The sequence below is a fragment of the Flavobacterium calami genome (assembly GCF_038290035.1).
In the GTDB taxonomy this organism is placed as follows: Bacteria; Bacteroidota; Bacteroidia; order Flavobacteriales; family Flavobacteriaceae; genus Flavobacterium; species Flavobacterium calami.
Genome location: NZ_JBBYHS010000010.1, coordinates 1 through 57671, shown reverse-complemented (window position 1 = coordinate 57671; position 57671 = coordinate 1). Strand labels below are relative to the sequence as shown.

The following is a 57671-nucleotide window of genomic DNA, read 5'->3' as shown; positions in this document are numbered from 1 at the left end:
AAACCACTCAGGCCGAAAAAATTGAGCATTTAATTCAGCCTGTAAAAGACTTATTTGGTGCGGTTTTCTTTGTATCGGTAGGAATGTTAATTAATCCGGTAACCTTAGTTGATTTCGCACTTCCTGTTGTCATTATTACATTAGTAACAATTTTCGGAAAGGCACTGAGTTCATCAATCGGAGCCTTATTATCGGGGCAGCCTTTGAAACAATCGGTACAAACCGGAATGAGTCTCGCACAAATTGGCGAGTTCTCTTTTATCATTGCAACTTTAGGCATGACACTCAAAGTAACAAGCGGTTTCCTGTATCCTATAATTGTAGCAGTCTCTGCGATTACCACATTTACAACACCTTTCTTAATTAAATATTCGGAATCATTTGCATTGGTTTTAGAACAAAAAATGCCCAAAAAATGGGTTAAAAACATTAATCGTTATAGTGTGAATGCTCAGGCTATCAAATCGGTAAGCATGTGGCAAATTGTGCTGCGTTCTTCGATAACGCAAATAATTCTTCATACTATCATCATAACTGCAATTGTTTTATTGTCCTCCAAATTTGTAGCGCCTTTGGTGGCAGATACCCGTTTCGGAAATACATTGGCAGCCCTTTTAACTCTGGTAGTAATTGCTCCGTTTTTATGGGCACTTTCTCTGCGTCGTGTCAAAGTGGAAGAGGTTGAAATATTATGGGAAGAACGTAAATATCGCGGCGCACTTTTAATGCTTATCCTGATTAGAATGAGTATTGGATTGTTTTTTGTTGGATTTTTATTAAATATATTCTTTTCGCCTACAGTGGCATTTGTTGCCTTGATTATTGCTATCGCTGCTTACCAGATATTCCCTAAAAAACTGAACGAACAATATCATAAAATCGAAAATCACTTTTTGAAAAATTTAAATGATCGTGAAAACAAAAAAATTGACAGAAGATATGCCAATTTAATGCCCTGGGACGGTCACATGTCTATTTTTGACATTGGAAAAGAATCTAACCTTGCGGGAAAAACATTAGAAGAATTACGCATTAGAGAATCAATGGGAATTAATATTGCGTACATCAGACGCGGAGAAGTCACAATTCCGATTCCGACTAAAACCGAACGTTTATTTCCGGGAGATGAAATTTCAGTAATTGGTACTGATGCTCAAATTACTGAGTTTACGAATTATTTGAACCAGAACGAAATTGATGCGCCTAAAAATGTAGAAGAATCTGAAGTTGTACTACGCCAACTGGAAGTTTCTAATGAAGACTTTACAGAAAAAAGCATTGGCCAGTTTAGAGGAAAAACCGGGGGAATGGTTGTTGGGATCGAGAGAAACGGAAACCGAATCCTAAATCCTGAATCCAGCCTGATTTTGAAGCAAAATGACATTATATGGGTAGTTGGAGAGAAGAAAAAAATGGCTGAGTTGCTAAAAAGCCGCTAAGAAGTTCAGAGACTAAGTTGCTACGTTTTTTTCCTAGTACCAATAAACTTATAAGGTGCTAATTTCACAAGATCATAACCTCAGAAACTTAGCACCTTAATATCTTAGAAGCTAAAAAAACTTATTTATTCGGTTGCGGTGTTAAACGCAAGTACGGCTTTATTGGCGTATGTCCTTTTGGGAATTTTTCCGGAATATCACTATCCGGAATTGCAGGTGCGATTACCACATCCTGACCATCCTTCCAGTTTGCCGGAGTAGCAACGCTATAATTTGCTGTTAGCTGAAGACTGTCAATAACACGAAGCAATTCGTCAAAATTTCTTCCAGTTGAAGCCGGGTATGTTAAAGTCAGTTTGATTTTTTTATCAGGACCTATTACAAAAACAGAACGCACTGTAAATTTATCGCTTGCATTTGGGTGCAGCATATCATATAAATTTGCTACTTTTTTATCTTCGTCTGCAATAATAGGGAAGTTAACTTCTGTATTTTGTGTTTCGTTAATATCTTTTATCCACTCTTTATGTGATTCTAAACCATCAACACTCAAAGCAATAACTTTAGTGTTTCTTTTGGTAAATTCAGGAACGTAATTGGCTACAGTACCTAATTCAGTTGTACAAACCGGAGTAAAATCTGCCGGATGCGAAAATAAAACGCCCCATGAATCTCCCAGCCATTCATGAAAATTAATTGTTCCCTGCGTGGTTTCAGCCTGAAAATCCGGAGCTATATCGCCTAATCGTAATGTTGACATAATTATATTTTTTTAGTTCCTCTAAAATTAACTAAAAAATGCATTCAGAAAACAATCAAAATTTAAAAATAAGTTAAAGTTCTATTTTTCCTATATAATTAATACAAAATTAAATAAAACTAACTATAAAGTACCAAATAGCGAGAGTTAAGAAAGAAACCGGAATCCCAAAACCAATCATCATGCTGCTTAATTTTGGCTTCAGACCATAAGTCGAAGCCAGAATCGCACCCGTTATCATGGGTGCCATAGCAGTTTCCATTATCGTGATTTTTATAGCCTCAGAATGCTGGTTGAAAATAAAGACATATAAAACTAAAAGGACAAACGGAACCAGAATAAGTTTGAAGAAAAGTCCCAGACGTAAAAATTTCCAATGTTGGCTTTTACGGTCAAAACTCAATTGTAATCCTACTGATAATAAAGCAAGCGGTGTTACAAAACTTCCCACTTTCAATAAAACAGATTGAATATTCAAATCTAAATCGTAGTCATACACATTCATTAAACAGGCCAGAACAAACATTAGAAACGGAGGAAATAAGAGTATCTTCCTAATAATACTAAAAGTATCCGGGCTTCCTTTAGAATAAAAAGCAGCTACAAAAACCCCTAATGTTGAAACTACTACAAATGTTCCGGGCTGATCTACCAATACAGCAGTTTCTAAACCTTTTTTTCCAAATAAGGCTTCGATTATAGGGTAACCTAAAAATGAGGAGTTACTTAACCCGGCTGTTAAAATCAGACAGCCAATCAGTTTATTGGACCATTTTAATTTCTTTCCTAAAAAATGAAAAAATACAAATGCCAGAATAAAAGTAATCCAGCCCGCTCCTATCGGAAACAATAATTCATTACTCCATTTAATTTTCGGAATATGATATAAGGTGATGGCAGGAAGACATAAATAAATGACAATTTTGTTTAAAATCTTGTATGTATTAGACGGAAAACCTTTTACTTTCTGCAAAAGCAATCCTAAAAATAAAAAGAAGAATATTAAAATAAAGTTGTTCATATCAAGACCTGAGTACAAAAGTAGGGATTTATTGTTTAGTGATTAGTGACTAGTTCTTAGTAATTAGCACTTAGTCATTAGTAATTGTGAAATTTTGAAAAAAAAGTTTCATTAAATTCTTTAAAAAACACCTAACAATTACTTATTCGCTAAAGACAAATATGCACCAAGACTAAGAACTAATTACTAAGGGCTAATTATTAAGGACTAAAAACAAAAAAACGTTAAAATTATTTTTTGCATTATAAAAATGGATTAAATTTGTAACATAATTTATTACAGTATGCTTTCAGGTAAATTTGCCATATCGATACATATCTTAACTTTGCTCACAAAATTCCCTAATGATTATTTGTCATCAGAGTTTATTGCAGGAAGTATGAACCTCAACCCTGTTCTGGTCAGAAAAGAAATAGCAAACCTAAAAGCACATCATATTGTAGAAAGCAAAGAAGGCAAAAACGGAGGCACAAAATTATCTAAAGCCGCTTCTAATATTACTTTAAAAGAAATATTTGAAATGACTTTTGAAAACATCGGTTTGGGTTATGCCAAAAACCAGCCTAACCCGGACTGTCCTGTTGGAAAAAAAATCAATCAGAATCTCGATGCATTGTATGTAGAAATGAATCAGAAAGTCTGTGAGCAATTAGAAAACATTTCTCTTGAAGATTTTTCGACACAATTTTAAAACTATTTTTTTACACAAAACTGCAACTTTTTTTATTACTAAATAAATTTATACATTATGAAAATTGCAATTATTGGAGCTACAGGATTTGTTGGCTCAGCTATTTTAAACGAATTGGCAGACAGAAAACACGAGATTACAGCAATAGCCAGAACTCCAAAAGACACCACAAATGCAACCTGGATCGTAGCAGATGTTTATGATGTTGACTCATTGGCAGAAACTTTAAAAGGTCATGATGTTGTAGTGAATGCCTTTAATCCGGGTTGGACAAATCCAAACATTTATGATGATTCCATTAGAGGATCAAAAGCGATTCAGGCAGCTGTAAAACAAGCTGGAGTAAAACGCTTTATTACAATTGGAGGAGCCGGAAGTTTATTTGTTGCACCAGGTTTACAGGCAATTGACACTCCTGATTTTCCTAAAGAAATTTTTGATGGTGCCAATGCCGCAAGACATTATTTAGACATCATCAAAGAAGAGAAAGAACTGGACTGGGCATTTTTTAGTCCTGCTTTTGAAATGCATCAGGGAACTAAAACAGGAAGAACCGGAAAATATCGTTTAGGCCTGGAAAATCCTGTTTTTAATGACGAGCAAAGAAGTATTTTATCTGTAGAAGATTTGGCAGTTGTGATTGCTGATGAAATCGAAACTCCAAAACACCATCAGGTTCGATTTACTGCAGGATATTAATCAAACACAGATTTTAAAAATTAGCACGAATTTAAAAGTGAGATAATTAATTCGTGTTTTAACAAAAAACAGTTTCCATGGCTATTTTCTGCTTTTGAAACTGTTTTTGTTTTCAGTACTTTTACCATTCTAAAAAATGTGTTTTGTCAAGTTCAAATAAGCAGGCCGGCAGTTTAAACGAAAAAGCTGGAATTTCATCTCCCGAAATCACCAATGCATCAGCTATCAGCCAAATTAAAAACAAACGCAGACAGCAACCCTCTGCTGAAGAACTAATCTCTGGAGTACTTGCCTCAAACCGAACAGCTTTAAGCCGAGCTATTACTCTAATCGAAAGTACAAATCCTGAACACACTGAAAAAGCTAATGAAGTCATTAAAGGATGCCTTCCTTATGCCAATCAATCAATCAGAATAGGAATTACAGGTGTTCCGGGTGTTGGAAAAAGCACTTTCATTGAGGCTTTTGGAACTTTCCTGACGCAATTAGGAAAAAAAGTTGCCGTATTAGCCGTTGATCCCAGCAGTTCACTTTCTCACGGCAGCATTTTAGGAGATAAAACCCGCATGGAAGAATTGGTAAAAGACGAAAACGCTTTTATCAGGCCGAGTGCTTCGGGCGAAACTTTAGGTGGTGTCGCCAGAAAAACCCGTGAGTCTATTATCCTTTGTGAAGCTGCAGGTTTTGACACCATCATTATTGAAACTGTCGGTGTTGGTCAAAGCGAAACTGCTGTTCACAGCATGGTTGACTTTTTTTTATTGCTCAAAATTTCAGGTGCCGGTGATGAACTTCAGGGAATCAAACGCGGTATTATGGAAATGGCTGATGCGATTGTCATCAACAAAGCTGACGGAGACAATATCAAAAAAGCAAACTTAGCCAAAATTGAATTTAACAGAGCCCTGCATTTATTTCCTTCTAAAAAATCAACCTGGCAGCCAAAAGTTACTACTTGCAGCGCCATAACTAAAGATGGTATTTCAGAAGTTTGGGAAACAATTTCGCAATATTTTGAAATAACTCATAAAAATGGCTTCTTTCAGGAGAAAAGAAAAGAACAAAATCAATTCTGGATGATGGAAACCATCGAAGAGAAATTGAAATCAAACTTTTACAATCAGCCTGAAATTATTTCGCAATTAGAGCAAATCAAAAAAGCGGTGCAAAATAATGAAATATCACCTTTTGCAGCCGCTCAGTTATTACTGGAAAAGTATAAAAAAATGTAGCCCTTTCTGTTTTGGTACAGAAATTTTTATTTTTTAACGGATATTCCCTACTGAATTTTTAGCAGTATCATGTTTGGTTTTCAGACGTCTTTTATCTAATGCAACAACGACCTGTGTCTGTGTTTCTAATGTAGTTTTCAACTCTGAAGCCGAATCCGGTTTAGCTGTTTTTTCTTTCACACTTTTAGTATCCTGAGCTTTTACACTTGTTAAGCAAAATACAAATGCCACTGTAAAAATTGCTGTTTTAAAATTTTTCATATTGATTACGTTTTAAATATTTTATAATAGATAAACAAACTTTATTTTTTGTTACCCCAGATTTAAAACAAAAAAGCCGCTAAGAAGAAATTCATCCTTAGCAGCTTTTCATTATCAAATTGAGTTGTCAATTATTTTTTTACCTCTCTCAGCTTATATTTATTCTCCTTATACAAATTGCCCGCAGTTATAACATGTGCCAAAGCATCTTTTGCTAATTCTTCGTTCAATTTTACAGGAATCAGAGTAGTGTCATTTTTGATTTCAAATTGCAGCGGTTTCAAATTTGGCTGCATAATTACAACCTGATTTTCGACTCTGAACGCATTGATATCATTAAATTGCATAATAGATCTTCCCTGCGTTTTTGCATCTAACTGATTTAAATTTCGCCCTACCATAGGCGTTTCAAACGAAAGTCCCAAATAACTCAATAAGGTCGGCGGAATATCGATCTGACTGGCCAATTTGCTATACGAAACTCCCTTTGGAACTCCAGGCCCCATAATCAAAGCCGGAATATGAAATTTATTGATTGGCACTAAGTTCTTTCCGTATGTTCTCGTATTGTGATCGGCAATAACAATGAAAATAGTGTTTTTGAAATAGGCTTCTTTTTTAGCCATTTCGAAGAATTTTCCAATCGAAAAATCAGCGTATTTCATTGCATTATTAACCGTAGCAGGCTTCTTGTCATAAGGTTTGATTCTTCCGGCAGGATACTCAAACGGCTCATGGTTGGAAGTTGAAAACATCAATGAAAAGAAAGGTTTATCTCCTTTTGATTTAAAATAATTATTCGCTTTAGTTACCAAATCTTCATCAGAATATCCCCAGGTTCCTTTGAAAGCATATTTATTTCCGTCTGACTCAAAATCGGTTTGGTCTACGATATCTGTAAAACCATTTCCGTTGAAAAAAGAAGCCATATTATCAAAATTCGCCATTCCTCCGTAAATGAAACTGGTATCGTAACCTTTATGCTTTAAGGCATCGGCAAGAGTAAAAAAACCTTGCTGGGAATTTCCTAACTTCACTACACTTTCAGACGGAGAAGGTAAAAATCCGGTTACAACCGCTTCAATTCCGCGAACGCTTCGGGTTCCTGTGCAATATAAATTGGTAAACAGCAGACCTTCTTTCGATAATTTATCAAATTCCGGTGTTAAAGGTTTACCGCCAAGGATTCCAACATATTCTGCTCCTAAACTTTCCTGAAGAAAAATCACCAGATTATAAGGTTTCTTTAAAACAGAGTCCGGCTGCTGCACATGCAAAAACGGAATTTCAGCATCAGTGAAATCATTAGGCCCGGCAATCATATATTTTTTTACACGGGCAATAGCTTCGGCTTCTTCCATTTTACCATACATCTTGGTGTTTCCTTCGTTTTTAATCGAATAAGCAGCAAAAGCAACGGTGTAAAAAGAATTCAAGCCAAGACAATTTGTCAATTGATCTGTAGAAAAAACCGCATTGCTCGCATTAATCGGACGTTTAGAAGTTAAACTTGAACGAGCACCGAAAAACAACACAAAAGCCACTAACGGAAAAACCATTAATTTGAATTTATATTCGGCATTGGTTGTATGAAAATATTTTTTTCCTTTTTTGAAAGCCAAATAAATAATGACTCCTAAAATAAGGAAAGTAACTATAATCGAAGTCAGGTAACTTTTCAAAAGCATTCCGACAACTTCTTTTGGGTAAATCAGATAATCCAGGAAAATCTTATTTGGGCGTGTATCATACTGCTTTACGAAATCCGGTGAAGCCAATTCTACAAACAGAATCAGAAACAGGAATATAAAACTGTAAATTACCAAAAATGAATTGGTAAACTTCAGCCATTTATTAGGCAAAAAAGTAATTAAAACGGCCGGCAGAAACGACAGATAACACAGTAAAATCAAATCCATTCGAAGGCCGATTGGAAAAATATACCAGAAATTTGGTGTTTCGACTACTCTGTCTTTAAAAATAAAAAACAAAAATATCCTGCTTAAAGTCGTGATTAGCAGTCCCGTTACTATAAAATTATAAACGGGTTTTAAAAAACGTAAATTTTTCATTAAAAATTTTGGAATGGTACATGGCAGAGACTCAGGGCTGTGCGTCTCTACTCTTCGTAACGGTTTATTTCTCTGTCGTAAAACTCATTTGCCTTTTCAATTAAACCTTCCATTTCTGCGTTTAATTCGGCTTCGTCAAGATCTTCTGCTTCTTCCAGAAATTCAACCTCATCATCTTTTAAGTTGATAATGAATCTAGGATAATCAAGATGTATGATAAAAATATCATCCGGGAAATCAGTGTTATCTCCGAGTAAAAATTTAGGTAATTCCATATTCAGTGTGTTTTTAAGGCTTCAAATGTAGGTATTTGAAACTTAATTTTTGATTAATTTTTTGGTTAAGTAATGAAAACGAAGATAGAGAAATAAAGCCGCAGCTGTCAAGCCCGCCAAAAGTCCGATCCATACCCCTTCTGCTTTCATTTGAGTATATTCGCCCAAATAATATGATATCGGAAAACCAATAATCCAATACGCTACAAACGTAATGTACATCGGGATTTTCACATCCTGTAAACCTCGTAAAGCGCCTAAAACCACAACCTGAATTCCATCAGAAATTTGAAAAACAGCTGCAATCAGCAAGAGTTTTGATGCAACTTCAATAACTTCTGTATTGTCTGTGATTTGCATTGTGTTTTCCATATTCAAAAAGATATGAGGCAGGAATTGATGAAACGCCACAAACAAAACTGCAAAAACAGTTTCTATAATAATGGCCAGTAAAAAAATGGAGCGTGCCACAACTATTAGTTTTTTATAATCCTGCAGTCCTCTCTGATTACTTACCCTAATCATAGAAGTTACACTTAAACCCATCGCGAACATAAAAGTCATCGAAGCCAGGCTCAACGCAATTTGATTGGCCGCCTGACTGGTTCTGCCAATATTTCCGCAGAGCCAGATCGAAGCGGTAAACAATACTACTTCAAAAAGCATTTGCATAGCCGATGGAAACCCAATGCTGATTATTTTTTTTATCGTTTCTTTTTTAATTTCCTCAAAACTGAAATCTTTAAAGAATCGCTTTAAATCATTTCTTCGTGAGAGCATAATGTGCATGAACATCACCAGAAAAATTCTTGAAATCACAGTTCCCAGAGCCGCACCAATGATTCCCATTTTCGGAAAAATCCAGATTCCGTAAATCAAAACATAGTTCATACCCACATGCAGTACGTTTGCCATTACCATCGCATACATTGAATATTTGGTCAATGATAATCCGTCGGCAAATTGTTTGTACCCCTGATACATGATAAGCGGAATTAACGAAAAAGCAACCCAGTCCAGATAGGGTTTTGCAAGTGCTATAACCTCCTTCGGCTGATGCAGCATTTCCATTATTGGTTTTGCCAAAACAATAGTTCCAAAAAGCACTAATCCTAAAATGGTACACAAAAACAGCCCGTGATGAAAAGCCGATCGAATTTTACCGTCATTCTTCTCTGCATCCCCTTCTGCAACAATAGGCGTAATAGCAGTAGAAAATCCAATTCCCAATGACATCGCAATAAAAATCATACTATTCCCCAACGAAACAGCCGCAAGTTCAGTACTTCCTAATTTACCTACCATTATATTATCAACCATACCTATTAAGTTATGCCCTACCATACCTAAAATTACAGGATATGCCAGTCTTAAATTGTATGAAAACTCTTTTGTGTACTGCTTTAAATTCACTTCTATTCTTTTTAGCTTGCAAAGATAATCAGTTGCATTCTATTCTTTAAAAATATTGAGTTAAATGAATTTCAATACAAAAAAGTAAAAAAACACCTACCTCAAATTCTTCTCTTAATCAAAAATTAAGCATTCAAATCACTAAAACACCCCCTGATTTGTTTCATCAGCAAAACACCAGTAAAATTAAGGCTTCACAACACTTTTTGCCTTGCAAAAAAGGCATCAGGCATCAATATTATGTAACGATTCCAAAAAATTATATAACGACATAGCAAAACCTCAAAACTACTTTTACGACATAGTAATTAAAAAAATACATGCACATGAAAAATTTACAAAACCTCCGAATTCTATTTGTTGCAGCAATTGCAATGATGTACACGACAACTTCTACTGCACAGCAGAATGATGAAATACAAAACTATGATCAGAAATTCAAATTAGGATTTGGTGTTACTGGTGGAATTCCAACAGATGGTGACGATTACGACTGGGCACTTGGCGGAGACGTTAGGCTTCAATATGATTTATCCAAAAGAACTTCTTTAACCTTAACAACAGGTTTTACCAATTTATTTGTTGGAGATGATGTTCCGGATTTAGGTTTTATTCCTGCAAAAGCCGGTTTCAAAGCATTCGTTTGGGAAGACCAGTTTTATGTTATGGGAGAAGTAGGTGCCGGTTTCGCGGTAACTAATGGCTATAATGAAACCTCACTTTTATGGGCACCAAGTATCGGTTACGCTACAAAACACTTCGATATTAGTTTACGCTATGAAGATTATGACAAATTCAATACCAATCAGATTGGGCTTCGTTTAGCTTACGGTTTTGAATTATAAAAATTAAAAATCAGGTTTATTTTTTATTTTTTTTTTGGTAAAACCCGACAGATTCTCACTCTGTCGGGTTTAGTTTTTTATATAATTTTCAATTACTTCATTTTCTAATTTTTTATCCTCCGAAATATACTAATTTTACGAAGCATATTCCTGCTATCCATTGCAATACTTATCAATAAACTGCTTTTTTCCAAAGCCATAACAAAGCTTCCGCCGGTCGCTTCGTTCTGTCAGGAAAAAATGCAATTTCTTTTCAAAGTATTTTCATTGCAAACGAAGTTCACTGAACTCCGATTAAATAGGATTAAGTGAAGTAATCAGGGCTAGGCTTTAGTTTTCAAAACAACATTTCATGGAAAAATTCACATTAGAAATACTATTTCAAATTATCGGAATCGGTTCTGCTTCCGGATTATTTTTTAACAACGATTCCCTTTACGTTATTGGAGACAACAGCGGATTCTTGTATGAATACAACATGCAGAATCAGCAATTAAACCAGCATGCTTTAATTGGAAATCCTACACAGAACATTCCAAAAAACTTAAAACCTGATTTTGAATCGTTAACAAACCATAACGATACGCTTTATATTTTTGGTTCCGGATCAACCGAAAACCGAAACAAAATGATTGAATTCGATCTGAAATCAAAAACCGTTTTACAAAAAAACAATCTGGTTGATTTGTACTCGCTGATGCAAAATTTCGGCGAAATAAAACCGGAAGACTTCAATCTCGAAGGTGCTATTTTTGATGGTGAAAACTGGTACTTATTCAACCGCGGGAACGGAATCTCAAACAAAAACACCATTTTTACCATCCACGCTAAAAAATTAGACGAAGAATTTGCCTTAATTTCAGTTAATTATAAACTACCAAAAATAAAAGGCGTTCGTTCCAGTTTTACTGACGCTGTTTTAGTTGAAGACAAAATTTATTTTCTCTCTACTGCCGAAGACACCAAATCTACCTACGATGACGGCGAAGTCTTAGGAAGTTTCATTGGCCGCATCGATCTTAAAACCATGAAAATCGATTTTACTCAAAAAATCACTTCAACAAATAAATTCGAAGGTTTGACTCTTTACAAAAAAGAAAACAATAAAATTGAATTTTTGCTTTGCGAGGATAATGATACAGAGCTTTTGGAAACTAAGATTTATAAATTGACATTGCCGGTTAAATAATATCATTACACAGAGATTCACAAAGTTTTCGCAGAGACACGCAAAAGTTTTAGATTACAGTATTGACGAAGAGGCACATCGCAGTGCGTCTACACAAAAAACATCAAAAACATTATGGATTCTTTCATGTTAGACACTCTGCAGTGTGTCTCTACATTAAAAACCTTTGTAACTTTGTTTCTTTGCAACTCTATACCTAAAAAAAAATTTCATCTCGTCCCAACCTTTTTATCTTTTTCGCTCTCTTTATAATTAAAGACCAAAATTGTGATAAACGAAACGCTAATTTCTAACTGCAAAAAAATGAACCGTGATGCCCAGCGTCAGGTTTATGAGTACATGGCTCCAAAACTGTATCGCGTTTGCAAACGATACCTCAAGAAGGAAGAAGAAATAGAAGAAGCCCTGGCCGATGCTTTCTATACCCTCTTTACAAAACTCGACCAGCTGAAAGAAGAAAAAGCCTTTGAAGCCTGGGCCAGAAAAATTACCGTTAATCACTGTTTGGCAACCATTAAAAAGAGCACCAATTTCAACATGTATCTGGATGATGTAAAAGTACTTTCGCAGCCTTTTACAGATGAAATCAATACATTAGAAGAAGAAGATTTACTCAATTTACTAAACCATATTCCCGAAGGCTGTAAAACAGTTTTCAATCTTTTTGTCATTGAAGGTTTCGGACACAAGGAAATCGCAGCAATGCTGAATATTTCTGAAGGCACTTCAAAATCACAGCTCAATGTGGCCAAAACAAAGCTAAAGGAATTAGTAAATAAATTGTATTATCAAAAAGCAAAATAGTCATGGACAATCACGATAAAATATTCGATAAATTTAAAGAAGCCGCACACAACTCGGAACTCAAAGATTTTCCGGGAATGGAAAAAATCTGGTCGCGCGTTGAAGATAAACTGGATAAAAAAGAAGACAAAAAAACCATTGCATTGTGGAAAAAAATTGCAGTCGCAGCTTCTTTTCTATTATTACTTTCTATCGGATTTCAATTTTTAAAGTCAGACAAAAATACAGTAAATGAGATTCAGAAAGTGGTTATTCAGGAAACTGGAAAATCTCAAAAACCTAATTCAGACGCAAATTACGAAGTAATTTCTTCTGACTCTGGAATTGTCTCTAAAAAAGAAGCTCTTGAAATTCTGGAAGATCAGACAAAAAATAAAGAAAATGTTGCCATTCAGGAATCAACAAAAAAATCACAATTTATCGAACCGTTAGCTCCTCCAACAATGGCTGCAGAAACTGTATCAGCTGCCCCTGTAAAAGAAGAACATTTTGAAGAAGACAATGCTATAGTCTCAAAAAAGAAAGCTAAGCTGGAAATGGAATACTTTTCAGAAGCCAAAGAAAGAGAATCTGCTAAAGTTGCCTTTGCCGAAAAACAAAGTCAAATGGCTAAAAAGTCGGCACCATTAATTGTCCTTAACGGAAACGCAATGGCACACAGCAATGATTACAAAAGAGACAAAATGATGCAGGACGAGCTTCCTAATCTAAGTCCGGAAAATATGGAATCACTTGTTGTTCTCGAAGAACCTTTGTACATCATTGACGGCATTTATTTCTCGGAAAATGATTTATTCGGAAAAAATCCGACGAGTCCGTATGCTCCTTTAAACAAACAGGAAATTAAAACCATCACCATACTTCAGGATCTGGAAGCCACAGAAAAATATGGTGAAAAAGGCCGAAAAGGAGTTGTCATCATCACTACAAAAACTGGAAAACCGGCTCTGAAGAAATAGCCAAAAAACCGAACATTAATTCTAAAACTTATTATCATGAAAAGTCTAAAACTTATTTCATTAGCCATTACTATGCTTATATGTTTCGTAACCATGGCACAAAAAAGAACGATTACAGGAATCGTTTCAGACGAAAACAGACAGCCGATTCCTGGCGCAAACATTATTAATCAGACTTCGAAAGCAGTCGCTGCTACAAATTTTAACGGAGAATACAGCATTCAGGCTCAAAAAGGAGATCTTTTAGTATTTAGTTTTATCGGATATAAAACTCAAAGACAAAAAGTTGAAAACTCCAATACGATTAATATCAAACTGTTTCCGGAATCTAATAGTTTACAAGAAGTTGTAGTTGTAGGCTACGGAACGAGCAGTGCTGATTACAGTGCCAGAAGTTACGAACGAGCTGAAAGAAAAAAAGAGAAAATGGCAGCCTCAGAAATGCTAAAAGGCAAGGTTGCCGGAGTTCAAATTGCAGTAAATACCCAACAAGTTGCGAGCCCAAATATCGTAATACGCGGAGCTGCAACTGCTATGCCAGCAAACGAACCTCTGTATATTGTTGACGGAGTTCCTGTTAAAGCCAGTCAAATGGCAAAAATCAATCCGAACGACATTAATGACCTGAAAATTTTAAAAGATGCATCAACTGCAGCTGTCTATGGAAATAGAGCATCTAATGGAGTTGTAATTATTTCAACTAAAAATGAAATTTATAAAAATCTCTCTGAAAAAGAATTAGACAAAAAATTAAACACAATTACACCAATCCATGCAGAACCTTCTCAGGAAGATTATGATACTTTCGTAGAAAATGCTTTCGAAAGTCCGAAAACAGCACCACTTTCTACATTTTCTATTGATGTTGATAATGCTTCTTACACGAATATCAGACGTTTCCTGAACAACGGACAGCAAGTTCCAAAAGATGCGGTGCGTGTGGAGGAAATGGTAAACTTTTTCAAATACACTTATCCACAGCCAAAAGATGAAAATCCGTTTTCTATCAATACCGAATTGAGTGATTCTCCGTGGAATTCCAAAAATAAAATTCTTAAAATAGGTTTACAGGGAAAAAATATTCCAACCGATGATTTACCGGCTTCAAACCTTGTTTTCTTAATTGATGTTTCGGGTTCGATGAGCGACATGAATAAATTGCCTTTATTAAAACAATCGATGAAAATTTTAGTGAATGAATTACGTCCAAAAGACAAAGTTGCTATTGTGGTTTACGCAGGCGCCGCCGGTTTGGTTTTGCCTCCAACTTCGGGAGACGAGAAAAAAACTATTATTGATGCTTTGGATCAATTAAACGCCGGAGGAAGTACTGCCGGAGGAGCCGGAATCAATCTGGCCTATAAAATTGCTTCTGAAAATTTCATTAAAAACGGAAACAATCGTGTAATTCTTGCAACTGACGGAGATTTTAATGTGGGAGATTCTTCGAATACGGATATGGAAAAACTAATTGAAGAAAAAAGAAAAACCGGTGTTTTTCTGACTTGTTTAGGTTACGGAATGGGAAATTACAAAGACAGTAAAATGGAAATCCTTGCCGATAAAGGAAACGGAAATTACGCTTACATTGATAATATTCAGGAAGCGAACCGTTTTTTAGGAAAAGAATTTAAAGGATCGATGTTTGCGATTGCGAAAGATGTAAAAATTCAGATTGAATTTAATCCAAAACAAGTACAGTCGTATCGATTGATTGGATATGAAAACAGAAAACTTCGTCCGGAAGATTTCAAAAATGATGCTATAGATGCGGGTGAATTGGGGAGCAACCACGTCGTTACAGCTTTGTATGAAATCATTCCGGCAGGAGTTTCCAGTACATACGTTACAAGCCTTCCGGATGATTTAAAATACACAAAGGTTGAGGAAACTACAACCAATTTCAGCAATGAACTGGCAACCGTAAAATTCCGTTACAAAAAACCTGATGGCGATAAAAGTATCGAAATGGTTCAGGTGATCGAAAACAAATCTGTTGTTTTAGAAAAAGCTTCTGATGATTTTAAATTTAGTTCTGCCGTAGCATGGTTTGGATTAAAATTGAGAGATTCAAAATTGATCTCAAACAAATCTTCTGAAGAAATTGTAAAATTAGCCAAACAGGGAAATTCAAACGACGGCGAAGGTTACAAAGCTGAATTTATTCGCTTGGTTGAAGGCGCAAAGCAGTATAATTAATCCATATTTTATTACATTTGGGTTTTATTCAAAACTTATTTTACACACGTATGAACCCCATTTTAAGCCAAAATCTATTTTTAGTAAAAGAACATGTCGGAATGTTTAAAGCGTCAAACAATTACGATATTTATAATCCCGAAAGCAATCAGATTATCATGAACTGCCGTGAGAACAATCTTGGCTTTTTCACAAAAATACTTCGCTTTACAGATTACAAAAGAGCAACGCCTTTTAATGTTGAAATCACGACAGCATCCGGCGAGAAATTAATTTCGGTAAAACGTGGTATTGCCATCTTTCGGTCTACTGTCGAAATATTTGATGAGAAAGACAGACTGATCGGAACCTTCAAACAAAAATTCTTTTCGATTGGAGGGAAGTTTGAAATTTTGGACAAAAACGAAAAACCTGTCGCAACACTTCAGGGAAAATGGACCGGTTGGGATTTTAAATTTTCACACGAAAACAAACAACTGGCTCAGGTAAGCAAAAAATGGGCAGGAATGGGCAAAGAGTTTTTTACCAGTGCCGATAATTATATCCTGCAAATTGAAGAAACTGTTCCAGCTGATTCTCCACTCAGACAATTAATCCTGGCAGCTGTCATGTGTATTGACATGGTTTTGAAGGAATAAAAGAATAGTTCTTATGAAAACGGAGGTCTAGCCCAGATAGAAGTGGAAATCCTTTTGTGCCGGGGTTCGGCACAAAAGATTGTAACGTATAGCTGGAAATAGCTCCTGAAAAAAAAGTTTAATCAGATCTTAAAAACAGAATCTGCAAAAGCTGTTAAACTTAGATTAAGAAAATATAAAAGCATCATTTTGGTAAGCAAAAACTGTATTTTTGTAGTACTGAACTGATGCTTTTTGCATTTCTAAAAAATAAACAAATGACTGATTTAAAAAATAAAAACGCCCTGATTACAGGAGCCGGAAAAGGAATTGGAAAAGCTATTGCTATTGCTTTGGCAAAAGAAGGCGTAAACGTGATTTTAGTTTCGAGAACGCAACTGGATGTAGAACAGCTCGCTGTCAAAATTGAAAATTTCGGAGTAAAATGCCTTGCGCTGACTGCAGATGTGTCTGATATAAACTCCATAAATGCTGCTGTTGAAAAAGCTTTGGATAAATTTAAAACCATTGATATCCTAATCAACAACGCCGGAATTGCTTCTTTTGGTAAATTCCTTGAATTAGAACCAGCCGAATGGGAGAAAATTATTCAGGTAAACTTAATGGGAACTTACTATACAACCCGTGCCGTTCTGCCAAATATGATTGCAAGACAAACCGGCGATATCATCAATATTTCTTCTACAGCCGGATTAAACGGAAATGCGTTAACCAGTGCCTACAGTGCCTCTAAATTTGCTGTTTTGGGTTTAACAGATTCTTTAATGCAGGAACTCAGAAAACACAATATTCGTGTTACGGCACTAACCCCAAGTACTGTAGCAACTGATATGGCAAAAGAATTAAATTTAACTGACGGTAATCCTGAAAAAGTAATGCAGTCTGAAGATATTGCTGAATTGATTATTGCTCAGCTAAAATTAAATCGCAGGGTGTTTATAAAAAACAGCAGTATTTGGTCTACTAATCCTTAAATTAAAATATAAATTCCAATCGCAAAAAATTCCAAATTCCAATTCTTTTGTTTAACTTAAATTGAAATTTGAAACTAATTTTAGAATTTAAAAACAAACAAAATGGAACAATATTTAAGACAATTGGTTTCAATTGCATTTACAGATAAAAAAGAAATCTTTACCGGATTTCTCATCGATTATTCAGACGACTGGATTTTACTTAAAAACAATCCAATCGATTTTATACTTGATGGTTTTGTGATTTTAAAAAACAAAAACATCGAAGCAATCGAAAGAGATGAAGAGCTGATTTTCAATGAAAAGGTGATTCGTCTGAAAGGTTTAAAAACAAATGCGGAAGACATTATTCCGATTAAGGATCTGAGTACTATTCTGAATTATATCAGTAATAAATATGGTATTTTTCAGATTGTAAAAAAATCGCCAAAATCAGTTTATTTAGGAAAACTTATCGAAGTAAATGAAGAAATCCTGACCATCGATTTTCTGGATATCAGAGGTTCTTTTGGAGGAGAATTGAGTTTTAACCCTGATAAAATAAGGGTAATCGAATTTGATTCGGATTACATTAATTCGCTGAAACTGGTTTCGGAAGAAAACCAGAAATAAACTTTACTCTATAAAATAATAAAGCCCTTTCTGTTTCCGAAAGGGCTTTATTATTTTTTGTCACATCGAGCGGAGTCGAGATGCTTTCTTTTCATAAGGTTCTCAACCAGGCCCGAACTGCTAATATTGTGAATTAAGCTTCAGTCAATTTGTTTAAAAATTCCAAACGAACACTTCCGTCTTCATCAATTTTGGTTAAATTAATTTCGTGCAAAGTGTTAACCAATTCGGGATTCCATGGTGTTTTTACTTTTACATAATTTTCGGTAAAACCATGAATATAGCCTTCCTTATTTTCACCTTCAAACAAAACAGTTCTGTTGGTTCCTAACTGGCTTTCGTAAAAAGCACGGCGTTTTTTCACAGACAAGCCTCTCAGCATCTTGCTGCGTTTCGCTCTTACATTTGCCGGAACAACGCCAGGCATATCTGCTGCTTCAGTATTATCTCTTTCGGAATAGGTAAAAACATGCAAATACGAAATGTCCATTTCGTTTAAAAAATGATAAGTTTCTAAGAAATGTTCATCTGTTTCTCCCGGAAAACCAACAATAACGTCAACCCCAATACAGGCATGTGGCATTACTTCGCGAATTTTGTTTACACGGTCTGTATATACTTCACGTAAATAACGGCGTTTCATTAATTTGAGAATATCATTACTTCCCGATTGCAGCGGAATATGAAAATGAGGGACAAAAGTGCGGCTTTTAGAAACGAATTCGATGGTTTCATTTTTCAATAAATTCGGCTCAATAGATGAAATTCGCAAACGCTCGATTCCTTCTACTTCATCCAAAGCCTGAACTAAATCCAGGAAAGTATGTTCGTGTTTTTTATTTCCGAACTCGCCTTTACCGTAATCTCCAATATTAACACCGGTCAGAACAATTTCTTTGATATCCTGAGCCGAAATTTCTTTGGCATTTTTTAATACATTTTCTAAAGCATCACTTCTTGAAATCCCTCTTGCCAACGGAATCGTACAATAAGTACATTTATAATCACAGCCATCCTGAACTTTGAGAAAAGCACGGGTTCTGTCTCCAATAGAATAACTGCCAACATAAAAATCGGCTTCGGCTATCTCGCACGAGTGAACTTCACCCATGTCATTTTTGCTCAGATCATGAATATAATCGGTAATTTTGAATTTTTCTGTAGCACCCAAAACCAAATCAACGCCGTCAACAGCAGCCAGTTCTTCCGGTTTTAATTGTGCATAACACCCAACAGCTGCAACAAAAGCCTTATCATTCAGTTTCATTGCTTTTCTTACCACCTGTTTAAACTGCTTATCTGCATTTTCTGTTACAGAACAGGTATTGATCACATATATGTCTGCTACTTCTTCAAAATCAACTCTATCAAAACCTTCATCATTAAAATTTCTGGCAATTGTAGAAGTCTCTGAAAAATTCAGTTTACAGCCAAGTGTATAAAAAGCAACTTTTTTTCTATTTTCCATAGGAATACACTACGTTTTCAGTAGTAAGATTATTATATTTACATCCTCATTTGAAGAGTTTGCAAATTTACACACAAATTTCTTCAAAATAAAATCAATAATACATTATAAATCAATTGTTTGACCTAAACAAACATTTATTTTGTCTTAAAAAGCAATGCTCTAAAATTGCAATAAGACAAAACTTATCTAATTTATCAGATTTAAATTAAGTTTAAAAGGAATTCAAAAATGAAAGAAAACATCGACAAAAAGTAAATAAATCCGATTAAATACACAAATTTAGCTTTAAATTTAAATTTTTCTTACATTTTTCTTTGTTGCCATTAATATTAAAACTAAATTCACACATCGAAATTTGATTAAAAAATAAATAAATCTGAACCACACTATTATCTGGTTTATAACGTTAAAATTTCAACTCACTAACACAATGGGAAAGCCGAAAACCAAATTAGAGTAGGCATTTTTTAAAAACTTAAAACTATATGAAAGCATTTTTGCCCACAATCTGCTTAATGTTCTTAACAATTTTTAATGTGCAGGCTCAGACAAATACCTCTGCTGCAACTCCAAATCCGTTTCCAACAATCAGCACACTTACAACGTGGGCGAGTTTTAATTCTCAACAAAAGTTTGACATTGCCATTCGTGCTGTCGGATTTAAATTTGAAGTAAAAGAACCTGGAGATGGATCTACTGCTTACACATACATTAGAAAAGTCGTTGTTAACGAAGTTAATTATACCGACAGAATTGTGTACAGAATTACAAATACCAATTCGGCAAGTATTATTTCACTGGTTACTGCTTCTACTGATTTGGTAAGTTTATATACTCCACAATTATCCACTTTTAAGAATAACAATTGCAAAACCGAAATGTCTAAAGACAAAAATACAACCTGCAGCTGTTATGAAAGTGAAAATTTTGCAATCGATCTTTGCGACGAGCGTGTAAAATTAACTATGGGCGACGGAAATAAATACTTTGTTTCTGTAGCTAAAAAATAATATTTTCGAAGAACATATAAATCAAAATCCCAGTTTAAAGCGATCTTTAAACTGGGATTTTTTTATTGCTATTATTTCTAAAAATTTAATTCAAAATATAACGCTGAACAACCTCAGCCACGCCATCATCATTATTTGAAGCTACAATTATATCTGCTTTGTCACGCAATTCTGGTGTTACGTTATCAACCCAAACTCCTAATCCGGCATATTCAATCATGGTTAAGTCATTTCCAGCGTTTCCAACTGCAATAATTTCGCTTTGATGAATATTTAGTTTCTCTGCCAATATTTTTATACTGGCTGCTTTATCAATTCCGTATTGTGCTGCTTCCAGAAAAAATGGTTTTGACATAGCGACACTCAGATGTGGCATCGCAGCCTTTAAGTCTTGCTCAACTTCTTTTAAATAAGAAGGCTCTTCCAGCAAGATACATTTTACAGCCGGCTTTGTAACTGCCGCTTTAAATTCAGAAACTTTGTTATGTGGCAGTCCGGTAATTTCTTTTTCAATTTCTATATACTCTGAGTCAGTTTCACTTATAATTTCGCCGTCCAGATAGGTAATAATGTGCGTTTTCATTTTTACACTATAATCGTATAAATCATGTATTTGCTCTCTGGTTAAGCATTGTTCAAATAAAACAAGATCATCCTTAACCTGACTTATAACAGCGCCGTTAAATGAAATTATATATGAATCATTCAAATCTAATTCTAATTCCTTAGCATAAGCCGTCATAGCAGATGTTGGTCGGCCTGAAGCCAAAACTACATAAACACCTTTAGCCTGAGCTTCAAGAAGCACTTTTTTATTTAAATCCGAAATTTTGTGATCGTCTGTCAACAAGGTATCATCCATGTCGAGCACTAACATTTTGTATTGCATATTTTTTAGTTTTCAGTCGCAGTCGCAGTTTACAGTTGAATACTGAAAACTGCGACTGCCAACTGTGACTTATTAAAGGCTCATTCTAAATTCCTCAATAACCGGATTTGCTTTGGCAAAATCAGTTTCCTGAATGAAAATTTCAACAGCCAGATCAGTTCCTCCAAAACCTCCTAAACGAGCTGACTGAATATTATCTTTTTTTACGGTTTCTACTCCTGCTTGTTCTAATCTTTCCTGCAAAGCAATTGCTAATACTTCACTTCCTGAAAACGCCTTCATTAATCCCATAGTATTTCTATCTTTTATTCTACAAATTTTTTAAATCAAAAAAATCCCGTTCTACAGTTTCTGATACAGAAATACGAGACTGATTTCACTTTTTATCTATTCTTCTTCTATATCGTCTTCCTCTTCATCAAGTTCCTCTTCACCTTCTTCATCCATATCAAACAAATAAGGTTCTAAAAGCATTTTATCTGCTAAAATTTCAATGCGCTCTGTCAAATTTTCAGTAAAGATTAAACGTTGTGTTTTTGCAATACTGTTCGAAATACGCATGATTTTGGTTTCATGACGCAATTTCAAAATAGGATCTGCATCATCCAGAATGAACATTCTTAAGCGGTTTACATTATATCCCGCAGTCGAAAACATATCGCTAAGTTTTGTTGGCGTTCCAATTAAAACATCGATTCCTGTAGAAACATAGTTTTTATCGTAATCCATATCGCCTTTGTCATGAACTCCATACACTTCAAGATTGGCATACTTTCCATATTTCTCGAAAAGCTCTTCCATTGCCAAAACTTTTTCTTTATCTTCAACAATGATGAGAGCACGTGGCGATTCTTCTGTTTTTCCTGCCAATTGCTGAATCACATTTAATACGATCGTAGTCGTTTTTCCGCTTCCCTTTGGAGAAACAATAATCGCGTCAGCACCGCTTTTTATGGTTGAAAAAGTTTCCAGCTGCAAAACATTTGCTTCTGTTAAACCATTTTCAATTAAACCGTCCTGTAACTTTTCGTTTATTTTTTTTAGTTTCATTACTAATGATTAAAAGATTCAAAAATTGAAAAATTGAAAAATTTCAGTTCTCACAAGCAAATCTTTAAATTCTTAAATTTTTAAATCATTAAATTAATTTACTTGCTTGCAAACATTTTTACGTCTGTTTCAGAGATTTCGTTTCCTCCTAAAATTATCAGTCTTTCAACTACATTTCGAAGTTCACGAATATTCCCTGTCCAATCATATTCCTGTAATAATTTAATGGCCTGCGCCGAAAATGACTTAACCGCGTTTCCTTGTTCTGAGGCTATTTTTTCTGTAAAATGCGAAATCAAAGCAGGAATATCATCACGCCTTTCATTCAATGGCGGCACTTTAATTAAAATTACAGCCAGACGATGGTACAAATCTTCACGGAAACGACCTTCTGCTATTTCTGTTTTTAAATCTTTATTCGTTGCCGCTACGACACGAACGTCAACCTTAATATCTTTGTCAGCACCAACTCTGGTAATCATACTTTCCTGAAGTGCACGCAAAACTTTGGCTTGTGCCGAAAGACTCATATCACCAATTTCATCCAGAAAAATGGTTCCTTTGTCAGCAGCTTCAAACTTTCCGGCGCGATCTTTAACTGCCGATGTAAAAGCTCCTTTTACGTGTCCGAACAATTCGCTTTCAATCAATTCGCTTGGAATCGCTGCACAGTTTACTTCGATTAACGGAAAACCAGAACGCTCGCTTTTTTCGTGCAATTGATGCGCTACTAATTCTTTTCCTGTTCCGTTTGGTCCAGTGATTAAAACTCTGGCTTCTGTTGGAGCCACTTTATCGATCATCACTTTAATGTGATTAATTGATTCGCTATCCCCGATCATTTCGTAGTTTTTGCTGACTTTTTTCTTCAGAATTTTATTTTCAACTACTAATTGTTTTTTGTCTAAAGCATTACGAACCGTATTCAGTAAACGATTCAAATCTGGCGGTTTCGAAATGTAGTCAAAAGCCCCCAAACGCATAGTCTGAATTGCCGTTTCCATATCACCGTGACCGGAAATCATGACCATCGGAATTTCTGGTTTTATTTTTTTTACTTCTTCTAAAACCTCAACACCATCCATTTTTGGCATTTTGATATCACACAAAACCAAATCATAGTCGTTGTTTTTTATTTTTTCAAGTCCAGCAACACCATCTTCAGCTTCATCCACCTGATAGGAATCATTTTCTTCTGATAAAATTTTTACCAGAACTCTTCTGATCGCTGCTTCGTCTTCTATAATTAGTATTTTACTCATTTCTTTTAAGGTTCAAAGTTGCAAAGGTTCAGAGGTACAAAGTTTAAAATCTTTGCCTACAATTATACCTTTTAACCTGTTATATAATATTTCTTCTGTGCTCTAGTGCAATTCTTAAAGTTGTTTTTCTAAGTTATAAAATTCAAATAAAAAAACTTTGAACCTTTGTCCCTCTGTAACTTTGCAACTAAAAAAACTAGTACTTCAGCCACTTATACAATTCCTTCCAGGTTGGTTTTTTGCCGTACATTAAAATACCTACGCGGTAAATTTTGGCAGCGAACCAAACAACAAGGAAAAATGTAGCAAACAATAATGATACCGAAATTGCGATTTGCCACCACGGTACGCCAAACGGAATACGCATTAACATTACAATTGGCGAAGTTAACGGAATCATCGAAAATGCAACAGCAACAGTACCATGCGGATCGTTTACAACTGTAAAAAATCCGATGTAAACACTCAATATCAAAGGCATTAGAATTGGCAGTAAAAATTGCTGCGAATCGGTTTGATTATCAACTGCTGCTCCAATTGCGGCATAAAATGAACTGTAGAGAAAATATCCTCCAATAAAATAAATTACAAATCCGATTATGATACTCGCAATAGGCAAATTCCATAATTCTGCAATATACATTTGTACTGATCCCGAAAGTTCATGCTGAGCTGACTGCATCAATTCGGGCGAAATTCTTGATGTTGGCCCAACATTCACTCCAAAAAAAGCAGATGCTGCAAACATCAATCCTAATCCAATTATAGCCCAAATTATAAATTGAAGAATTCCTGCCAGAGAAGTCCCCACAATTTTACCAATCATTAACTGAAATGGTTTTACCGACGAAATAATGATTTCGATAATTCGGTTTGTCTTTTCTTCGATTACGCTTCTCATTACCATATTTCCGTAAATAATAATAAACATCATAATCAGGTAACCAAACGCCCCGCCAATCGCAATTTTAATTTCGTTTAAACCTTTCAGACTTTCTTCTCCTGAAGCTTTAATCAGATGAATATTAACTTCTGATTGTGCTTTCTGAATCGCCAAAGTATCTAGTTTTGCTGATTCCAGATTTAGTTTTGTAATTTTATTTCCAATTACATCCTGAGTGTTTTCAATAAAAGAAATGCTCGGACTGTTATTCGAAATAAATTCAATTTTACTTTCTAAATCTTTATTGTCTTTTGTTTTCGGAATAACAATTAATCCGTTGAAATTTTCTTTTGTAATGCTGTCTTTTAAAGCTTTTACATCAATTTCTGATAAATTCAGATATTTGAATTCGGACCCTTTTTTATTTTCTTTTAAAAAGTCAGAAGCAAAAAGTCCGGTTTCGTCATGAATCGCAATTCTTTTCGTTTCAGCTTTCATTGAACTCAAATAGCCAATAAAAACGGCTATGGCAACAAACAAAAGCGGACTCAAAAAAGTCATGACAACAAAAGATTTATTGCGGACTTTGGCAATAAATTCTCTTTTTATAATCAAAGAAATAATACTCATTTATTTTAGATTGTTAGATTTTTAGACTGACTTAGATTTTCAGACATTCGATTCTTAGCTTTAGTCTAATAATCTAATATCTAAGATGTCTAAGTTAGTCTGAGGAACCAGTTACGGTTTGAATAAAAATATCATTTATACTTGGAATTTTTTCTACAAAATGCGTCACCTGTCCTCGCTGTGTCAGAACATGCAATAACTCGTTTGGCGAAGCATTTCCAATCTGAATGTTTAATTTCAAATCATCGTTTAAAGATTTAAAATTAGCAGGCGAAACAGTAAACTTTTGTGTGATGTCGTACATCAAACCTTCAACATTGCTTGTCAAGATTCCAACTTCAAAACTATTAGTTTTAAACTGACGTTTTACATCGCCGACTTTTCCTTCCAATAATTTATTCGATTTATGGATCAAAGAAATATGATCGCAGAGTTCTTCTACGCTTTCCATTCGGTGTGTAGAAAAAATTATAGTAGAGCCCTGTTCTTTCAAGGCCAAAATCTCATCTTTTATTATATTGGCATTTACGGGGTCAAAACCAGAAAACGGTTCGTCTAAAATAAGCAGTTTAGGTTTATGGAGCACGCAAACTACAAACTGAATTTTCTGTGCCATTCCTTTAGAGAGTTCCTGGATTTTTTTATTCCACCAGCCCTGAATTCCTAATCTATCAAACCAATAATCTAGTTGTTTTTTGGCTTCAGTTTTAGAAAGACCTTTCATCTGAGCCAAATATAAACACTGCTCTCCTACTTTCATTGAGCTGTACAGCCCTCTCTCTTCAGGAAGATATCCAATAGTCTGCACATGTTTTGGCTGCAATTTTTCTCCATCCAAAATCACTTCGCCACTGTCAGGCATTGTGATTTGGTTTATAATTCTGATAAGGGAAGTTTTTCCGGCTCCATTCGGGCCTAAAAGTCCATAAATACTGCCTTTGGGCACATTTAATGAAACTTCGTTAAGCGCTACATAATCGCCATACTGTTTTATGACTTTTTGTACTTCGAGTAAGTTGCTCATGCTTTTTTAAAATATTTCTGAGTTGGTTTCTGTTATTTTTGCCAACAGTCTGTAAAAGTAAATAATTCGAACTGAATCTGCGTGAATTTACGCAAAAAACCCATTCTTGTTTTAGAATGGGTTCTGAATTTATTTTTTAAAAGTCCCGATTATGAAAACATATCTTTCACTTTTTCAAAGAATGATTTCTCTGATTTCTCCGGACTTGGAATAAAATGTTCGTCGTTTAAGGCATTTTCAAAGAACTGTTTTTGTTCTTTATTCAATGTTTTTGGAGTCCATACGTTTACGTGAACCAATAAATCTCCACTTCCGTAACCGTTGATACTCGGAATTCCTTTTCCTTTTAATCTCAGGATTTTCCCGGACTGAATTCCTTCTTCTAATTTAATACGTACTTTTCCGTTGATAGCTTCAATGTCTTTAGAAGCACCCAAAACTGCCTCAGGAAAACTGATGTACAAATCAAAATGAATATTTTCACCTTCACGTTTCAGGAATTCATGCTCAATTTCTTCAATAACAACAATTAAATCCCCGGGAATACTGTTTCCAGGCGCATCGTTACCTTTGTTGGATACTTTAAGCTGCATTCCGTCAACAACTCCTGCAGGAATTTTGATGGATACAGTTTCGTCTTCCACCACCATTCCCTGTGCATCTGCTTCAGAAGGTTTTTTATCTAAGATCTGACCAGAACCACCACAAGAAGGACAAGTTGATGCAGACTGCATTCTTCCTAAAATCGTATTGGTTACACGCATTACCTGCCCCTGACCGTTACAAGTCGTACAGGTTTTATATGTAACACCTTTTGCCTGAACTTTACGTTTTACTTTTACTTTTTTCTCAACTCCATTTGCAATTTCTTCTAAATTAAGTTTAACTTTAATTCGAAGATTGCTTCCTTTCGCACGACGAGGACCTCCGCCTCCGCCTCCGAAACCTCCAAATCCGCCACCAAAGATATCACCAAACTGGCTGAAAATGTCATCCATGTTCATACCTCCGTGACCACCAAATCCGCCGGAACCATCAAATGCCTGATGACCGTATTGATCGTATTTAGCTTTTTTCTGCGGATCACTTAAAACTTCATAAGCTTCAGCTGCCAGTTTGAAGTTTTCTTCTGCCTCTTTGTCGCCTGGATTTTTATCAGGATGATATTTTAAAGCACTTTTTCTGTATGCTTTTTTAATTTCGGCAGCATCAGCATTTTTTGAAATGCCCAATATTTCGTAAAAATCTTTTTTCATAATTAGGTTTAAATTGCTACGCCAGTCGCTAGCGCTCTAGTCCAAATTTTAAAATTCCAAATTCCAAATGAACTGAAATTCCTATTTGCATTTTAGTTTCCGATAACCACTTTAGGAAAACGAATAATTTTGTCCCCTAATTTGTATCCTTTTTCAATTACATCCACAATTTTCCCTTTTAATTTATCGGACGGAGCCGGAATTTGGGTAATTGCCTCTGCAAAATCAGCATCAAAAGCATCACCTGCCTTTAAGTCAACCTGCTCTAATCCTTTAGTTACCAAAGTGCTTTTTAGTTTTTCATGGATTAATTCAACACCTTTAGTTAAATTTTCGTCTTCAGATTTACTGATTTCTACCATAGCCCTGTCAAAATCATCCAACACAGGAAGCATAGCAAGTAAAACTTCCTGATTTGCCGTTTTAAACAAATCGATACGCTCTTTTGAAGTTCTTTTTTTGTAATTTTCAAATTCGGCAAATAATCTCAAAAACTTATCTTTTTCTTTAGCCAAGTCCTGAGCTAACTGCTCCTCAACACTTAATTCTTCAACAATTAACTGCTCTCCATTAGCGTTATTCTCTATCGTTGCATCATCTAATTCCTGATCGAATTCTGTATTTTCCGTAGTCATATTACTTTTATTTTTAAAAATATTCTTAAACTTCATTTTTTATTTCTTTCTGTTGAATTGCAAAAGTACTGCCAAATATTGTAAAATGTCAAATTGTCATTCCTTTAAAACAAACACCTCTAAAAAACTAAAAATCAGCACTATAAAATTTAGTATAATTTTAAGAATATTACGATAGCGTTTGTATTATATTTGGAACTGAAATCTAAAAAACATAATTTACCACCAAAATTGAATTTAAGGGTTGACCTTCGGTCTCTAAATAATTATTAATTCAAGTTACCTTATATTAAAAAAAGCTTCGCCTTAAAGAAAGACGAAGCTTTTTTTTTATGTTTTAATTTTTCAAAAGCCTATTTGCTTTTATTGCACGGGCGGAGGGATTCGAACCCCCATCAACGGTTTTGGAGACCGCTATTCTACCCTTGAACTACGCCCGTAACTTAAGGTCGGCAAATTAAAAGTTTTTTTTCTTCCCCGGCAACTATTTCGTACAAAGATTTTAAAAGAAAACCCTTTAAATCTGTGCAATACTAAGCAAAAAACCTTTACTACAGACAGTTACCTAAAAAAAGTATTTTTCAATAATTTCAAATTAACCGAAACCTACTCGTATGTCATTTAAAATTTTAATTTCACGACAATTAAAAAAAGATTAAAGCAGATATTCGTAAAAAAGATCTTTTAAATCGGACTCTTAGATTAATGATTTCTTCAGTCCGTCAAAATCTACAGAAACCTGCTCGCCTGTCACTAAATTTTTAAGCGTATAAGAATCCGAATTAATTTCCTGATCCCCAACCAATACTGCAAACGGAATTAAACGTTTGTCTGCATATTGAAACTGTTTCCCAACTTTTACATTATCAGGATACAATTCTACTTTTATATTTTCTTTTCTTAATTTCTGAATTGCCTGCGAAGCATACAAAGCCTCTTTGTTTCCAAAATTCAAAAACAATGCTTTCGAAGTTGCTGCTACAGTTTCCGGAAACAATTGCAATTCTTCTAAAACCAGATAAATTCTATCCAATCCGAAAGAAATTCCAACACCGCTCATATTTTTCAAACCAAAAATTCCGGTCAAATCGTCGTATCTTCCGCCACCTCCAATAGAACCCATCGATACTGTTTTTGGCGCTGCTACCTCAAAAATAGCTCCGGTATAATAATTTAAACCGCGTGCCAAAGTCACATCCAGATCTAAAATTGCAGTTGAAAGACCTAAAACAGTAACATTGTCACATATAAACTTCAGTTCTTCAACACCTTTCATTCCTTCTTCAGAAGATGCCAATAATTCAGAAAGTTGTGCAATTTTGTCTGAAAAAGTTCCTGAGAAACTAAAAAGTGGCTGTACTTTTACCAAAGCTTTTTCAGAAATTCCCTTCTCGATCATTTCTTTCTTTACTCCGTCTTCTCCAATTTTATCCAATTTATCAAGCGCAACTGTAAAATCGATTAACTTATCTGAAGCACCAATAACTTCCGCAATTCCGGATAATATTTTTCTATTGTTGATTTTAATTGTAACACCTTCTAAACCTAAAGATGTAAAAACGGTATCGTACAACTGAACCAATTCTACTTCCTGCCACAATGATTTTGAGCCCACCACATCGGCATCACATTGAAAAAACTCTCTAAAACGTCCTTTTTGCGGATTATCTGCTCTCCAAACCGGCTGAATCTGGTATCTTTTGAAAGGAAACTCAATCTCGCTTTGGTGCTGCACAACGTACCTCGCAAACGGAACCGTTAGATCGTAACGCAATGCTTTTTCAGAAATTTTTCCTGTAAATTTATTCAGCTCAATTCTTTGCTCTAAAGTAATTTTTTCAGCAGAATTGATTTGCAATTCTTCAATTGATTCGGGCAATTCAATTTTACTTTTATTATAGAAAAAATTCCCTGAATTCAATATTTTAAAAATCAAACGATCACCTTCTTCTCCATATTTCCCCATCAAAGTATCTGAATTTTCAAACGATGGCGTTTCGATTGGCTGAAAACCAAATTTCTCGAAATTAGCTTTTATGGTCTGAATAATATATTGACGTTTTGACACCTCTGCAGGTGAAAAATCTCTGGTTCCTTTTGGAATACTTGGTTTTGAAGCCATTCTTTTTAGATTATTAGATTTTAGACTTTTAGATTTTTAGATTTCACTTTCGAAACCCTAATATTTAAAAATCTTATTTGAATTATAATTATTTAGAATTTTTAGATTTCTCTTAATTCTAATCGAATGCAAATATCTTACTTTTTAAAATAAATAATACGGCTTCGAAAACAAACTTGTAACAAAAACCGTATTTTCGTGACAAATTGGTCATGATGCTAAAATTATTTAAAGAAAATATCCGTATTGCATTTGGTTCCATTAAAACGCAAATTCTGCGAACCACTCTTACCGTATTAATTATTGCCATTGGTATTACGGCTTTGGTCGGAATTTTAACAGTGGTAACAGCTCTCGAAAATACGGTTTCTACCAATTTTGCATCAATGGGAGCCAACACTTTCAATATTAATCAATACGAAAATACCGTTCGAAATCGTGGCGGCAATGAGCGTGAAATCATAAACCCGATTATTTCGTATCCTGAGGCAGTTGCTTTTAAAAACAAATACAAATACCCTTTTACCGAAACTTCGCTTTCGTTCACCGCAACTTCAAAAGCCGAGGTCAAATATTTAGATCAAAAAACAGACCCGGAAATCACTATTGTTGGTGTTGACGAACATTTTATAGGTAATTCTGGTTTAGAAATCAATTTAGGCCGAAGTTTTAATCAGTTTGATATCGACAATAACACCTATTCCTGCATTGTAGGTTCTGATTTTGAAAAAGGATTATTGAAAGATGTCAATCCGATCGATAAAATTATTTCAATCAGAGGTGCCCGTTTTAAGGTAATCGGCGTTTTAAAAGAAAAAGGTTCAACTTTTGGAAACAGTCAGGATTTACGGGTTTTAATTCCGATTCAGGTAGCACGTTCGTTGTTTACAGCTCCAAATATCAATTATACGATGAGTGTGATGGTTTCAAAAAAAGAACTATTAGATGAAGCCGTTGACAATGCAATAAGCACCATGCGAAGAGTCCGAAAACTTAGCCCTGTTCGCGACAATAATTTTGGTATTGGCCGAAGCGATGATTTGATCAACAGAATTCTTGGAATCACCAAATATTTAGGCTGGGCTTCCTGGATTATAAGTATTATTACAATTTTAGGTTCATCAATTGCCTTAATGAATATCATGATCGTTTCTGTCACGGAACGCACCCGTGAAATCGGAGTCCGTAAAGCCCTTGGCGCTACAAAAATGACAATCTCCGTTCAGTTTTTTATAGAAACTTTATTGATTGGACAAATTGGCGGTTTGATTGGCATTATATTAGGAATTCTGGTTGGTGCCGCATTTGCAGGTATAATGAGCTTTGTTTTTGTAATTCCCTGGATGGCAATTTTTGCCGCCTTCGGGACCAGTTTTGCAGTCGCTATTGTTTCCGGGTTATATCCCGCAATTAAAGCTTCAAAATTAGATCCGATTGAAGCTTTGCGTTATGAGTAGTTTTTTAGTTTACAGTCTCGGTCGCAGTTTTCAGTTATTTGTGTGACTGAAAACTGTGACTGCGACTGTATACTTAAATATTCACTTTCATCATTCGATCATTATCATAAATATCTTTTCGAAGATGGATATTTTTAAAATTCATTTTTTCTAATAAATCAACCATTTCTTTTCCTAAATACTGATTGATTTCAAAATACAGCTGACCTTTTTCTAACAGACTTTTCTGAGCCAGTGCCGCAATTTTTCTGTAAAAAACCAAAGCATCATTATCATCCACAAAAAGAGCTAAATGTGGTTCGTAATCCAGCACATTCTTTTTAATTTCTTCTTTTTCTAAATTGCGCACATAAGGCGGATTCGACACTATAATATCATATTCATATTTCAGAAGCTCCAGTTCCAGAACATTCTTATACATAAAAGTTACTCTGACATTATTGTTTATGGCATTTTTTTTTGCGGTTTCAATTGCTTTTTTAGAAACATCCATAGCAAAAACGTCAGCATTGGGCAAGTTTTTAGCAAGAGAAACTGCAATGCAGCCACTTCCTGTTCCTATATCCAGAATTTTTAGCTTTTTAGTTTTATCGAAAATTTTATTTTCTTTGATAATCCACTCCACCAATTCTTCTGTTTCCGGCCTTGGAATCAAAACGTTTTCGTTTACTTCAAAATCTAAACCGTAAAAACTTGTTTTACCTAATAAATACTGAATCGGGACTTCTTTTTTTAATTCTTCCAATAAAGAATCCCAAACCATAAAATCATCTTCTGTAAACGATAATTCATGATTTAAAGCCAAATCTATCTGACGCAGTTTATGCTTGTTTTCTAAAATTAAATAAAAAAAACTCTCCGCTTCGTACGCATCGTAAAAAGGAGAAAGCTCTTGAATAAACTGAGTTCTGTATTGTTTGATTTTCATTTTGTATTTGGGACATTTTAGCTAATCAATCGCATTCTACAAATAAGTATCACAAACTTAAATTTGTTACAATTTAAGTTTACAATTCTTTCAGCATCCAGACTGGGCAGGATGTGTGTCCGGTACATCCAATAGGTGTATTTAAATATTCAAAACCTGATTTTACATATAATTTCTGAGCAGCATGCATAAACGGCATTGTCTCAATATAACATTTTTTAAAACCAAAACTTCTCGCTTTCTGCAAACATTTCTCCATCATTTTACTGCCAATTCCCAAACCTCTAGTTTCAGGCAAAAAATACATTTTCTGCAACTCACAAATCTTCGGATCGCCATTTTCTAATGGTGCTATTCCGCAACAGCCTACAATTTCACCTTCTTTCTCAACCACAAAATAAACAGACAGTGGCTTATTGTATGCTTCAAACATCAAATCTAAATACGGATCTTCGTAAGCCGTTCCTGTTTTCGGAATCTTCATTTCATCAAAAACAAAACGTATTAATTGAGCAACCGCCTGATTGTCTTCTTTTTTAATTTCTCTTATAATCCAATCTCCCATATTCTGTAATTATTCTCCTTTTACAAAAATAAACATACTTTTCTGATTCTTTCACAACTCCCCTGTTAACATTCGACTTAAAACCTAAAAATGACTATTTTTGTACTGTGAATATACATGAAAAATACATAAAACGCTGCATTGAACTAGCCCAAAATGGTCTTGGAAACACCTATCCAAATCCAATGGTAGGAAGTGTAATTGTTTACGATGGCAAAATTATTGGTGAAGGCTGGCACAAAAAAGCAGGAGAACCTCATGCCGAAGTAAATGCCGTCCGGTCGGTAAAAGACAAATCATTATTAGAAAAAGCAACAATTTATGTCAGTTTGGAGCCTTGCAGCCATTTTGGCAAAACGCCGCCCTGCTGTGATTTGATTATTGCAAATAAAATCCCAAATGTTGTTGTGGGAACGGTAGATCCAAACGAAAAAGTGGCAGGAAACGGAATCAAAAAACTGATTGCTGCCGGGGCAAATGTTACTGTTGGCATACTTGAAAAAGAATGTAACGAACTCAATAAACGTTTTTTTACTTTCCATCAAAAAAAACGACCATATATTATCTTAAAATGGGCAGAAACACAGGACGGTTTTCTGGCTCCTGAAAAACAAACTATTCAGCAGCGTCAGCCTGTCTGGATAACCAATACTTATTCCCGACAATTAGTTCATAAATGGAGAAGCGAAGAACAGGCAATCTTAGCAGGAACCCAAACTGTAATTGACGATAATCCGAGATTGAATATCAGGGACTGGTCGGGAAACAATCCTGTGAGAGTAATTTTAGACCAAAATAATCGTATTCCGAAAGACAGCTTTATTTTTGACAACAACATCAAAACCATAGTTTTTACTAAATCTGAAACAAACCTTTCAGCAGAAAACACTACCTTTGAAGTAATCAATTTTAATCAAAATATAATACCGCAAATTTTGGCTGTTTTACATCAAAATCAGATCCAGTCCATTATTATCGAAGGCGGTTTACAAACTTTACAAACTTTCATTGACCAGGATCTCTGGGATGAAGCCCGTATTTTTACAGGAAAGACCACTTTTAACAAAGGAATAAAAGCCCCGGTTATTCAGAAGAAAAACACAACCAAAACCTACATTCAAAAAGACGAATTAATATACGTTAGAAATCATGATTGATACTATAATTTTTGACTTTGGCGATATTTTTATCAATTTAGACAAACAAGCCACTATTTCAGGATTACAAAAATTAGGCATGACAGAATGGAATGCCGAATTTGACCGACTGAACCTTTTATTTGAAACCGGAGATATTTCGCATGAAGATTTCATAGGCGGTTTTCAAAAGCAGCTGCCAAACGCATCAACAGAAGAAATCCTTGATGCCTGGAATGCTATTTTGGCTGATTTCCCCTTATATAGATTAGAGTTTCTGCAAATGCTTTCTAAAAAATATCGTCTGTTTTTATTGAGCAATACCGATTCGATTCATATTGAAACTTTCGAAAATAAAAGCGGTGTTTCTTTTTACAGCGATTTTTACCAGTGTTTCGAAAAAGTTTACTTTTCATTTGAAATCGGAATGCGAAAACCGAATGCTAATGCTTTTCAGTACTTAATCAACAAACATGAACTCTCTCCTAAACGCACCTTATTTGTAGATGATAAAAAAGAAAACACCGATTCAGCAGCAGCCTTAGGCCTTCATGTTTGGAATTTACAGGTTGGAAAGGAAGATGTTGTTGATTTATTTGAAAAAAAAATACTTTAGAATTTCACTTTGGAATATAACGACACGTATCAAACTATTGCTTTTGAATCTGAAGAAGTATTATTTAAAGAAAAGGGCAGTAAATTCTTTGGCTATGCTTTTCCAATAGAAACCGAAGATGAAGTAAAACCCATTATTGAAAACTTAAAAAAGCAGCATCCGCATGCGGTTCATTATTGTTATGCCTACCAGATTGGTACTGCTCCAAAAATTTCTTATCGGGCAAATGATGACGGAGAGCCAGGCAATACAGCCGGAGCACCCATCTATGGCCAGATCCAATCTTTTGGATTAACCAACGTTCTTGTTGTCGTAGTCCGAATTTTTGGAGGAATCAAATTAGGCGTAGGCGGATTAATCGCTGCTTACAGAACAACTGCCCAAATGACTCTGGAAGTTTGTGAAATTATCGAAAAAACAATTGATGTTCATTTTTTAATCTCCTTTGATTATAAAAACATGAATAAAGTCATGCGTGTGATTAAAGAAAAAAAACTGGAGATTACATCTCAGGAAATGGAAATTAATGAAAATTCCGGCCTTCCAATTGGCAAAATCATCACCAAAACGCGAAAAAAAAATGCCGAATCAGTATTCGACATTTTTGATTTAATGTTTGAAATCGATATTAAAATTATCTAAATTAACATAAAAAGACACCTCATTTTAACAATTATTCAAGCGTTTTAAATAATTCTAAAATATAATCCGGAGGTGCTGTCGGACGACCTGTTTTTAACGAAATAAATACTAAAATAAATACCGCAGTTGTTAATAACTCATTCGCTTCATTATAAATTGCGCAGTCAAATTCAATCTTGACAGACGACTGACTTTTGAACGTTGTATGAATCGTTAAGAGCTCATCATAACGTGCCGATTTTTTATAATTTATTTGCATCGAAACAATTGGCAGACCGATTCCGCTTTCTTCCATGCTTTTATATGAAATCCCTTTATTTCTAAGCCATTCCACACGTCCTATCTCAAAATACGGCACATAATTTCCATGATAAACGACTCCCATTTGATCCGTTTCAGAGTAACGAACACGCACTTGAGTTTGATGATTTTTCATTATTTAAAGATTAAATTTTTAAAATTTTTAAAGTCTCCTTACAACATTATTTTATAAAATTAGGGAGCAAAATATTTTTTTTTACAGAAATTTGTTCACATATTTGTTATCCCGAAATACGGAATAAAATTGCTCCATTTTTATTAGGAGAATCTTTATCAATAATATAAAAATTTATCTGAATCTATGACTAAAACTGCTCAATCGGTATGGGAAAACTGTTTGTCCTTTATAAAAGACAATATTCAAGACCAGGCATATAAAACCTGGTTTGAACCAATCAAATCAGTTGAGCTAACCGATAACGCATTATACATTCAGGTTCCAAGTAAATTTTTCTACGAATGGCTCGAAGAGCATTACGTTAAATTATTGAAAGTTGCGCTTACCAAAGAACTGGGAAAAAACGCAAAGTTACTCTATAAAATTAAAATGGAAAACACTTATGGCAACAAACAGCCGTTTACCGAACAGCTGCCAAGTTCCAACAGAGTACCAATGAAACCGCAAGAGGTTGATGCTCCGTTTAAAAACCTAAATCCTGAACTTAAAAATCCGTTTGTAATTCCGGGAATCCGAAATTTAAAAATTGAGTCTCAGTTAAACCCTAACTACAGTTTTGATAATTTCCTTGAAGGAGACTCTAATCGTTTAGCCCGTTCTGCCGGTATGGCTGTTGCCAATAAACCAGGGGGAACATCGTTTAACCCATTATTAATTTTTGGCGGAGTAGGTTTAGGAAAAACACACCTGGCACATGCTATTGGTGTTGAAGTAAAAGATAAATATCCGGAAAAAACGGTTTTATATATTTCAGCCGAAATTTTCACTCAGCAATATATTGATTCGGTAAAAAAGAACAATCGTAATGATTTTATTCACTTTTATCAGTTAATCGACGTTTTAATAATTGACGATGTTCAGTTTTTATCCGGGAAATCAGGAACTCAGGACGTATTTTTTCATATTTTCAATTATCTCCACCAAAACGGAAAACAGGTAATTTTAACTTCAGACAAAGCGCCTGTTGATATGCAGGATATTGAGCAGCGTTTATTATCCCGTTTCAAATGGGGTTTGTCTGCAGAACTGCACCAACCAGATTATGAGACTCGTATTTCGATCTTAAAAAATATTCTTTACCGGGATGGTGTCAATATGCCGGAAGACATTATTGAATATGTTGCCCGTAACATCAAAACAAACGTCAGAGAGCTTGAAGGAGCTATTATTTCCTTAATTGCACAATCTTCTTTCAATAAAAAAGAAGTAACAATTGAATTAGCTAAAAGCGTTGTAGAGAAATTTGTTAAAAATGTAAAGAGAGAAATCTCTATCGATTATATTCAAAAAATCGTGTCTGATTATTTTCAGTTGGATATTGAAACCCTTCAGTCAAAAACAAGAAAGAGACACGTGGTTCAGGCGAGACAATTGGCCATGTTTTTTGCAAAGAAATTTACAAAAGCATCTTTGGCAAACATTGGCTCTCAAATTGGAGATCGCGATCATGCTACCGTATTACACGCTTGTAAAACTGTTGACAACTTAGTTTCTACCGACAAACAATTCAAAAAATTTGTCGAAGATATCAACAAAAAATTAACGCTATAAACGCATCATGCCTGTAAAAATTTTAATGGTTTGTTTGGGAAACATCTGCAGATCGCCTTTAGCTGAAGGTATTTTAGCATCCAAATTGCCCAAAGAAAATTTTGTCGTTGATTCTGCCGGAACCGGATCCTGGCATATAGGGCATTCTCCTGATAAAAGATCTATTGCCGTTGCCCAAAAAAATGGATTATGTATCGACCAGCAAAAAGGAAGACAATTTAAAACTTCTGATTTTGACGAATTTGATTATATCTACGTAATGGATAATTCAAATTACAGAGACATCATGCATCTTGCTAAAACTCCTGAACATAAAAGCAAAGTGAATCTGATCCTAAATGAATTATTTCCGGATGAAAATGTTGACGTTCCGGATCCTTATTACGGAGCTGTTAACGGATTTGACAATGTCTATCAAATGCTGGATGAGGCAACCGAAATAATTGCACAAAAACTTATCAAAAAACATTCTTAATTTACTTTTTCAATTATTGATATTTAATAGTTGAAAAAGTATTTCATTTTATAATCTATATCAACACATGAAACTTCTGGGAAAATTATATTTAATTCCAACAACTATGGGCGAAAGTGACCCAATGGATGTTTTGCCTCAAACCGTAAAAAGAAGTATTGAACTTATAGATTATTATATTGTTGAGAACGAAAAAACAGCCCGAAAATCCATAAAAGCAGTTTTACCAGAGAAAAAACAATCCGAATTAGTTCTTTTTACACTTAATAAACGAACTGAAACAAGCGAACATTTAGACTTTATAAAACCTTTGCTGGAAGGAAAAAATATGGGATTAATGAGCGAAGCCGGCTGTCCCGGAGTTGCAGATCCCGGAGCTGTTATTGTAAAACTGGCACATGAAAAAGGGATTCAGGTTGTTCCTTTGGTTGGCCCTTCTTCTATCCTATTAGCTATGATGGCTTCTGGAATGAATGGACAAAGTTTTACTTTTAATGGTTATCTGCCAATTGATAAAGACGAAAAAAAATCTGCTTTAAGACATTTCGAGAAATTATCCCACGATAAAAACCAATCACAGATTTTTATTGAAACTCCTTACAGAAACAATAAATTGATTGAAGATCTTTTGCAGATTTTAAATCCTTCAACACATCTTTGTATTGCTACAGATATTACACTACCAACAGAATTCATTAAAACAATGAAAGTTTCTGATTGGAAAAAATTGAAAATTGACATTGATAAAAGACCAACTATTTTTATTATTCATAAAATGTAACTAAGTTTAAAACCATTATTATTATGCAAAAAATTCTAATATTGTTTTTAATTAGTTTCACTCAAACCATATTTTCTCAAAAAATCACAAGAATTACTGATCTTCAAAAAGATAAAAACGGAAAGGTAATTCTTCAAGATGAAAATGCAATTTATATTCCTATAGATATAGAAATTAAACCCGAATTTCCAGGCGGCAGAGTTAAATTTAATCATTTTTTAGATGATAACTATAAAAAGTCAAACAAAAGCCCAACTATTCAAGGTAAACTATTTGCTACTTTTATTATTGAGCGAGATGGCTCATTAAGTGATATAAAAATTACCTACGACATTGGTTTTGGTACAGGAGATGAACTTTTACGTGTTTTAAAATTGTCCCCTAAATGGAAACCTGGAAAACAAAACAATAAAGAAGTTAGAACTTTATATTCGCTTGTATTTTATTTACCAAAATAAGGCTATAATTATCGCCATTTTCTTTAATCTAATTATGAGTAAACTCCCAAATGTCACCTCCAGCATCTTTACTGTAATGTCAAAAATGGCAGCTGAATACAATGCAATAAATCTTTCTCAGGGATTTCCAAATTTCCCTGTTGATGAAAGATTGACAGAGATAGTAGCGAGATTAGCAAAAGAAAATGTACACCAATATACACCAATGGCTGGTTATCCGCTGTTGATGAATCAAATTGCAAAATTAATCCAGAGTTCTTATAACAGAACAATTAATCCCGATTTAGAGCTTTTGGTTACCGCTGGTGCCACTCAGGGAATTTTTACAACCATTTTGGCCTTAGTAAAAGAAAACGATGAAGTCATTATTCTGGATCCAAGCTACGATTCTTACGAATCTCCCGTTTTACTTTGCAAAGCCAAACCAGTTCGGGTGGCGTTAAATGATGACTATACCCCTAATTGGGAAACTATAGAAAAAGCCTGTTGTGAAAAGAGCAGAATGATGATCATCAACAATCCGCATAATCCAACTGGGAAAATTTTAACCGAAAATGATTTTGTTCAGTTAAAAAATATTCTTGAAAAATATCCTGATATTATAGTTTTATCCGACGAAGTATACGAATACATCACTTTTGAAGAAAAACATATTTCCACACATACAAAAGATTTTCTTTTAAACCGTTGTGTCATGGTTTCCTCCTTCGGAAAATCATTTCACATTACAGGCTGGAAAATTGGCTACACTATTGCTCCCGAACATCTGATGAAGGAAATTAAAAAAGTACATCAGTTTTTGGTTTTTAGCGTTAACAGCATTTCACAGTTTGCAATAAGCGAATATTTAGATGTTGTCGATGTTAATTTACTTGGAAAATTCTATCAGGAAAAAAGAGATTATTTTCAAAAGCTAATTCAAAACAGCCGATTTGAATTAAAACCATGTGAAGGCACTTATTTTCAGGTTGCTTCTTATGCTTCAATTTCCAACGATGATGATGTTACTTTTTGTAAAAAACTAATCACAGATCATGGTGTTGCCGCAATTCCAATTTCAACTTTTTATTCGGATCATAAAGACCTTAAATTAATACGCTTTTGTTTCGCCAAAGACAACTTCACACTCGAGTCAGCAGCAAAAAAAATATGCGTAATATGAAGTTTTTCAAAAATTTATAACAATATTATGCATGCATCCTATTTAAATTAACTAATTTTGTAAAATAAAAAAGTATGAGCTATACAGATAAAATGTTACGGGACGATGCTTTAAAAGGTAAAGTCATTGTGGTTACAGGCGGCGGAAGCGGTTTAGGAAAAGCGATGACCAAATATTTTTTAGAATTGGGAGCTCAGGTAGCCATTACTTCAAGGGATTTAGAAAAGCTTAAAACGGCTGCGACAGAACTGGAAACTGAAACCGGTGGAAAATGTTTACCGCTTCAATGCGATGTTCGTCATTATGAAGAAGTCGAAAACATGCTTCAGGAAGTTTTAAAAACTTTTGGAAAAGCAGATGTTCTTTTAAATAATGCAGCCGGAAATTTCATTTCTCCAACAGAACGTCTGTCTGCCAATGCATTTGACACTGTTATAGATATTGTATTAAAGGGGACAAAAAACTGTACACTTGCCTTTGGAAAACACTGGATTGACAGTAAACAAACATCTGCAACTATTTTAAATATTGTAACGACTTATGCCTGGACAGGATCGGCTTATGTGGTACCAAGCGCTACTGCAAAAGCAGGAGTTTTGGCCATGACCAGAAGTCTGGCTGTAGAATGGGCAAAATACGGAATCCGTTCTAATGCAATTGCTCCGGGACCATTCCCTACTAAAGGCGCCTGGGACAGATTGTTACCGGGAGATTTGGCAGAGAAATTCGATATGGCAAAAAAAGTTCCATTAAAACGTGTAGGCGATCATCAGGAACTGGCAAATTTGGCAGCATATTTGGTGTCTGATTTTTCAGCTTACGTAAATGGTGATGTCATTACTATTGATGGAGGCGAATGGCTAAAAGGCGCAGGACAATTCAACTTATTAGAAGCAATTCCCGAAGAACTTTGGGACCAGCTTGAAATGATGATAAAAGCAAAAAAGAATAAATAATTACAAGTGCTTACTAAATTCAGAATATTTTATTAAAACTATACTGATTGCACGAAATCCCGAAGGTTTTACTTTCGGGATTTTTTTATGTTTTTTTGACTATAAGTGATATAAATTCAATGTAGTAAAAAAATATTTGAATATTCTAATCACTTATGTTTACTAACATTACCGATATGGTTTAAATGAATAATACATATAACCAATTCACTTAAATTATTATTTTTGCGAAACAAATTATAACAACAAAATTATGCTCATTATTGGAATTGCAGGAGGAACAGGAAGTGGAAAAACGACAGTAGTACATCAAATCATGAACGAATTACCGGACACTGAAGTTGGGGTAATTTCTCAGGATTCCTATTACAAAGAAACCCACAGTTTGTCATTTGATGAAAGGGCCTTAATCAATTTTGACCATCCAAGGGCAATAGATTTCGAATTGCTGGTAAAACACCTTAAAACCTTAAAAGCAGGTGAAACCATAGATCAGCCGGTTTATTCTTTCATCCAGCACAACAGAACTGATGATACCGTTTCTACACATCCACGAAAAGTAATGATTGTTGAGGGAATTTTAATTTTGACCAATCCTGAATTACGTGATATGTTTGATATCAAAATCTTCGTTCATGCCGATTCTGACGAAAGATTAATCCGTCGTTTAAAAAGAGATATTTCAGAACGCGGGCGCGATATTGACGAAGTTTTAAACCGTTATCAAAACACCTTAAAACCTATGCATGAGCAGTTTATAGAACCCTCAAAAGCATTTGCAGACATTATAATTCCAAACGACAAATACAATACCGTCGCAATTGATGTGGTTCGTGCCGTAATTAATCAGCGAATTTCATAATTTTTATTGTAAATTTATTCCCTAAAAATAAGGAGCTATTTCCCGCTATCCGTTTCACACGAGCGATAGCGAACTGACGAAGTAATCTTTTGTGCCGAACACCGGCACAAAAGGATTTTCACTTCTATCGGGGCTAAAAATAAAACTAAAATGAAAAATCCATACAAAGATAAATCCTGGTTCAAATTTCTAAGCAATAAATATGTTTGGGTTTTGCTCTTCTTTATAGTATGGATGCTGTTTTTAGATAATTATTCTTATTTCGACCATCGGTTTTTAAACGATCAGATTCATGAGCTTGAAGACAATAAAACCTATTATCAGGAAGAAATAAAGAAAGATCAGGAACAAATCAAACAACTCAAAAACCCTGAACAAATAGAAAAATATGCCCGCGAAAAGTACTTCATGAAAAAAGACAGCGAAGACATATACATTATCAAATTTGAAGGCGATACAATTCAGGAAAAAGAATAATTAGAAAAACACCCAATGGCCACTACCCTATTCGACGATTTTAGTCCGGTTTCTTCCAAACAATGGAAACAAAAAATTCAGTTTGAACTGGATGGGGCCGATTACAACAAAACCGTAATCTGGAATTCTCCCGAAGATATACAAGTTAAGCCATTTTATCATTACGACGAGGATTACAAGACCGCTCCGGTAAAAACACAGGCTTCCAATTTTAAAATCTGCCAAAACATATTTGTTTACGATATTGAAAAATCGATTCAAAGAGCCTTAAATACTCTTGAAAGAGGTGCCGATAGTTTACGTTTTACAATTCAAAACGAATCCATTGACATTCAAAAATTATTAGAAAATCTTCCTTTAGAAAACCGAATCGTTTACTTTAATTTGAATTTTATTTCAATCGATTTCGTGAAAAAAATGGATACAATTTCAATTCAAAAAAAAGCTGTTTTTTATTGTAATTTAGATCCAATTGGTCATTTAGCCAGAGAAGGAAATTGGTTTGCAACATCTGATAAAAATAATTTTGAAACAATTGAAAAAATTTCAAAAGTAACGACAAATCTTTCTTTGTTAAGCGTAGATGCAGGATTGTATCAAAATGCCGGAGCCAATATAACACAGCAGATTGCATATAGTCTGGCACATGCAAACGAATATCTGAATCGCTTTCCGGACTTGACAAAACCAATTGTATTTCAAATATCTGCAGGAACTAATTATTTCTTTGAAATTGCAAAACTTCGTGCCTTGCGAATGCTTTTCAACTTAATTGCAGCCGAATACAATCCTGATTTTACATGTCATTTATTGGTTACACCCACCAAACGCAATAAAACCATATACGATTACAATGTCAACATGCTGCGCACCACTACTGAATGCATGTCATCAATTTTAGGAGGCGCTGATGCTGTTGCTAATTTGCCTTACGATTTTTTATACCACAAAGACAATGAATTTGGCGACCGGATTGCAAGAAATCAATTGTTGATTTTAAAACATGAAAGTTATTTTGATAAAGTGGATAACCCTGCTGATGGGAGTTATTATATTGAAAGTTTAACCATTCAACTAGCCGAAAAAAGTCTGGCTTTATTTAAAGATATTGAAGCCAATGGAGGTTTTTTAAAACTGTTGAATGATGGAACCATCAAAAAGAAAATTCAGGAGAGTGCCAATAAAGAACAGCAACTATTTGATACTCAAAAAGAAGTTTTACTAGGCACGAATAAATATCCAAACCCGGAAGACAAAATGAAACACGATTTAGAATTGTTTCCTTTTGTGAAAATAAAACCCCGTAAAACATTAATTACACCGATAATTGAAAAAAGATTAGCCGAAAAACTGGAACAGCAACGTTTAGAATCCGAATAATATTTTTCAACGTAATGGTAACTACTCAAAAGAGTATTTCAATGATAAGAAAAGACCTTAAACATATAAAGTTAGATATTAAAAATGAATCGTCAGGGGAACTGACAGATAACGCCGAACCTATCAATGAATACTTTACCACGGCAGAAGGAATCGAAATCAAAAAAAGCTATTCTGAAAAAGACATTGAGGAATTAGATTTTTTAGATTTTGGCGCAGGTTTTGCACCAAATCTACGTGGTCCTTACGCAACCATGTATGTGAGAAAACCGTGGACTATTCGCCAGTATGCAGGATTTTCAACTGCCGAAGAAAGCAATGCTTTTTACAGACGAAATTTAGCCGGAGGACAAAAAGGCTTATCCATTGCTTTTGATTTACCAACACATCGCGGGTACGACTCAGATCATGAAAGAGTTGTGGGAGATGTAGGGAAAGCGGGCGTTGCTATTGATTCTGTTGAAGACATGAAAGTGCTTTTTGATCAGATTCCATTAGATGAAATGTCAGTGTCGATGACTATGAATGGTGCTGTTTTACCTATCATGGCTTTTTATATCGTTGCCGCAGAAGAGCAAGGAGTCGCTACCGACAAACTTTCAGGAACCATACAAAATGATATTTTAAAAGAGTTCATGGTTCGTAATACCTACATTTATCCGCCAACACCTTCGATGAAAATCATTGCCGATATTTTTGAATTTACAAGTAAGAAAATGCCGAAATTCAATTCTATTTCAATTTCAGGATATCACATGCAGGAAGCGGGTGCGACAGCTCATATTGAACTGGCTTACACTTTGGCAGATGGGTTAGAATACATCAGAACAGGATTATCAACAGGTATGACCATTGATGAATTTGCTCCCAGATTATCATTTTTCTGGGCCATTGGTATGAATCATTTTATGGAAATTGCTAAAATGAGAGCCGGAAGAATGATCTGGGCAAAATTGGTAAAACAATTTAATCCAAAAAGTGATAAATCGTTGATTTTAAGAACACATTGTCAGACAAGTGGATGGAGTTTAACGGAACAGGATCCTTTTAATAATGTAACAAGAACTTGTATTGAAGCATCTTCAGCTGTTTTTGGAGGAACACAATCATTACATACCAATGCGCTTGACGAAGCAATTGCTTTACCAACAGACTTTTCTGCAAGAATTGCACGAAACACTCAAATATTTTTACAGGAAGAAACCAAAATCACCAAAACAGTCGATCCGTGGGCAGGAAGTTATTATATCGAAAGCCTGACTAATGAAATGGTAGAGAAAACCTGGAAACTTATTGAAGAAATAGAAGAATTAGGCGGAATGACGAAAGCCATTGAAACCGGAATTCCGAAACTTAGAATTGAGGAGGCTGCTGCAAAAAAACAAGCAAGAATTGACAGCGGACAAGATATTATTGTTGGTGTAAATCAATTCAAATTAGAGAAGGAAGATCCTTTGCATATTTTAGAAGTAGACAACCAAATGGTTCGCAAACAGCAAATTGAACGTCTTTCAATAATAAAAACAACCAGAAATACTGAAAAAGTAAACCAATCACTCGAAAAATTAATTCATTGTGCTAAAACCGCCCAGGGAAATTTACTGGAAATTGCTATTGAAGCTGCGAGAAACAGAGCTACTTTAGGCGAAATCAGTGATGCTCTTGAAAGTGTTTTTGGCAGGTTCAAAGCACAAATAAAATCTGTTAGTGGTGTGTATAGTGAAGCAATTAAAAACGATGAAAATTTTGGAAAAGCAAAACAGCTTGCTGATATTTTTGCAAAACAAGAAGGAAGACGACCAAGAATCATGATTGCCAAAATGGGACAAGATGGTCATGACCGAGGCGCAAAAGTAGTAGCTACAGGTTATGCTGATATCGGATTTGATGTTGACATTGGTCCATTATTTCAGACTCCTGAAGAAGCTGCTAAACAAGCAGTAGAAAATGATGTACATATTTTAGGCATTTCATCATTGGCTGCCGGTCATAAAACATTGGTGCCAAAGGTAATTGAAGAACTAAAAAAACATGACCGTGATGATATTATGGTTATTGTAGGAGGTGTAATTCCTAAGCAGGATTACCAATATTTATTTGATGCCGGAGCAATAGCTGTTTTTGGACCAGGTACCAAAATCAGTGACACTGCTATCAAAATTTTAGAAATACTGATTGATTAAATTGGCGCATAAAAAAACCCGATATATCGGGTTTTAGTTTTCAATCTAATTTTAATTGTCTTAATCGTTAATTGTCGCATTACTGTCTGCTTCAATATGAGAAAGATCATAACCTCCAAAGGCCCTCAGGTAACTCCTTAAAGAAGTACCGTAAGCATCCCTGAAATGTCTGTTTCCTTTGTTTTTAAAGAAGTTTTTTACTGATCCTGCACCACCTAAGTGTGCCGCAGCTAAAATTCCCGATTCGGTAATTTCGATTCCATCAATAATTTTCCCTTCGTACTTTTCAATTTCATTGCGTAAAATCCATTTATTTTTCGATAATAACGCAATAAAAGCTTTTTCCTGTAAAGCAGGATCTTTTAAAAATGCTTTGTCATTTTGAACACCTACGGCTCTTAAAGTTTTAGAACCAAACTGGTATTTTCCCATGTACCCAATAGAATTTACTTTCCTGTACTTCCCTTGAGATTCTTTAAAAGCTATCGCTTCTTTGAAACCGATAAAACGATTTCCTGTGTATGGGACATTTAATTTAATTGAAGCAGGATAATCTTCCTCTTCTTGTGATGGCAACAAGTATTCTGAACCATCTGTTTTTTCTGTTACAAACCAAGGTTTGGTTTTAGTACTAAAGGGTTTAAAACCCAAACTTAAAAAAGTAATAATAACGACTAGACCCGCATAAAAATACCATTTCTTTATCATAAATTGTTTTTCTTCAAAACGCTGTCACCTTTTTGAAATTTCTACGGTGCAAAGGTAATAAATTAAAAATAATGCTAATAATCAGTATTTTATCATTTTTAAAAATAAATCAAATGTCCTTTAAACCCTTTATTGGCGGTATATTCGAGCGTTGGGGCGGGAATTTTTATGGTGTTCAAAACAGAAAAAAGAGTTTTAAAAAAATGCGATTTTATATTAATTTTAGCTAAATCGACATCAAAGCTAAGATAAAACTGACGAAAACTTGCCGGATTTTGTCCAAAACCAGAGATTTGATTTTTATTATTTCCGGATAACATTGCTTCTGCTCCATATCCTATAGCTATATTAAACCATTTTGGAATTTTTGTTTGTTTAGCAAAAGAATGCACATTTGCAGAAAGCCAGTATGTCTGCCCATTATAATCTTTTAAAACCTGCTCATTAAAGGATTTTCCAAGTTTATCCGGATTTTGATAAGCATACTGGGTTGTATGAAAGGAAAATTTAGGTGTAATTCTTTGTTCTTTCCAAAGTAATTCCTGAGAAATATATAAAGCAGTTCCGGCAGCGTTTGCAATTAAATCTCCTGAAGATGCGCCCCATTCTGCAGAATATCCGTCCAAAACTTCAACAGCGGTTAGAAACGCAAAACCAACTCCTGCTCCGTAAATTAATTGTTTTTTAGTACTTGCGCCGCTCCAATTCAGTGCTTCAGCACCAAATCTTCCTAAGTGATAAGCCGAATAAAAATGACCAACTTTATCCATTTGGAGCCATTCGTCATTATCATTTATAAAATGGAAATCAGATTTAGGATAGTCAGCATACCAAATCTGATTTAAACCAATTAAGGTTGCTGTGGCCAAAGCAGCCTCTGTTATGATAACAGTTTTCTGCCTTTTTATATTTAAAGTATCAGAAGGTTTAAAAAAATTATCGATTTTATTCTGGGCTTCAACAGACTGAAGACTCAAAACGAATAAAATCGATAAAAATAAGGAAATTATAAAATTCAAAACTATCTTGTTACGCCCTGACTGGCAATCCAGTCTGAATATTTTTTTGCATTGATTGTGTGCTGCTCATAAGTTGAGGCAAATTCATGATAACCAAAACGATCTATACTGGCACAAAAATAAATATAATCGTGTTTCTCCGGGCTTAAAACCGCTTCAACAGCCGTAATATCGGGCATCGCAATTGGTCCTGGAGGAAGTCCTATGTTTACGTAGGTATTATAAGGAGATCTCATAATCAAATCATTATAAAATACTCTTTTAATAACCTGATCAAAATTATTATCACGTAATTTCAAGGCATAAATTACAGTTGGATCTGCTTGTAAGGGCATTTCTAAACGTAATCTGTTTAAATATACCCCAGCAATACGAGGTCTTTCATCCTTTTTAACTGATTCTTTGTGTACAATAGAAGCTAAAATTGTAGCCTGAACTGGTGTTAAACCTTGTTTTTTAGCTTTTTCAATTCTTTCTTCAGTCCAAAAATTATGATATTCCTTAATCATTTTATCACGGAATTTCTCTGCAGAAGTATTCCAGTACACTTCATAAGTATTTGGAATAAACATAGCGAAAACATTCTCTTCATTAAAACCATTTTCTTTTAAAAAAGTAGAATCTTTAATAGCTTTCAAAAGTGACAAACTATCTGCTTCGATTTGAGAACCTATTCTTCCTGCAAAATTCTCCAATCGCTCCTGATTATTAAAAGCCAATTTAACCGGAACATTAGAGCGCATTGCACGAACTAAATCAATATTATTCATGTCTTTTTTCAATAAAAAACGACCTGATTTTACATTTTCCGGATAGCTGCGTTTACTGGCAACCATCTCAAAATTGTCAAAATTCTTAATATAAGGTTCTAATATTTTTTTGACATCTGCATAAGTAGCGCCAGTAGGAACATATACATAAAGTTCATTTTCCTGAAATTTGGTATTGGCACTAAAAATTTTGCTAATTAAAATAAATCCGTAAATCATTAAAACTGAAATAACAGCTACGGCAACTATCGTGATAATCTTTTTTAAGTTCAAAGTTTAAAATTTAAATCTGTTTGTTAATTAACTGAAAAATTGCTTCGTCCTGATAGCGTCCATTTAGCAAAATCCAATCTTTTTTAATTCCTGTTTGTTCAAAGCCAAATTTAGTAAAAAGAGCTCTACTTGCTACATTTCCTACACTAATATTTGCATATAATTGATGTAAATTTAAATTGTAAAAAGAATACCTAATTAATAGTTCTAAAGCCTCAGAACCAATATTTTGATTTCTGTTTTCCTTATTTTGAATTACAATACCAACTCCAGCCCTGTTGTTTTTAGGATCAAAATCAAATAAATCAATCAGTCCAATAGCCGGGAAATCTTCATCCTGACAAATCGCCAAACGCAATTGTTTTGCCTCATAAACATCCTGTTGGGCATTTTCGAGATATTGGCGAATTAAATAGCGACTATATGGAGTATTGGTATTACTAACTTCCCAAATATTCTGGTCGTTTTCCATAGCATAAACAAACTCTAAATCATTAGGTTCTAATGCACGCAGATAGATATTTTCTCCTTTGAGGGTTATCATTATTTGTTTTAGATTTTACCTGAAAATTAAATTTCAATCGTTCCTTTAAAAACAAATTTTGCAGGACCGATTAAAAAAACATTCGTAAAGTGTTCTCCTAACTTATCAAAAGAAACGGCCAGTTTTCCACCTTCAACATTTATATCAATGGAAGTTTTATCTGTCTGACCTGTTGCATTCATAGCAATTGCTACAGCTGTAGCACCAGTTCCACAGGCTAGAGTTTCATCTTCAACACCTCTTTCATAAGTTCGAAGTGAAAATTCTGAATCACTTACTTTTTTTACAAAATTGACATTGCTACCTTTTTGTCCGTACAATTCCCCGTAACGAATAGCAGCTCCGTTTTCTTTTACATTATAATGCTCCAAATCATCTACAATTTGTACATGATGAGGAGAACCGGTGTTTAAAAACGTATAAGAATCCTTTTTTTGAACTTCATCTACATCAATCATTTGCAATGAAACAATAGAGTCATCATTTACAGTTGCATGATGCAAACCATCTGTAGCAATAAAAGTGGTTTTATTTTCGATCACTCCCAATTGATTAGCAAAGGCTACTAAACAACGTCCTCCGTTACCGCACATGGAACTTTCGTTTCCATCTAAATTGTAATATACCATTCTAAAATCGGTTTCAGCATCATTTTCCAATAAAATAAGTCCGTCAGCTCCAATTCCGAAACGTCTGTCACATAAACGTTCAACAAGTTTTGTATTTTCTTTTGGAAAAAAATTTGAACGGTTATCAATCATTACAAAGTCGTTTCCGGTACCCTGATATTTATAAAATTCTATTTGCATTTTTTAGTTGTTAGAACTACAAAAGTACAAACTATTAATTAATGAAATGTTAATCATTGTTAAAGAGCGTTAAACCATTTTACAAAATAATTTTTTGCCTTAATTTTACATTAGTAACCTAAACATAAATCATAATTATGAAAAGATTTTCAAGCTTATTTTTAGTATCCTTATTGAGTGGTGCTACTACTCTTGGTGCTTACAAATTATTATTTGATGGCAACAATTCTTTATTTGGAAGAGAAAATCCTGTTGTTACTCTTGCCCCCAATTCATTTGGAAGAAACGTTGCATTGTCAGCAGAAACTGTCGATTTTACAGCTGCCGCGGACAAAACCATACATACTGTTGTTCACGTGAAAAATGTTTCCCGAAGAACCATTAGTAATCCGATGATGGAATTTTTCTATGGTTATGGAGGAGGACAACAGCAGGAACAGGTTGGAACTGGTTCCGGTGTTATAATTTCTGAAGACGGTTACATTGTGACCAACAATCACGTAATCAAGGATGCTTCTGAAATTGAAATCACTTTAAACAACAAAAAATCTTATCCAGCAAAACTTATCGGTACCGATTCTAAAATGGACATTGCTTTATTAAAAATCAATTCTGATGAAAAATTACCGTATACTGCTTTTGCTAATTCCGATTCTGTAAAAGTTGGGGAATGGGTTCTGGCAGTTGGAAATCCATACAACTTAACTTCGACAGTTACTGCCGGAATTGTTTCTGCGAAAGCCCGAAATTTAGACCAAAGCGGAATTCAGTCTTTTATCCAGACAGATGCTGCCGTAAACCCTGGGAATAGTGGTGGAGCATTGGTTAATACCCGAGGGGAATTAATCGGAATTAACACTATGATTTCTTCAATGACAGGTTCTTATGTTGGATATTCATTTGCTGTTCCTTCTAATATTGCACGAAAAATTATTGAAGATATAATGGAATTTGGAAATGTTCAGAGAGGAATATTAGGTGTTGAAGGAGGGGAACTAAACAGTACTGCTTCAAAAGAACTAGGAGTAACTGAAACACAAGGTTTTTATATTAATAAAGTTACCCCTAAATCAGGAGCTCAAAAAGCCGGTCTAACAAAAGGTGACATTATTATAAAATTAGACAATCAGAATATTTCGACATTTGCTGATCTTTCTGGCTACATTAACACCAAAAGACCTAATGATGTCGTACAGGTAACTTATATTAGAGAAGGAAAATCTAAAGTTATTCCGGTAACATTAAGTAAAAACGAATTTTACAGTGCTGAATTTAAAGGTCTTGAATTAGAAAACATTAATGCCAGCGACAAAAAGAAGTTCAGAGTTGATTATGGTGTGAAAATCAAAAACATTACCAATGAAAATTTGATGCAGTACCAAAACGAATTACAAGGCAGTATTATCTTAAGCATAGACAACATCAAAGCAACAAATGTTGAAACTGTTTCTAAACTTTTAAGTAAAAAAGATGAAGGCCAAAGCGTCCGAATTGAGATGATCAATAAAAACGGAGAAATCTTTAGAATTATCATTTAAATAGTCATATCAAAGTTTTAAACTTAGATTAAAATATAGTCAAAAGCCATCTTAAATATTTAAGGTGGCTTTTTTATTTTTCAAAAATAAATCACAAAACAAGTTACGAAATCGATTGAAATAAGTAGTTTTGCCCAAAAATTTTAAAATAGTGAGCGTTTTATTTTTTTAATTCAATCAATTATGAACAACAAAACTTTGTACCAAAAAGAAGTATCTCTACAAGTCGACCGAAGAAGAGCCGGAGTCGAATTAATTAAAGTCATCAGTGATTTATGGTATGACAAATCCATCGAAATGGTTTTATTTAAGAATCAGTTGTTGGATAAAAATGTCAGTGATATTATCAACTTGCATCAATATGCAGGAGAATTTGTCGGCAAGCCAATCAGTATTTTTGATTCTGTTGAAATTGCAAAAGTCATCTTATCATTAGATTTTCCACCTGCGAAATTAGATCTTGGAAAGCTGACTTATGAATACCAGCTGGAGGAAGAAAAATATCCTGATGCAAGATATTTTGTAATGGATAAATTAAAAAAAGCCAAATCTTCGAAAGAAATTCAGCCTAAAGATGTTGTTTTATTCGGATTTGGAAGAATCGGACGTCTATTAGCAAGAGAGCTAATGTCTAAAACAGGAAAAGGGAACCAGTTGCGCCTGAGAGCAATTGTAACCCGTGATAAAATTGACCCTTTGATCTTAGAGAAACGAGCTTCTTTATTAAGATACGATTCAATTCACGGAGATTTTCAGGGATCAGTTACTGCAGATTCAAAAAATAATGCTTTAATTATTAACGGAACTACAGTAAACATAATCAATGCAAACTCCCCTGAAGAAATTGATTACACACAATACGGAATTAATGATGCACTTGTTATTGACAATAGTGGTGCTTTTACAGCGGAAGAAGATTTAAAAAAACATTTAATTTCAAAAGGAGTCACTAAAGTGTTGTTGACAGCACCCGGAAAAGGTGTTCCAAATATAGTATATGGCGTCAACCATAAAGAATACAATCCGGATGAGACAGCTATTTTTTCGGCAGCATCATGCACGACAAATGCTATAACTCCTATTTTAAAGGTTGTTGAAGATAGTTTAGGAATTGCAAAAGGCCATCTGGAAACGATTCATGCCTACACAAACGATCAGAATCTGGTTGACAATATGCACAAAAAATACCGCCGTGGAAGAGCCGCTGCTTTAAACATGGTTATTACTGAAACAGGAGCAGGAAATGCAGTTTCAAAAGCAATTCCGTCACTTGAAGGAAAACTGACTTCAAATGCTATTAGAGTTCCGGTCCCAAACGGATCATTAGTAGTTGTAAACTTAGAAGTCAAAAAAGCAACCTCAATAACTGCTGTAAATAAAATAATGAAGAAATATGCCTTAGAAGGCGAATTGGTAGAACAAATTAAATATTCATTAAATAACGAACTCGTTTCATCCGACATTGTTGGAACTTCTGCACCTGCAATTTATGACAGTAATGCAACTATCGTTTCAAAAGACGGAAAAAATATTATCCTTTACATTTGGTATGATAATGAATATGGTTATAGTCATCAGGTCATTCGTTTAGCAAAGTATATTGCCAAAGTTAGAAGATTCACTTACTATTAATATAAAAACCAAAACCAACTATTTCTTAAACCATCAGATTTTTTCTGGTGGTTTTTGTTTTAAATAGGAAGTACGGTTGTACTCTTTACTTCAGAAATCACAAACACAGTATTAATTAAGGAGACTTCAGGTAAAACGGATAATTTCTTTTGATGAAAATGATGATAGCTTTCCATATCCGGAATGATAATTTTCAGCATATAATCAAAATTTCCAGAAACATAATTGCACTCTACAACTTCAGGCATATTTAAAATCGACTGGTTAAAACCTTCCGAGGTATCATACGTCTGTTTTGTTAAAGTTACCTGACAATAAACAGTTAGATTATTGCCTAGCTTTTTCTTGTTTAAAATTGAAACATACTTCTCTATAACACCTTCTTTTTCAAGACGTTTAACTCTATCATGAACGGGCGTTAATGACAAATTTATTTTGTTTGCAATATCTTTCAGTGTGTAATGAGCATTTTCCTGTAAAAGACGTAATATTTTCTTATCAATTTCATCTAAAGCCATAACGAAAACGTTTTCTATAATTAGTCAAAATCAGTCATTTTTTCTTTTTAAGGAAATAAAAACGAATCTATAAAGAATATTTTTCTGTAAAAATATAAAATAAAATAATATTTTCTTATTTAAAGCCTAATTATCAATAATATATTCTCTATTAATACATTTGTAACATAACTCTATAAAAAAACTAAATACATAACATTATGATAATAGGTGTTCCAAAAGAAATTAAGAATAATGAAAACCGTGTAGCTTTAACTCCTGCTGGTGTTTCTGAAATGAAAAAACACGGACATACAGTTTACGTTCAGTCTACTGCCGGTTTAGGAAGTGGTTTTGCTGATGAAGAATATACCCAAGCTGGTGCTTTAGTTTTACCGACTATTGAAGACGTTTATGCAATTGCAGAAATGATTATCAAAGTAAAAGAACCAATTGCTTCTGAATATCCTTTGATTAAAAAAGATCAATTGCTTTTCACTTACTTTCACTTTGCTTCTTCAGAAGAACTAACTCACGCAATGTTAGAAAAAGGTGCAGTTTGTTTAGCTTATGAAACTGTAGAAAAAACAGACCGAAGCTTGCCTTTATTGGTTCCAATGTCTGAAGTTGCAGGGCGTATGGCAATTCAGCAAGGAGCGAAATATCTTGAAAAACCATTAAAAGGAAGAGGAATTCTTTTAGGTGGTGTACCAGGTGTTCCTCCTGCAAAAGTTTTAGTTTTAGGAGGTGGAATCGTTGGAACTCAGGCTGCAAAAATGGCTGCTGGTTTAGGTGCACAGGTAACCATTATGGATTTAAGTTTGCCACGTTTACGTCAATTAGACGATATTATGCCTGCAAATGTAAATACAGAAATGTCAAACCACTATAATATTACAAGAGCTATTAAAGACGCCGACTTAATTGTAGGAGCAGTTTTAATACCAGGAGCAAAAGCACCACACTTAATTACACGTGACATGCTAAAACTAATGCGCTCAGGTACTGTTGTCGTTGACGTTGCTGTAGATCAGGGAGGTTGTATCGAGACCTGTAAGCCAACAACTCACGAAAATCCAACTTTTATTATTGATGATATTGTTCACTACTGTGTAGCTAACATGCCGGGAGCTGTTCCTTATACATCTACTCTGGCTTTAACAAATGCTACTTTACCTTATGCAGTACAATTAGCAAACAAAGGATGGGAAAAAGCTTGTAGTGAAAACGAAGAATTAAGAAAAGGATTAAACATTGCCAACGGAAAAATTCTTTACAAAGGAGTTGCCGAAGCATGGAATCTTCCTTTCAATGAAGAATTAGTTTTAACAAACGCATAGTTATTACTAAAATAATAATTTATAATTCACATAAAAAAAAAGGCTTTTCGATATTGAAAAGCCTTTTTTACGTAAAAAACTCAGCTTACAAAGACAGGTTCAATTTGTATAAAAATATTATTTTTCATCCAGAACTTCCTGCATAACTTTAGCCTCTGTTCCATTAGGAAAAGTAACTTTTATTTTTTGAGCTATCGTTGGTGCAATTTCAGTAATCGCCTTTTTGTCATAAGATTCCCCTTTTTTAATATGCCAGCCATAAAAAATTGCTGGTACGTGTGTGTCGTAAGTATAAGCTGTACCATGTGATGTACCTGTCGGTAAATACTCTATAACACCTGGCTTACCAATTACAACTATATCGCCATCCTGTGTTACATCATATCCTTTTGCTACGAAATTCAAATAATAATCATTTCCTGAATTAGCTAAAATTTCTTCTTCTGTATATACTTTTTTAACCTGTGGTAACGAAATTAAAAATTCTTTAAACGCTTGTTTTACTTTTACTAAATCTAAACCTTTATCTTTAATGATTTGTTTATTGAAAAAGATATTAAAATTAGAATAATTCAAAAGTAAATCTACTCCAAATGTTTTTACAGAGAAATCCTGCAAGCTCTTTCTAAAATCTTTTGAAGGATAATTATCAACATCATATTTTCGATCCTTCAAATAAATCACATTTTCTGCACCAGCGTGATCAGCTGTTAAAAAAAGTAAATAATTATTTTTCCCAACCGTTTTATCCAAATAAGTTAAAAAATCAGCTATAGTCTGATCCAAACGTAAATAAGTATCCTGAAGTTCCATAGAACGTGGTCCTAATAAATGCCCTACATAATCAGTAGACGAGAAACTCACTGTTAAGAAATCAGTAATATTATCTTTTCCTAGCTCTTCCTTTTCAATAGCTTTTTTGGCAAAATCGGCTAATAAATCATTTCCAAAAGGAGTCGATCTTAATATTCCAGCATCATTTTTTTCATACATTGTTTTCAAATCATATGGAAAAACAGGAGCTGAACTTCCATATAATTTTCCTTCATAAGGATTATTGTCCGGAAGACTTTCATTATATGTTGAAGCAGGTTTATACAAATCCCAGCTTTTATTTATGTATTTTAGATAATTCTTCTCATTATTAAATTCTGATACCCACTCTGGTAATTTTTCTCCATAAAATGTACTGGATATAAAAGAACCTGTCTTACTGTACCAGAAAGCCCAATTTGCAAAATGCCCGGCTGGCAAAATCGCACCACGATCTTTAAGGCTCATTCCAATAACTTTTCCCTGAAAATTTGTCGCCATTCTAACCTCGTCAGTAATAGTTGTACTCTGCAGGTTTTTAGGAGACATTTCACCTTCCTCTGCAGTTCCGTCTCCGACAGTCTTTACGGAAGCGTCATCAGTACAATACATTTGCTTTCCAAGACTTCTGCTAAACCATTCGTTCCCTACAATTCCATGTGTCGCAGGCGTAGTACCAGTATAAATTGATGCATGACCCGGAGCTGTATATGTAGGCACATAATTATAATGCATATTTTGAAAAGTATACCCATTATTCATTAGTCTTTTAAACCCATTAGGAGAAAAATCATCTGAAAATCGGTATAAATATTCCATTTTCATCTGATCAACCACAATACCTACTACCAATTTAGGACGTTGCTGAGCGGTCATATTTGAGATAAAAAATAGCGTCAACAATACAATAATCTTTTTCATAAATTAACTTATAAATATTTCAAACAAAAATACAGATTCGAACACAAAAAGTCTAATCAAGCTTATGTTAAAACTAAAATTGACCTTAATTTAACAGGATTGTAAAAATAATTATGGCTTTTCCCTCTGGGCCGGGCTGTCCGCTGTATCTTTTGCGAAAGAATGTTTGAATTAAACAAAAAGAAGTTTTTCGCAAAAGGATGCCGCTTCCATCCCTAACGCAGTATGGGACACCGGGAAGCGGATCAAGAACAAAACCTGGGGAACAATAATTAAATATTCTGATATTTGTAAAAAAAAGCATAGAATTGGATTCGTATATAGAGCTATTGAAATTAATCCTACCTGAATTTTTGATTGAAAA

57 protein-coding genes and 1 tRNA gene (1 of these 58 running past the window's edge) are annotated in these 57671 nt (G+C 34.4%); 30 read left to right on the top strand and 28 right to left on the bottom strand.

Features of this window, described 5'->3' with window-relative positions:
* Nucleotides 1-1439: the 3' portion of a cation:proton antiporter domain-containing protein gene (locus AAEO57_RS10570; RefSeq protein ID WP_341692340.1), read on the top strand. Its footprint begins 799 nt before the window's first position; 1439 of the gene's 2238 nt are visible here — the last part of the coding sequence; the start codon falls outside the window, past its left edge; it ends in the stop codon at nt 1437-1439.
* A 121-nt stretch (nt 1440-1560) separates the two neighbouring features.
* On the opposite strand, the gene AAEO57_RS10565 is transcribed toward AAEO57_RS10570, so the two are convergent.
* Nucleotides 1561-2199 carry a peroxiredoxin gene (locus AAEO57_RS10565; RefSeq protein ID WP_341692338.1) on the bottom strand — a complete coding sequence of 213 codons (639 nt, stop codon included), beginning with the start codon at nt 2197-2199 and terminating at the stop codon, nt 1561-1563.
* Between the two features lie 109 nt (nt 2200-2308).
* Nucleotides 2309-3220: an AEC family transporter gene (locus tag AAEO57_RS10560; RefSeq protein ID WP_341692336.1), complete on the bottom strand. Its 912-nt coding sequence runs from the start codon at nt 3218-3220 to the stop codon at nt 2309-2311.
* Between the two features lie 283 nt (nt 3221-3503).
* Here AAEO57_RS10560 and AAEO57_RS10555 point away from each other — a divergent pair, with 283 nt between their 5' ends.
* The 3 genes from AAEO57_RS10555 to meaB all read left to right on the top strand — a co-directional run bounded on the left by AAEO57_RS10555 (nt 3504) and on the right by meaB (nt 5842).
* Nucleotides 3504-3911, top strand: a complete 408-nt coding sequence (locus tag AAEO57_RS10555; RefSeq protein ID WP_341692334.1) for an RrF2 family transcriptional regulator — start codon at nt 3504-3506, stop codon at nt 3909-3911.
* Between the two features lie 57 nt (nt 3912-3968).
* Nucleotides 3969-4610 (top strand): NAD(P)-dependent oxidoreductase, encoded by a 642-nt coding sequence (locus tag AAEO57_RS10550; protein WP_341692332.1) that lies wholly within the window; start codon nt 3969-3971, stop codon nt 4608-4610.
* 143 nt (nt 4611-4753) lie between these two features.
* Entirely contained in the window at nt 4754-5842 is a 1089-nt protein-coding gene (meaB, locus tag AAEO57_RS10545; RefSeq protein WP_341692330.1) for a methylmalonyl Co-A mutase-associated GTPase MeaB, read from the top strand.
* 33 nt (nt 5843-5875) lie between these two features.
* Here meaB and AAEO57_RS10540 read toward each other — a convergent pair whose 3' ends face one another.
* The 4 genes from AAEO57_RS10540 to AAEO57_RS10525 all read right to left on the bottom strand — a co-directional run bounded on the left by AAEO57_RS10540 (nt 5876) and on the right by AAEO57_RS10525 (nt 9863).
* Nucleotides 5876-6103 carry a hypothetical protein gene (locus AAEO57_RS10540; protein WP_341692329.1) on the bottom strand — a complete coding sequence of 76 codons (228 nt, stop codon included), beginning with the start codon at nt 6101-6103 and terminating at the stop codon, nt 5876-5878.
* Between the two features lie 131 nt (nt 6104-6234).
* Nucleotides 6235-8175, bottom strand: coding sequence for an LTA synthase family protein (locus AAEO57_RS10535; RefSeq protein ID WP_341692328.1), 1941 nt, complete (start codon nt 8173-8175; stop codon nt 6235-6237).
* Nucleotides 8176-8222: 47 nt separating this feature from the next.
* Entirely contained in the window at nt 8223-8450 is a 228-nt protein-coding gene (locus AAEO57_RS10530; protein WP_072973177.1) for a hypothetical protein, read from the bottom strand.
* 42 nt (nt 8451-8492) lie between these two features.
* Nucleotides 8493-9863 carry an MATE family efflux transporter gene (locus AAEO57_RS10525; RefSeq protein WP_341692327.1) on the bottom strand — a complete coding sequence of 457 codons (1371 nt, stop codon included), beginning with the start codon at nt 9861-9863 and terminating at the stop codon, nt 8493-8495.
* A gap of 326 nt (nt 9864-10189) precedes the next feature.
* Between AAEO57_RS10525 and AAEO57_RS10520 the strand changes: the two genes are divergently transcribed.
* From AAEO57_RS10520 to AAEO57_RS10485, 8 genes are all read left to right on the top strand, one after another.
* Nucleotides 10190-10708, top strand: a complete 519-nt coding sequence (locus tag AAEO57_RS10520; RefSeq protein ID WP_341692325.1) for a hypothetical protein — start codon at nt 10190-10192, stop codon at nt 10706-10708.
* A gap of 352 nt (nt 10709-11060) precedes the next feature.
* A complete protein-coding gene (locus AAEO57_RS10515; RefSeq protein WP_341692323.1) occupies nt 11061-11897 on the top strand; it encodes a DUF6929 family protein in 837 nt (278 codons plus the stop codon).
* 303 nt (nt 11898-12200) lie between these two features.
* Nucleotides 12201-12701: an RNA polymerase sigma factor gene (locus AAEO57_RS10510; protein WP_341692321.1), complete on the top strand. Its 501-nt coding sequence runs from the start codon at nt 12201-12203 to the stop codon at nt 12699-12701.
* A 2-nt stretch (nt 12702-12703) separates the two neighbouring features.
* Nucleotides 12704-13660 (top strand): hypothetical protein, encoded by a 957-nt coding sequence (locus AAEO57_RS10505; RefSeq protein ID WP_341692319.1) that lies wholly within the window; start codon nt 12704-12706, stop codon nt 13658-13660.
* Nucleotides 13661-13696: 36 nt separating this feature from the next.
* On the top strand, nt 13697-15859 hold the full coding sequence (locus AAEO57_RS10500) for a YfbK domain-containing protein (protein ID WP_341692316.1): 2163 nt from the start codon (nt 13697-13699) through the stop codon (nt 15857-15859).
* Nucleotides 15860-15909: 50 nt separating this feature from the next.
* On the top strand, nt 15910-16497 hold the full coding sequence (locus AAEO57_RS10495) for an LURP-one-related/scramblase family protein (RefSeq protein WP_341692314.1): 588 nt from the start codon (nt 15910-15912) through the stop codon (nt 16495-16497).
* 257 nt (nt 16498-16754) lie between these two features.
* Complete coding sequence (locus tag AAEO57_RS10490; RefSeq protein ID WP_341692312.1) at nt 16755-17471, top strand: 3-ketoacyl-ACP reductase; 717 nt, start codon at nt 16755-16757, stop codon at nt 17469-17471.
* A gap of 102 nt (nt 17472-17573) precedes the next feature.
* On the top strand, nt 17574-18083 hold the full coding sequence (locus tag AAEO57_RS10485) for a hypothetical protein (RefSeq protein WP_341692310.1): 510 nt from the start codon (nt 17574-17576) through the stop codon (nt 18081-18083).
* A 133-nt stretch (nt 18084-18216) separates the two neighbouring features.
* Here AAEO57_RS10485 and mtaB read toward each other — a convergent pair whose 3' ends face one another.
* Complete coding sequence (mtaB, locus tag AAEO57_RS10480) at nt 18217-19551, bottom strand: tRNA (N(6)-L-threonylcarbamoyladenosine(37)-C(2))-methylthiotransferase MtaB (RefSeq protein WP_341692308.1); 1335 nt, start codon at nt 19549-19551, stop codon at nt 18217-18219.
* Nucleotides 19552-20039: 488 nt separating this feature from the next.
* On the opposite strand from mtaB, the gene AAEO57_RS10475 reads away from it, so the two are divergent.
* Nucleotides 20040-20564, top strand: a complete 525-nt coding sequence (locus AAEO57_RS10475; RefSeq protein WP_341692306.1) for a hypothetical protein — start codon at nt 20040-20042, stop codon at nt 20562-20564.
* An 85-nt stretch (nt 20565-20649) separates the two neighbouring features.
* Here the strand turns inward: AAEO57_RS10475 and AAEO57_RS10470 are convergent, their stop codons facing one another.
* From AAEO57_RS10470 to hisS, 10 genes are all read right to left on the bottom strand, one after another.
* On the bottom strand, nt 20650-21453 hold the full coding sequence (locus AAEO57_RS10470) for a Cof-type HAD-IIB family hydrolase (RefSeq protein WP_341692304.1): 804 nt from the start codon (nt 21451-21453) through the stop codon (nt 20650-20652).
* 72 nt (nt 21454-21525) lie between these two features.
* Nucleotides 21526-21744 carry a putative signal transducing protein gene (locus AAEO57_RS10465; protein WP_341692302.1) on the bottom strand — a complete coding sequence of 73 codons (219 nt, stop codon included), beginning with the start codon at nt 21742-21744 and terminating at the stop codon, nt 21526-21528.
* Between the two features lie 96 nt (nt 21745-21840).
* Nucleotides 21841-22503: a DEAD/DEAH box helicase gene (locus tag AAEO57_RS10460; RefSeq protein WP_341692300.1), complete on the bottom strand. Its 663-nt coding sequence runs from the start codon at nt 22501-22503 to the stop codon at nt 21841-21843.
* Between the two features lie 98 nt (nt 22504-22601).
* Nucleotides 22602-23765 (bottom strand): sigma-54-dependent transcriptional regulator, encoded by a 1164-nt coding sequence (locus AAEO57_RS10455; protein WP_341692298.1) that lies wholly within the window; start codon nt 23763-23765, stop codon nt 22602-22604.
* A gap of 196 nt (nt 23766-23961) precedes the next feature.
* Nucleotides 23962-25278 (bottom strand): ABC transporter permease, encoded by a 1317-nt coding sequence (locus AAEO57_RS10450; protein ID WP_341692296.1) that lies wholly within the window; start codon nt 25276-25278, stop codon nt 23962-23964.
* Between the two features lie 94 nt (nt 25279-25372).
* Nucleotides 25373-26302: an ABC transporter ATP-binding protein gene (locus tag AAEO57_RS10445; protein ID WP_341692294.1), complete on the bottom strand. Its 930-nt coding sequence runs from the start codon at nt 26300-26302 to the stop codon at nt 25373-25375.
* A 149-nt stretch (nt 26303-26451) separates the two neighbouring features.
* A complete protein-coding gene (gene dnaJ / locus AAEO57_RS10440) occupies nt 26452-27558 on the bottom strand; it encodes a molecular chaperone DnaJ (protein WP_341692292.1) in 1107 nt (368 codons plus the stop codon).
* A 92-nt stretch (nt 27559-27650) separates the two neighbouring features.
* Nucleotides 27651-28229 (bottom strand): nucleotide exchange factor GrpE, encoded by a 579-nt coding sequence (locus tag AAEO57_RS10435; protein ID WP_341692290.1) that lies wholly within the window; start codon nt 28227-28229, stop codon nt 27651-27653.
* A gap of 333 nt (nt 28230-28562) precedes the next feature.
* Nucleotides 28563-28633, bottom strand: a tRNA-Trp gene (locus tag AAEO57_RS10430).
* A gap of 257 nt (nt 28634-28890) precedes the next feature.
* A complete protein-coding gene (hisS, locus tag AAEO57_RS10425; RefSeq protein ID WP_341692288.1) occupies nt 28891-30315 on the bottom strand; it encodes a histidine--tRNA ligase in 1425 nt (474 codons plus the stop codon).
* Between the two features lie 212 nt (nt 30316-30527).
* Here hisS and AAEO57_RS10420 point away from each other — a divergent pair, with 212 nt between their 5' ends.
* Nucleotides 30528-31772, top strand: a complete 1245-nt coding sequence (locus tag AAEO57_RS10420; protein WP_341692286.1) for an ABC transporter permease — start codon at nt 30528-30530, stop codon at nt 31770-31772.
* A 73-nt stretch (nt 31773-31845) separates the two neighbouring features.
* Here AAEO57_RS10420 and prmC read toward each other — a convergent pair whose 3' ends face one another.
* Both prmC and AAEO57_RS10410 read right to left on the bottom strand, forming a co-directional pair.
* Nucleotides 31846-32700, bottom strand: coding sequence for a peptide chain release factor N(5)-glutamine methyltransferase (gene prmC, locus AAEO57_RS10415; protein WP_341692284.1), 855 nt, complete (start codon nt 32698-32700; stop codon nt 31846-31848).
* A gap of 79 nt (nt 32701-32779) precedes the next feature.
* Nucleotides 32780-33265: a GNAT family N-acetyltransferase gene (locus AAEO57_RS10410; RefSeq protein ID WP_341692282.1), complete on the bottom strand. Its 486-nt coding sequence runs from the start codon at nt 33263-33265 to the stop codon at nt 32780-32782.
* Nucleotides 33266-33372: 107 nt separating this feature from the next.
* On the opposite strand from AAEO57_RS10410, the gene ribD reads away from it, so the two are divergent.
* The 3 genes from ribD to AAEO57_RS10395 are packed head-to-tail and all read left to right on the top strand — an operon-like array spanning nt 33373 to nt 35659.
* Nucleotides 33373-34422, top strand: coding sequence for a bifunctional diaminohydroxyphosphoribosylaminopyrimidine deaminase/5-amino-6-(5-phosphoribosylamino)uracil reductase RibD (gene ribD, locus AAEO57_RS10405; RefSeq protein ID WP_341692280.1), 1050 nt, complete (start codon nt 33373-33375; stop codon nt 34420-34422).
* Entirely contained in the window at nt 34415-35017 is a 603-nt protein-coding gene (locus tag AAEO57_RS10400; protein ID WP_341692278.1) for an HAD family hydrolase, read from the top strand. The genes ribD and AAEO57_RS10400 overlap by 8 nt, the downstream gene beginning before the upstream one ends.
* Before the next feature lie 9 nt (nt 35018-35026).
* A complete protein-coding gene (locus AAEO57_RS10395; RefSeq protein WP_341692276.1) occupies nt 35027-35659 on the top strand; it encodes an IMPACT family protein in 633 nt (210 codons plus the stop codon).
* Between the two features lie 31 nt (nt 35660-35690).
* On the opposite strand, the gene AAEO57_RS10390 is transcribed toward AAEO57_RS10395, so the two are convergent.
* Nucleotides 35691-36095, bottom strand: coding sequence for an acyl-CoA thioesterase (locus AAEO57_RS10390; RefSeq protein ID WP_110344672.1), 405 nt, complete (start codon nt 36093-36095; stop codon nt 35691-35693).
* Nucleotides 36096-36281: 186 nt separating this feature from the next.
* Here AAEO57_RS10390 and dnaA point away from each other — a divergent pair, with 186 nt between their 5' ends.
* The 10 genes from dnaA to scpA all read left to right on the top strand — a co-directional run bounded on the left by dnaA (nt 36282) and on the right by scpA (nt 46443).
* On the top strand, nt 36282-37709 hold the full coding sequence (gene dnaA, locus AAEO57_RS10385) for a chromosomal replication initiator protein DnaA (RefSeq protein ID WP_341692271.1): 1428 nt from the start codon (nt 36282-36284) through the stop codon (nt 37707-37709).
* A gap of 7 nt (nt 37710-37716) precedes the next feature.
* On the top strand, nt 37717-38184 hold the full coding sequence (locus AAEO57_RS10380; protein WP_341692269.1) for a low molecular weight protein-tyrosine-phosphatase: 468 nt from the start codon (nt 37717-37719) through the stop codon (nt 38182-38184).
* A gap of 67 nt (nt 38185-38251) precedes the next feature.
* Nucleotides 38252-38965 (top strand): SAM-dependent methyltransferase, encoded by a 714-nt coding sequence (locus AAEO57_RS10375; RefSeq protein WP_341692266.1) that lies wholly within the window; start codon nt 38252-38254, stop codon nt 38963-38965.
* Between the two features lie 23 nt (nt 38966-38988).
* Nucleotides 38989-39423 (top strand): energy transducer TonB, encoded by a 435-nt coding sequence (locus tag AAEO57_RS10370; RefSeq protein WP_341692264.1) that lies wholly within the window; start codon nt 38989-38991, stop codon nt 39421-39423.
* Between the two features lie 34 nt (nt 39424-39457).
* Nucleotides 39458-40585, top strand: a complete 1128-nt coding sequence (locus AAEO57_RS10365; RefSeq protein ID WP_341692262.1) for a methionine aminotransferase — start codon at nt 39458-39460, stop codon at nt 40583-40585.
* 74 nt (nt 40586-40659) lie between these two features.
* Nucleotides 40660-41541 carry an SDR family oxidoreductase gene (locus AAEO57_RS10360; protein WP_341692260.1) on the top strand — a complete coding sequence of 294 codons (882 nt, stop codon included), beginning with the start codon at nt 40660-40662 and terminating at the stop codon, nt 41539-41541.
* Nucleotides 41542-41794: 253 nt separating this feature from the next.
* A complete protein-coding gene (gene udk / locus AAEO57_RS10355) occupies nt 41795-42403 on the top strand; it encodes a uridine kinase (protein ID WP_341692258.1) in 609 nt (202 codons plus the stop codon).
* Between the two features lie 150 nt (nt 42404-42553).
* Nucleotides 42554-42880, top strand: coding sequence for an FtsB family cell division protein (locus AAEO57_RS10350; RefSeq protein WP_341692256.1), 327 nt, complete (start codon nt 42554-42556; stop codon nt 42878-42880).
* 15 nt (nt 42881-42895) lie between these two features.
* Nucleotides 42896-44260, top strand: a complete 1365-nt coding sequence (locus AAEO57_RS10345; protein WP_341692254.1) for a methylmalonyl-CoA mutase subunit beta — start codon at nt 42896-42898, stop codon at nt 44258-44260.
* A gap of 41 nt (nt 44261-44301) precedes the next feature.
* Nucleotides 44302-46443 carry a methylmalonyl-CoA mutase gene (gene scpA, locus AAEO57_RS10340; RefSeq protein WP_341692252.1) on the top strand — a complete coding sequence of 714 codons (2142 nt, stop codon included), beginning with the start codon at nt 44302-44304 and terminating at the stop codon, nt 46441-46443.
* A 60-nt stretch (nt 46444-46503) separates the two neighbouring features.
* Here scpA and AAEO57_RS10335 read toward each other — a convergent pair whose 3' ends face one another.
* The 5 genes from AAEO57_RS10335 to dapF all read right to left on the bottom strand — a co-directional run bounded on the left by AAEO57_RS10335 (nt 46504) and on the right by dapF (nt 50566).
* On the bottom strand, nt 46504-47151 hold the full coding sequence (locus tag AAEO57_RS10335) for a peptidoglycan-binding protein LysM (RefSeq protein WP_341692250.1): 648 nt from the start codon (nt 47149-47151) through the stop codon (nt 46504-46506).
* A gap of 98 nt (nt 47152-47249) precedes the next feature.
* A complete protein-coding gene (locus AAEO57_RS10330) occupies nt 47250-48161 on the bottom strand; it encodes a DUF2279 domain-containing protein (RefSeq protein WP_341692597.1) in 912 nt (303 codons plus the stop codon).
* A gap of 11 nt (nt 48162-48172) precedes the next feature.
* Nucleotides 48173-49213, bottom strand: coding sequence for an endolytic transglycosylase MltG (gene mltG, locus AAEO57_RS10325; protein ID WP_341692247.1), 1041 nt, complete (start codon nt 49211-49213; stop codon nt 48173-48175).
* 10 nt (nt 49214-49223) lie between these two features.
* Nucleotides 49224-49757, bottom strand: a complete 534-nt coding sequence (locus AAEO57_RS10320) for a GNAT family N-acetyltransferase (RefSeq protein ID WP_341692245.1) — start codon at nt 49755-49757, stop codon at nt 49224-49226.
* Between the two features lie 26 nt (nt 49758-49783).
* Entirely contained in the window at nt 49784-50566 is a 783-nt protein-coding gene (gene dapF, locus AAEO57_RS10315; RefSeq protein ID WP_341692242.1) for a diaminopimelate epimerase, read from the bottom strand.
* A 137-nt stretch (nt 50567-50703) separates the two neighbouring features.
* Here dapF and AAEO57_RS10310 point away from each other — a divergent pair, with 137 nt between their 5' ends.
* Nucleotides 50704-52104, top strand: a complete 1401-nt coding sequence (locus AAEO57_RS10310) for a trypsin-like peptidase domain-containing protein (protein WP_341692240.1) — start codon at nt 50704-50706, stop codon at nt 52102-52104.
* Between the two features lie 183 nt (nt 52105-52287).
* On the top strand, nt 52288-53736 hold the full coding sequence (locus tag AAEO57_RS10305) for a glyceraldehyde-3-phosphate dehydrogenase (protein WP_341692238.1): 1449 nt from the start codon (nt 52288-52290) through the stop codon (nt 53734-53736).
* A 59-nt stretch (nt 53737-53795) separates the two neighbouring features.
* On the opposite strand, the gene AAEO57_RS10300 is transcribed toward AAEO57_RS10305, so the two are convergent.
* On the bottom strand, nt 53796-54254 hold the full coding sequence (locus tag AAEO57_RS10300; protein WP_163394545.1) for an Lrp/AsnC family transcriptional regulator: 459 nt from the start codon (nt 54252-54254) through the stop codon (nt 53796-53798).
* A 200-nt stretch (nt 54255-54454) separates the two neighbouring features.
* Here AAEO57_RS10300 and ald point away from each other — a divergent pair, with 200 nt between their 5' ends.
* A complete protein-coding gene (gene ald / locus AAEO57_RS10295) occupies nt 54455-55573 on the top strand; it encodes an alanine dehydrogenase (RefSeq protein ID WP_341692233.1) in 1119 nt (372 codons plus the stop codon).
* A gap of 117 nt (nt 55574-55690) precedes the next feature.
* On the opposite strand, the gene pafA is transcribed toward ald, so the two are convergent.
* Nucleotides 55691-57307 carry an alkaline phosphatase PafA gene (gene pafA / locus AAEO57_RS10290; RefSeq protein WP_341692231.1) on the bottom strand — a complete coding sequence of 539 codons (1617 nt, stop codon included), beginning with the start codon at nt 57305-57307 and terminating at the stop codon, nt 55691-55693.
* Nucleotides 57308-57478: 171 nt separating this feature from the next.
* Nucleotides 57479-57671: hypothetical protein (locus AAEO57_RS10285; RefSeq protein ID WP_341692230.1), on the bottom strand; the 193-nt coding region annotated here is incomplete at its 5' end.

Coding starts and splice junctions, on each gene's coding strand:
- AAEO57_RS10310 (WP_341692240.1), top strand. CDS start 50,704: ATGAAAAGATTTTCAAGCTTATTTTTAGTATCCTTATTGAGTGGTGCT.
- AAEO57_RS10470 (WP_341692304.1), bottom strand. CDS start 21,453: ATGCAATACAAAATGTTAGTGCTCGACATGGATGATACCTTGTTGACA.
- AAEO57_RS10560 (WP_341692336.1), bottom strand. CDS start 3,220: ATGAACAACTTTATTTTAATATTCTTCTTTTTATTTTTAGGATTGCTT.
- AAEO57_RS10390 (WP_110344672.1), bottom strand. CDS start 36,095: ATGAAAAATCATCAAACTCAAGTGCGTGTTCGTTACTCTGAAACGGAT.
- AAEO57_RS10420 (WP_341692286.1), top strand. CDS start 30,528: ATGATGCTAAAATTATTTAAAGAAAATATCCGTATTGCATTTGGTTCC.
- AAEO57_RS10320 (WP_341692245.1), bottom strand. CDS start 49,757: ATGATAACCCTCAAAGGAGAAAATATCTATCTGCGTGCATTAGAACCT.
- AAEO57_RS10360 (WP_341692260.1), top strand. CDS start 40,660: ATGAGCTATACAGATAAAATGTTACGGGACGATGCTTTAAAAGGTAAA.
- AAEO57_RS10495 (WP_341692314.1), top strand. CDS start 15,910: ATGAACCCCATTTTAAGCCAAAATCTATTTTTAGTAAAAGAACATGTC.
- AAEO57_RS10530 (WP_072973177.1), bottom strand. CDS start 8,450: ATGGAATTACCTAAATTTTTACTCGGAGATAACACTGATTTCCCGGAT.
- AAEO57_RS10540 (WP_341692329.1), bottom strand. CDS start 6,103: ATGAAAAATTTTAAAACAGCAATTTTTACAGTGGCATTTGTATTTTGC.
- AAEO57_RS10505 (WP_341692319.1), top strand. CDS start 12,704: ATGGACAATCACGATAAAATATTCGATAAATTTAAAGAAGCCGCACAC.
- AAEO57_RS10410 (WP_341692282.1), bottom strand. CDS start 33,265: ATGGGAGATTGGATTATAAGAGAAATTAAAAAAGAAGACAATCAGGCG.
- AAEO57_RS10535 (WP_341692328.1), bottom strand. CDS start 8,175: ATGAAAAATTTACGTTTTTTAAAACCCGTTTATAATTTTATAGTAACG.
- hisS (WP_341692288.1), bottom strand. CDS start 30,315: ATGGCTTCAAAACCAAGTATTCCAAAAGGAACCAGAGATTTTTCACCT.
- AAEO57_RS10335 (WP_341692250.1), bottom strand. CDS start 47,151: ATGATAAAGAAATGGTATTTTTATGCGGGTCTAGTCGTTATTATTACT.
- AAEO57_RS10555 (WP_341692334.1), top strand. CDS start 3,504: ATGCTTTCAGGTAAATTTGCCATATCGATACATATCTTAACTTTGCTC.
- udk (WP_341692258.1), top strand. CDS start 41,795: ATGCTCATTATTGGAATTGCAGGAGGAACAGGAAGTGGAAAAACGACA.
- AAEO57_RS10380 (WP_341692269.1), top strand. CDS start 37,717: ATGCCTGTAAAAATTTTAATGGTTTGTTTGGGAAACATCTGCAGATCG.
- AAEO57_RS10300 (WP_163394545.1), bottom strand. CDS start 54,254: ATGGCTTTAGATGAAATTGATAAGAAAATATTACGTCTTTTACAGGAA.
- scpA (WP_341692252.1), top strand. CDS start 44,302: ATGATAAGAAAAGACCTTAAACATATAAAGTTAGATATTAAAAATGAA.
- AAEO57_RS10500 (WP_341692316.1), top strand. CDS start 13,697: ATGAAAAGTCTAAAACTTATTTCATTAGCCATTACTATGCTTATATGT.
- mtaB (WP_341692308.1), bottom strand. CDS start 19,551: ATGGAAAATAGAAAAAAAGTTGCTTTTTATACACTTGGCTGTAAACTG.
- AAEO57_RS10370 (WP_341692264.1), top strand. CDS start 38,989: ATGCAAAAAATTCTAATATTGTTTTTAATTAGTTTCACTCAAACCATA.
- AAEO57_RS10485 (WP_341692310.1), top strand. CDS start 17,574: ATGGAACAATATTTAAGACAATTGGTTTCAATTGCATTTACAGATAAA.
- pafA (WP_341692231.1), bottom strand. CDS start 57,307: ATGAAAAAGATTATTGTATTGTTGACGCTATTTTTTATCTCAAATATG.
- AAEO57_RS10515 (WP_341692323.1), top strand. CDS start 11,061: ATGGAAAAATTCACATTAGAAATACTATTTCAAATTATCGGAATCGGT.
- AAEO57_RS10400 (WP_341692278.1), top strand. CDS start 34,415: ATGATTGATACTATAATTTTTGACTTTGGCGATATTTTTATCAATTTA.
- ald (WP_341692233.1), top strand. CDS start 54,455: ATGATAATAGGTGTTCCAAAAGAAATTAAGAATAATGAAAACCGTGTA.
- dnaJ (WP_341692292.1), bottom strand. CDS start 27,558: ATGAAAAAAGATTTTTACGAAATATTGGGCATTTCAAAAAATGCTGAT.
- AAEO57_RS10435 (WP_341692290.1), bottom strand. CDS start 28,229: ATGAAGTTTAAGAATATTTTTAAAAATAAAAGTAATATGACTACGGAA.
- AAEO57_RS10460 (WP_341692300.1), bottom strand. CDS start 22,503: ATGAAACTAAAAAAAATAAACGAAAAGTTACAGGACGGTTTAATTGAA.
- AAEO57_RS10490 (WP_341692312.1), top strand. CDS start 16,755: ATGACTGATTTAAAAAATAAAAACGCCCTGATTACAGGAGCCGGAAAA.
- AAEO57_RS10450 (WP_341692296.1), bottom strand. CDS start 25,278: ATGAGTATTATTTCTTTGATTATAAAAAGAGAATTTATTGCCAAAGTC.
- AAEO57_RS10520 (WP_341692325.1), top strand. CDS start 10,190: ATGAAAAATTTACAAAACCTCCGAATTCTATTTGTTGCAGCAATTGCA.
- dnaA (WP_341692271.1), top strand. CDS start 36,282: ATGACTAAAACTGCTCAATCGGTATGGGAAAACTGTTTGTCCTTTATA.
- AAEO57_RS10465 (WP_341692302.1), bottom strand. CDS start 21,744: ATGGGATTAATGAAGGCGTTTTCAGGAAGTGAAGTATTAGCAATTGCT.
- AAEO57_RS10510 (WP_341692321.1), top strand. CDS start 12,201: ATGAACCGTGATGCCCAGCGTCAGGTTTATGAGTACATGGCTCCAAAA.
- AAEO57_RS10350 (WP_341692256.1), top strand. CDS start 42,554: ATGAAAAATCCATACAAAGATAAATCCTGGTTCAAATTTCTAAGCAAT.
- AAEO57_RS10455 (WP_341692298.1), bottom strand. CDS start 23,765: ATGAGTAAAATACTAATTATAGAAGACGAAGCAGCGATCAGAAGAGTT.
- AAEO57_RS10365 (WP_341692262.1), top strand. CDS start 39,458: ATGAGTAAACTCCCAAATGTCACCTCCAGCATCTTTACTGTAATGTCA.
- AAEO57_RS10345 (WP_341692254.1), top strand. CDS start 42,896: ATGGCCACTACCCTATTCGACGATTTTAGTCCGGTTTCTTCCAAACAA.
- AAEO57_RS10565 (WP_341692338.1), bottom strand. CDS start 2,199: ATGTCAACATTACGATTAGGCGATATAGCTCCGGATTTTCAGGCTGAA.
- AAEO57_RS10475 (WP_341692306.1), top strand. CDS start 20,040: ATGAAAGCATTTTTGCCCACAATCTGCTTAATGTTCTTAACAATTTTT.
- AAEO57_RS10550 (WP_341692332.1), top strand. CDS start 3,969: ATGAAAATTGCAATTATTGGAGCTACAGGATTTGTTGGCTCAGCTATT.
- dapF (WP_341692242.1), bottom strand. CDS start 50,566: ATGCAAATAGAATTTTATAAATATCAGGGTACCGGAAACGACTTTGTA.
- AAEO57_RS10445 (WP_341692294.1), bottom strand. CDS start 26,302: ATGAGCAACTTACTCGAAGTACAAAAAGTCATAAAACAGTATGGCGAT.
- AAEO57_RS10305 (WP_341692238.1), top strand. CDS start 52,288: ATGAACAACAAAACTTTGTACCAAAAAGAAGTATCTCTACAAGTCGAC.
- prmC (WP_341692284.1), bottom strand. CDS start 32,700: ATGAAAATCAAACAATACAGAACTCAGTTTATTCAAGAGCTTTCTCCT.
- AAEO57_RS10375 (WP_341692266.1), top strand. CDS start 38,252: ATGAAACTTCTGGGAAAATTATATTTAATTCCAACAACTATGGGCGAA.